Here is a 57,454-nt window from a genome sequence, read left to right on the forward strand (position 1 = left end):
GCCTGGAACTTCTTCGGGGGTTGCTTCGGCAACGACTTCCAGCGTATCGGGATCGAGTTTCAGTAGGCCCGATTGAGTAACCGGCGGACGGCCTACGGCGCGCGTCACAAATAGCGCATTGCTTTCGCTGCTGTAGGCGCTTTGGTAAAGGCCTGCTGGCAGAGCGGCGTCGACGACATCGAAGGCGTCATCGCCGGAAAGGGCGATCTCGGGGGAGATCTTCAACTCGACGATGCTGGCGGCGTAGGGGGTCTCGGCCACCATGACCAGCGGATGACGGCCGGGCACGGCGTCTTCGGGCAGGGTAATGGTGGCGTTGAAGTTACCCTCGTCATCGGCGGTATAGGGCGTGTCGTTGAGCGCGGTAGTGCCGCGTGAGAGAACCACGGTTTGGCCTGGGGTAAAACCACGACCGACGAACTCGACGTCACTTCCCGGAACGATTAGAGGTGTCGACGGATAGACACCGCCTTGGAAATTGGTGTCGGGCTGGTCGAATACCTGAGCAGAAGCCAGTGTCGGCAGCGCCCATAGGGCGATGGCAACGGCTGCGAGAGGTTTCAAGCGAAAACGTTGGGGAAGGCGCTGCATGGCGTTACTCCATCAAGGTACGTTCATGAAAGCGATGACGTAGATGTCATCGAATGGTGCCGCGGGTGCTGCTGTGATCCGTGATGCCGGTGGTGACGTGCAGGGCGTCCATGAGCGAGGCACGAAAGGTCAGGCCATGGGTAAGTTCGGGAAATTCGCGATAGCTCACCGTAATGCCGGGGACCTGGGCCAATCGTTCGGCGAGTTTCTCCGTCGAATCTGGCGGTGCGTTGGCGACGCGCTGAAGGTGGGCTTGAACGCGTGGGTCGTTCATATCCCGGTGGCGGGTGTCTTGGGCGCGCTCGCCGCCGCCCATGCTGAGCAGAACTCGCGCGGAGTGACCGGCATTGTTGGCGCTAAAGCGCGCTTCGGGGGCGCCTAATAAAGCGCCATCGGCCCACCATAGCGAGGGGCTACCGGCAGCGTAGGTAGTGAAGGCGCCGCTGCGGGTATAGAGCGTATGCAGGGCGAAAAGCCCACCCAAGGAATGGCCCCAAAGCGTTTGCTGGGCGGGGTCAGTGGTGACACGCTGCGCTATTTCGGGGCGGATGTGGCGCTCGATGACCTCTAAGAACGCATCGGCTCCACCGCCGAGCCGCTCCGGTGGGGTATCGTCGTCATGATAAGGATCGATGGCAAAGGTGTAGTCGCGCGTACGCGCCGGGTCGATACGTAGTTCGTTGTCGTAGCCGAGAAACACCAGTACCGGTGTAGCGTTTTGAGCGCCTAGCTCGTCCAGAAGCGAGGCATCGAACTCCATGAGGGCGCCGTTGCCATCCAGCATCCAGAAGGCGGGGAAGCCCGTCTCTGGCGCTGCCTCTTTGGGGATTCCCAGCGTGACGCGCCAGTGACGCTGATTATCCGCGCTTGCAACGCTGAAACGCTCGAACCGATACGCCTCTGAGACATCGTCCAGAACGGTATGATGAAGCGATAAATTGGGGTCGCGCTGCTGACCCAAGGCAGTACCACTGCAGAACGCAATAGCGGGAAGTGCGATAGCCAAGGCAAAAAAAGAGCTAAGCCATTGCGACGGGCGAGTAGATGAAAGCATGATGTTTCCATTCAAAGCCCACCGGCGGGGATGAAATGTGCATGCCGAAAGGCTGAAAAAATCAGTAATAACGTATAGTTAACTAAAAATAATGTTAATGAAAATCGTATTCTTTTGCAACTTTTTATCGTTTGCGTGTAGCGCCTATCTAATAGTCCACAGCGGTGGCCCATAGCGACCGTCTAAACCTGATACAGCCGCCTGCGGTTTGACTCGCAAGCGGCTGCTAGTGGGACGGAGTTCAGATGGCCTTAGAAGTCGACGTTGAGCGACATGAAGTAGGCGCGGCCTGGTTCGTTGTAGGTGGCGGCGCCCGCGCCGCTGCTGTTGCTTTCGCGGTAGAGGCGCTCATCGAAGATATTTTCGACCCCAGCGCCAATACGCACGTCATCGGTGATGTAGTACTGCGCGCTCAGGCCCCAAACGCTGTAAGGGCTGCGCGTATTGAGCGCTTCGCCGCTTTGCGGGCCACCGCTCGTGGAGCTACGCGTTGCCGGCTCCTGTTTGCCATACCAAGTGCCGGTCAAGAGTACCGATAGATCGGTGGTGACCCACCAGTCGAGCGAGGTGTTGAGGGTGAACTCGGGAATGATCGACAGCGGCTGGCCTGTCTCTTTGTTTTCGTTCTCCACCATGTAGGTGAAGTTGTTGTTCCAGCTCAGAGTGCTGCCGTTATCGCCGATCAGCGGTACGCGCAGGTTACCCTCGAAACCGCTGACCACGGCTTTGGAGGCGTTTTCCCACTGGAAGACGCCGCCGTTGTCGGCCACCGTGCGGCCTACTTCATCCAGGCCGGCCTGGATGCGGTTATCGTAGTCGTTGTGGAAGTAAGTGAGCGATGCGTGGTAGCCGTTGTCCGCCCACTCGATGCCGAGTTCCTTGTTCAAGCTGGTTTCGGCGTCGAGGTCGCTATTACCCTGTACGTAGCAGCCACCGCCAGTGTTGCCGGTATAGCCGAAGGGGCAGCCGCCGCCTCGCGTGTAGTAGAGGTAGTTGTCGTTGGACTGGTAGAGGTTAGGCGCTTTGAAGGCCTCGGCAATACCGCCTTTGAGAGTGATAGTGTCGGTGGCATGGAACTGGGCGTTCAAGCTCGGACTTGCGTGGGTGCCGAACTGGCTATGGTGATCCACACGCAGGCCGGGCGTGACGATCCAGCGGTCGCCCAGATAGATGTTGTCTTCGACGAACACCGCGTAGGTCTGGGCGTCCGCTTTGCCGTCCTGGTTCTCTGTATCGAGGCCCGGTATGGCGCTACCCCAGTTGACCGCGCCTTGAACGGAGAAGGGGTCCTCCAAGCGGTTGTCGCGGTGCTCGAAACCGACCGTCCAAACGTGCTCGTTGCCTGCGAGCTGGGTGTGAAGGTTGACCTCGCCATCCAGGTTGTAATTGCGCAGACGTGATACCGAGCCCTCGGCTTCGGTGTTAATGCTGCCTTCCACCCCTCCTGCTAGCCCCTCGTCCAAGCGCCAGCTGTTCGTGCCCTCGAAGCCCAGGGTCAGCCGTGAGGTGTTGCCATCGCCCCAGTTGCCACGGTGGGTAAGAGAGGCTGTATTGCGGTACAGGCGGTTGGTCTCGGCGCCACTATTGGCTAGCTCGCTGAGAAGGTCGCTACCGCTGGTGCTAACTGCGCGGTCGCCAGCGTAGATGTTGCCCTGGCGGCTGGTGCCTGCTTCCAGCTCGATGACGTTGGCATTGTTGACATCCCAACGCAGCAAGCCGTTGATGTCGCGGTTGCGTACGCCTTCACGACCGGCAGGCGGCGTAGCATTGGGGTTGCTGGCGAATTCCTGGTTGACCTCCAGCGAGTCGGCGTCGGTGGTGCTGACGTTGCCGTAAAGGCGGAAGGAGAGGTCGTTGACGACCGGCCCGCTCAATACGAAACCTGCGCGGCGGTTATCGCCTTCGGCGCTATCTTCGGGCGTACGTCCGTAAAGGCTGACGGAGCCACTAAAGGTGTCAGAGGGCTGCTTGGTGATGATGTTGACGACGCCGCCCGAGGCGCCGGAGCCGTAGCGTGCGGCGGCCGGGCCGCGCAGCACTTCGATCCGTTCGACGGCATCTGCCGGTACCCAGTTGGTGTCGCCGCGGGTGTTACGCTCACCGCTTCGGCCCATCCGGATGGCGTTACGCGAACCGACCGGGCGGCCATCGATCAGGATGAGGGTGTTTTCCGGCCCCATACCACGCAAATCGATCTGGCGGTTGTTGCCGTACTGGCCGGAGGCGCTGTTGCCGGTCAGGTTGACACCGGGCATACGGCGAATGATCTCGGAAAGATCGTTGGCCGGTGGGCGGCGCTCGATCTCTTCGGCGGTAATGGTGGATGAGCCCAGGGCTTGGCTTGCGATGGCTTCTGCCGTCACGTAGACCGTATCGAGCGATGCCTCGTTGTCAGCGGTAGTGATCTCTTGCGCGGCAAGCGGACTCGAAAACGCCATGGCAACGGCGACAGTAAGAGCAGAGAGCGCAAAAGGCGCTGACACAAGGCGTGACGACATCGGGAACGGCTCCTGAAAAGTACGGCTAACGATAAGTAGGGGATTCGTGAAAAACGTGCCAAGGAGGGAACTTTTTTTCCGGAGTGGTAATACTAATTTTAATGATAACGCTTTTCAACACGAATTGTGTTTTGGGGTACTAATCGTTTCGAATCGGGGAACTATGCTCGGTGTGGCGCCAACGATTAGCCGCATAGGCAGGGCAGCGGTAAGATCGCGAACGTAATCATCACGTCATCGCATCAGGTGCGGTTGCCACGTTCAGTAATGAAGTGGGCGTCGCATTCATTTACCCGTTTTAGGAAAGGCTATGCAGCAAACGCGATTTTGCACCGAGGAAACCGTATGATTAGCGGCCGTGCACTTCACTACTTCGATACCGTTGCCCGCTGCCGCTCGCTGCGCCAGGCAGCGGCCAAGCTGCATATCGCGCCTACGGCGATCAGCCGTCAGATCGATCTTTTAGAACACCAAATGGGCGCACCGCTTCTCGAGCGTGGTCCTAACGGCATCAGCCTGACCGCTGCCGGTGAGCTGTTGGCGGCTCAAGCGCAGCACACGCTGCGCGATCTCGAGCGAGTGCAAGAGCACATCGCCGATCTCAAGGGGTTGCGTACCGGGCGGGTTCGTTTACAAGTGGCCGAAGGTGTGGTCGCGGGACTTTTGGCTCCTGCGCTTACCGATATGAGTAAGCGCTATCCACGGCTGAATTTCGATATCGGCATTGCCAGCGCCGGGCATGTAGTGGAAGCACTGCGCCTGGGCACGGCGGATATTGGCCTGTCGTTTTTCATGCCGCGCCACGACGATATCCTCATCCTGGAAAGCGCGCGGCTCGATCATCACGCGGTGATGGCCGTCGGTCATCCGCTAGCCGGTGCCCAAGAGGTGACGCTGGCGCGCCTAGCCGAGCACCGCGTCATTCTCCCCGGAGGGGCGTTTGGTGTGCGTCAAGCGATCGAGCGCAGCGCCCATCGTGCGGGCATCAAACTCATGCCCACCTTCGATGCCGCTTCCCTCGAGACCCAAAAGTCGCTGGCACTGAACGGCGCCGGGGTGCTGGTGTTGCCGCCCATGGCGGTGGCGCGCGAGTGCCGACAAGGCGAACTGATAAGCGTGCCGCTTGCCGCAGACGAACTCGAGCCTGCGCGTATGGATCTATGCGTGTTTCGCCACCGCACGCGTAGTTTCGCCGTCGAGGCCTGTCTCACTCTTTTGGCCGAAGCGCTGCAAACGCACGATGGTTCTACGCCTAGCACTACCGATTAGCTACCGGATATCGGTAGTGCACACAAAAAGTGGACACGCCGTCACTTAAATTGAAATAGTATGTAGCGCTGACTAACGCCATTCTTCAAGCGTCGATAACAACGCAAAGGACGACGGTATGTTCGAGCTACACCAATTGACGGCTACCCAACTACTAAACGGCTATCGCAACAAGACGTTTTCGCCAAGCGACGTCGCCAAGGCCCTAACCGCACATATCGCGCGCGTCGAGCCGCGCATCAATGCGCTTTACGCCTACTCACCCGAGCCCTTTTTAGCCACAGCCGAGGCGTCCAGCGCCCGCTGGGCGAAAGGTGAGGTCTTGGGAGCTCTAGATGGCGTGCCGGTGACGCTCAAGGAACTGATCGCAACCGAAGGCGACCCCATTCCCATGGGCACGGGGCTGGGTGATCAGTCTCCCGCCAAGGCCGATGCTCCACCCGCTGCGCGCTTGCACGAAGACAACGCCCTGCTGCTGGGTAAGACCACCTGCCCAGATTTCGGCATGCTCTCATCAGGGCTCTCTTCGTTTCATGGTCTCACCCGTAACCCCTGGGACTTGAACTGCAATACCGGCGGTTCGAGCTCTGGCGCTGGCGCGGCGGCCGCGGCGGGGTTCGGTCCGGTACACATCGGTACCGATATCGGCGGTTCGGTACGCCTGCCTGCCGCTTGGTGCGGCGTGGTGGGCTTCAAGCCTACTCTTGGGCGTATACCCATCGACCCTTACTACGTTGGCCGCTGCGCCGGGCCCATGGTGCGCTGCGTCGAAGATGCCGCCCTGGTCATGCCGACCCTGAGCCGTACCGACCGACGCGATGCCATGCGCCTGCCCCCGGAGACGATCAATTGGCAGGATCTGTCGCTCGATCTAAGCGGTCTGCGCATTGGGGTGATGATGGAGGCGGGCTGTGGGCTGGCACTCGAGGCCGAGATCGAGGCGGCGGTGAGTCAGGCGGCCAAGCTGCTCGAAGCGCGCGGCGCTATTCTGGTACCCGTTGCACCGGTACTTAACCGTGAGATGCTCGATGGGCTGGATCGCTTCTGGCAGGCCCGCCAGCAAAGCGAGCTCGAAAAGCTCGACGATCAGTCACGCCAGCGCGTGCTGCCTGCCATCAGCCAGTGGGCCAACGGCGCGGCGAAAGCAAGTGCTGTAGAAGCGGTAACTGGCTTTCAGCAGATCATGGCAATGCGCCGCGCCAGCGAAGCCGTCTTCGATCAGGTCGATTTCGTCATCTCACCTACGACGCCAAACGTTGCCTTTCCCGCCGAGTGGGCATCACCGACCAACGACCCCGCGCGGCCTTTCGATCACATCGTCTACACCGTGCCTTGGAACATGGGCGAGCAGCCCGCGATCTCGCTCAACGCTGGATTTAGCCAGGAGGGTATGCCCATTGGTGTGCAGCTGATAGGCCCACGCTTTGCCGATCACGGGGTCCTAAAACTGGCTTACCAGTTGGAAACCGCCCTGGCGCTCCCTATGCGTTGGCCCGCGCTCATCACTGCCGCCGAATGACATGCCATCGAATCATCGACACCGAACAAGCAAAAAGGGAAGCGCTATGCGACATCCGTTCGTTCTACCCACCTCGCGCGCGGGGTGGGGCTTGCTCATCGCCTTCGTGGTCTGTGTGCTGGCAGGCATTTGGCCAGTGATTGGCCTGTTCAACCGCGCGGCACTGCTCTTTGGGCTGCCGCTACTGATCGTCTGGAGCTACGTGATCATTTTTGCCTGCGTTGGCGTCATGCTCGTTGGCAACCGTATCGTCGAGGGGGATGGGCATGAATAGTATCTGGCCGCTCGTTATTACCCTGGGTTACGTCGCCATCGCCATGGCGATCGGGCTCATGGCGCGCGCCGGGCATCGCATGGATACGCTGGAGCAGTGGGGCGTGGCGGGGCGCAGCATGGGGCCTGTCACGCTCTATCTGTTGATCGCCGCTGGTAGCGTCAGCGCCTATACCTTCATGGGCGCGCCAGGCTGGGCCTACGCCAAAGGGGTAGCAGTGTTCTACGTGGCGATCTATCTAGCTTATCTGGCGCTGGTGGCTTGGTACTTCGGGCCCAAAGTGTGGCAGTTCGGCGAGCAGTTTGGCCACGTAACCCAGGCCAGCGCCATCGCTGATCGCTATCAGAGCCCGGCGCTGGGCGCGCTTGCGGCCATGGTCATGGCGGTCGGCTCGATTGCGTATGCGGTGCTGCAGACCATCGGCTCGGCCTACATCCTGTTTGTGATGAGCGGCGGAGCCATTCCCATTTGGCTAGGCGTGATCATCGTACTTGCCTGCATTGCCGTGTATCTCTACATCAGCGGCCAGCGGGCGATCGGCCGTACCAACGCGTTCCAGGGCGCGCTGATGCTGGTGGTCGCCTGGGCGGTAGGTCTTTGGGCGCTCAACTCGGCCACGGGCGGGCTCGACATGGGCGCGCTGTTTGCTCGCCTCCAGGCAGAAAACCCCGAGTTTCTGACCCTGCCCGGTGCGGGTGGCGATATGAGCTTCAGCTTCTGGACCACCTCGATTATCGTCTCGATGTTCTCCTTCATGCCGCCGGTGTGGACCCAGTGGATGTGCGCAAGCTCGGCGCGCACTATCCGTCGTAGTGCCACTTGGCTGCCCACCTACTACGTAGTGATTCTGCCCATGGTGGTGGTTGGCTTCATCGGCATCTATTCGCTGCCGGATCTCGTCCGTGCCGATACGGTGGCATTGGAGTACGCCATGGCGCACCTGCCGGTGCTACTCGTGGGGCTGCTGGGAGCGGGAACCCTCGCCGCCTCGATGTCATCGAGCGAGCCGTTCATCCATTCAGTCTCCTTGACCACCGCCAAGGACGTGCTGCAGCCGCTATTCAAGCTCTCCGATGCCTTTACTGCCAAGCTCGCGCGCTGGCTGCTGCTACCCATCATGGCGCTGGTGATTGCGCCGCTGGCGATTGCCGAGCCGGGGAGCCTAGTGATGATTCTGCTGGTAGGGCTGGGATTTGCCTCTCAAGTGCTGCCTGCCTTCATCGGTATGTTCTTCTGGCCGCGGGCATCGAAACTAGGCGTGATGGCGGGCATCGTGGCAGGTTTCGTGGTAACGGTGGCCTTCACTACACTGTGGAAGCATCCGCTCGGTATTCACGCCGGTTTCTGGGGGCTTTTGCTCAACTTGCCGGTGTTCGTTGCGGTCTCGCTGATCACCCCGGCCGTCGAGGCGAGCGTGGTCGAGCGCTTCTTCCGCATTGCCGCACCGCGTGGGTTTGCTCGGCCAGGCACTCACCAGGAGCGAGCCAAGATGAGCGCGACGACGACCCGCTAACCCTGCGATAGCGAGCACTCTACAAACGTAACAACCGGGCCAAGTTGCCCGGTTGTTACGTTATTAAAGATTGATTCTGAGGGGCGGGCTAGAGGCCGCTGGCAGCGCCACCAACGATGCCGCCGCGAACGTCGCGTTGGGTTTCGCTGCGCTGCTTCAAGTGTTGGGAGACGGTGTCTTCCGGCGAGCCTGCCATTTCGCGGAACATGCCCATCGAGCCCAGCAGCGCCGAAGATTCGTAGGGTACGAACACTCGCTCGCCGTCTTTGGCCATGGTGGGTAACACCTTGATGTAGCTTTGCCCTAGCAGATAGCCCACCACGGTGCGCTTGTCCTCCTCGCTTTCGCCGATGGCGTTGAGCACCAGTTTGATCGACTCCTGCTCACCCTGGGCGCGCAGAATGGCCGACTCCTTGTCCCCCTGGGCGTTGAGAATCGCCGACTCGCGCTGGCCCTGGGCCATGGCGATCGCTGCCGATTTCTCGCCTTCGGCCTCGGTCACGGTGGCGCGGCGCTTACGCTCGGCGGCCATTTGCAGGCGCATGGCAGACTCCACCTCTTCGGGCATGGCGATGTCTTGTACCTCTACACGAGAAATCTTCACGCCCCATTTGGAGGCGGGCTCCTCCATTGCCGACTGGATCTGGTCGTTCACCTCGGCGCGCGATTCGAACAGCTTGTCGAGCTCCATCTTACCCACCACCGAGCGCAGCGTGGTCTTGGCCAGCACTTCTACTGCCTGGCTCATGTTCTCCACCTCATAGACCGCCCGCTTAGGGTCGATGATTTGATAGTAGAGCGCGCCGTTGATGCGCACGGTGACGTTATCGGTAGTGACCACCGGCTGGCCGGGAAAGTCCATCACCGTCTCGCGGCGGTCGATGCGTGTCTCGTCGCTGGTGATGGGGTGATACTCCTCGCCCATCTTTTGGTAGCGAATCATGGTGATGGCGCGCGGCTGTTCGATGAAGGGGATAATGATATTGATGCCGCTCTCCAGCACGCGGCTAAACGAGCCAAGACGCTCGATCACCATCACTTCGGACTGGCGTACGATCACCAACCCCTTGGCGACGATGACGATGGCGATTACCACCACGATCAAGCTGATGATCAATCCGGGGCTCAGGGCAAACTCCATGGCGAAGACTCCTGTGGGTAGTAGGTATGAAGTAGTTGGTGTGAAGTAGTAGGTATGGCTAGTACGGGTGAGTGCTATCTGGCGTAGTCAAGGGCGACGTGAATGAAAGCAGAAAGCTCGAAACGCTGAACATTCAGTGAGCCAGCTCGACTAGCGCCGTGGTGCCATCGAAGCGTCGGAAGACGACCGTGGTACCGGAGGGTAAATCGGTCTCGCCGCTATCCACCACGCGCAGGCGGTAGAAGTCGCCATTGATCTTGAGCCCGCTGGCATTGTCGAAGTCGCGGCGCAGCGTGACGTAGCGCTGCCCTTTCTCGACCCCGGTGCCGGTGGTGCCGTAGGCGACGCCACGCGGCGAAAAGCGCGGCCGGATATAGAAAACGCCGATGGGCACGAGGATGCCGGTAAACACCGCCATGCCGACCAACTGCCACGGCAACGAAAGCCCGAAGGCGGTCACCGCTGCCGTCAGCGCGGCGGCGATACCCAGTGCCAGCAGCACCATGGCGCCGGAGGTGAGCTCGCCCAGGCTGAGCAGCAGGGCAATGACGAGCCAGGTATAGGCGGGATTCCAGTCCATCGCGGCAAACCTCCTTGAAGCGCAAGAATAAGGTTATCCTAGCGTATTCTCATTCCCCTGTGGAAAGAGGAAGTAGTGAGCAAGCGTTAGGCATATTTCGCAAGGAGAAGCAGCGTGACGGGTGTGGTGTATTGGCTCGATTTGGCGGGCGTGGTGGTGTTTGCGCTTTCTGGCGTCATCCTCGCTTGTCGCTCGCGGATGGACCCCATCGGCATGCTGGTGCTGGGGGCAGTGACCGGCATTGGCGGCGGTACGCTGCGCGATTTGATTCTGGGCGTGCGGCCGGTGTTTTGGGTCACCGACCCGACCTATCTTTGGGTAATTCTCGCCACCGTTGGGCTATCGCTGCTCGGCTTTCACTACATTCATCGGCTTTCGCGTGGCTTTCTGCCCATCGCCGATGCCTTTGGACTAGCGCTATTTACCGTCATCGGCACGCACAAGGCGCTGCTGCTGGGCAGCGCGGGTATCGTCGCGGTGATGATGGGGGTAATGACCGGCGTGGCTGGCGGCATGATTCGCGACGTTCTGGCGCGGCGCGTGCCCATGGTGCTGCGCGAGGAGGTCTACGCCACGGCCGCCATGGCGGGCGGTATCGCTTACGTCGTGCTGAGTGCCATGGGCGCGCCGCTGGTGCCGAGCATTGGCGTGGCACTTCTTCTTACGCTGGGGCTCAGGCTAGCGGCGATTCGCTGGCACCTGGCGCTGCCCGTGTTTGCCTGGGTGAGCGTGCCGCCCAAGACGGATGAAGCGGGGAGTGCGCTCTCCACCCCCGCTGCGGCCAAAGAGAAGGTGAGGATGATTCGGCGTCAGCGCAAACGCTGAAGCCGCTGCCAACGCTCGAACCAGCGCCGTGGCTGGATCACGTGCAGCGTCGGCTCGCCGTTAACGAGCTCCACTCCCAGGCCAAGGGCGCCCAGGCGCGCATAGAGCGCGCCGTTGGCCTGCTCGTCGGCCAAGCGCAGCGCGGCCCGTAGCTGTAACGGCCCGCCGTCGAGCTCGAGATCCTCCAGCGCGATATGCGCTTCACCCAAGATGAGGCGCGCACTCCCCGCGATGTCGTGCACGCTAAGTAGCCTTCCCAGCCAATCGCGTTCGCGCGCTTTGGCTAAAAATAGCCGTGCGAGCAGGCCGGTATCGCGCATGCCCAGAGCCAGGCGCGCATCGAGCTCGGGCGAATCGGCCCAGAGTAGTTCAGCGCGCGGCATATCGAGACGTACCCACCAGCCGGTATCGGGGCCTGGCGGCGTCGAGGTCTGCGGTCGCGCCACGTTTTCCAGGTGCAGGAAGGAGTCATCGGCCGTGAAGCGACGCGTGGCGAGATCGCCGTCGCTTAAATTGAGTTGCAGGTGCACGTCACCGTGCAGGCGCTGATCGAGCAGGGCGAGATCGGCGCCGAAGGCGCGCAGGGTCACGCTGCCTCGGGCGCGCATGCCATCAAGCCACAGCTCGCTGGCAAGGCTTGCCTGACCGCCTTCGAGCTTGAGCCCCGCGCCATCGGGCAGGTAGGCGTTGTAGCGGGTGAGGTCGGGCACCTCGGTGATCGGCAGCGCTACATGGGTGACGAATAGCTCGGGGGCGGGGGCGTCGAGCGCTTCGCTAAGGTGCTCGGTACGCGTGGTTAGGGTCAGGTGGCGGCCCTGCAGATGGGGGCGGTCGTCGCCCTCGCGCGTCAGGGTGAAGTAGGGCAGCCCGAGGGAAAGCTCGGCGCTATCGGCCTCTTCGATGGCGACGCTAAGTTCGCCGCGACCGCTGGCAAGATAATCCAAAAAGCCGACATCGAGCGCTTCGGCGTCGATGCGCAGATGCGTGGGCGGCAGCGGCGTGCGGTCGCGAAACACCAAGCGAGCGCGAAGTAGGCCGTTGCCGCTTAGGCTCAAGCCGTGGGCGTCGGGTAGAAAGGCATCGAGAAAGCCCAGTTGGCGTACGCTGCCCTCGAGGGTCACATCGCCACTCAGCGGGGCGTCGCTGCCCGCACGCTCCAGGTGGGCACTGCGCAGCAGTAACAGGCTCTCTAGCGTTTCGCCGTCGGCGCTGTCGCTGCTTGCCGCCCAGCGCAGCCGAGTGCCGCTTAGGTCGAGCTGGGTGCCGTCCAGCCGGGCCGAGGGCAGGTTTAGATCGAGGGCGATATCGCTAACGATGCGCGTCTCATCGCTATCGCTTGACTCGCTGGCGTGCCGCCAGAGAGTGGTCACGGCGTCACCGCGAAGCGTTGCCTGCCCTGAAAGGTGAGTGGCGTTAGCGCTAATTTGACCGCTGCTGGCGGCGCTGCCTTCGGCCATTATCAATGGTGCGGGCGAGGGCATAAAAGCGGCGAGATAGGGCTGTAGTCGAGCGACATCGTCCAGGCGCGCATTTTCCCATGTGAGTGTACCTTCGGCTTCTTGGCGCGCCTGTTCGGGCGCCCATGGGCTTTGGGCATTAACGCTGATGTCAGCGCCGCTCATTAGCGCGCGGCCGCGATGGGCAAAATGGGCATCGCGCAGGCGCAGCTCGGCGGCCAGGCGGTCGTGCTCTTCGAGGTGGGCATGAAGCTCGCCCGCGCCGCCGATGTGCATCTGCAGTGCCTCCACACTCAGGCGGTCAGCGCTGATATCGAGCTCGCCCCGCGCTGGTCGTGCGGCTTCAACGCCAAGGCTGAGCGCTACGCGGCCTGCGCCGTCGAGCAGTATGCCCTGGCCGTCCAGAGTAGTGCGCAGGTAGCGGTCAAAGACATCGAGACGGGTGAACTCACCGTCGAGATCGAGGGTGGCGTCCTGGGGCGGCTCGATACGATCGAGGCGCTGGTTGCGCGTTCGTGCTTCGAGCGCAAGTGCGGTGTTACGGGCGTAAGGGTGGGTGTCGGTCAGCGTCACGTCGTCGAGCTGCAGCGCTAGCGCAAGGGCGCGGTCGTTCACGGTGAGCACGACACTGCCTTCGCCATGCGCCAGATGACGCGCGGGACGCTCCTCCATGCCCTCGGCGTCAGGCGTGCGCCATTCGCGCTCCCCTTGGCGGCGCAGGCGGGTTTCATCGAGCGTCGCCGTCAAGCCTGGCGCGTCCAGGCGTAGCTGGCTGCCCGGCGTCAGTATCCCTTCGGCGAGGGTGAGCGAGCCGGTGAGCTCGCCGCTGCCGCGAAGGCTCAGCCAGGGTAGGGCGCTCAAGTAGGGCATGAAAACGTCCCAGGCGTCGGCGCGGGCGTGTAGCGTCAACGTGGCATCCAGCGCCGCGAGCAGATCGGGGTTCAGCGCGCCGCTGTCGGCATCGACGGGGTTGAGGCGGTCAAGCGAGGCTTCGCCGTCGAGGGTGATGGACTGCACCAGCGAAGCACCGTCGCTTTGCCGCGTGAGTTCGCCCGCGGCGACATCGATATCCAACGCGCCGATGGCGATGGCCTCGCGGCTGAGCAGGGTGTCGCGCAGGGTGAGCGAGCCCTGTGCCGTCAGCGCAATATCACCGACGCTGACGCGACGGATGGCGTCGGCATCCAGCGCCTTGATAACGAGTTCGCCGCGCAGTAGCGCTAGTAGCGAAAGCGAGAGCGTCGCCCGCTCGGCCTCGAGCTCGAGCGGCAGCGTCGCATCGGTACGCGCGATACGTAGCCCCTCCACCTCCCAGCTCCCCGGGTGCAAAGAGGTGCCGCTGCGCCACTGAATCTCGATACCGTCGATGCGCGAGATGCGTTCTTGAAGCCAGGTGCCGTTGAGCAGCCAGTGCGTTCCTCCCACCCACGCCGCCACGAGCAAGCCCATAACCGCTACACTCATTAGCAGCAGGCGAGGCCAGCGGGAAGCGGGCGAGGTGGGCTCGGGCGTGTTAAGCTCAGACATGGTTCCTTCCTGGAAGTGGCTCCTGTTGACACACTTTTTGTGGCATCATGCGCGGCATTGGGCCGTTATGGGATTTCGATTTTAACGTAGGAAGCGCCCGCCAGGCGTCATGGCGTCGACGTTTCCTCGGCACAGGCAGGCAACAACCGCCATGTTCAAGGACTTTTATACGCAGCGCGGCGAGCAGGTCGTGATCTCCGCCGAGCAGGCCAGCCGGTTCGCCAAGGGCGTTGCCGGTGACTACAACCCGATCCACAATCCCGACGCGCGCCGTTTTTGTGTCCCGGGGGATTTGCTCTTCACCCTGGTACTGTTGAAGTTCGGGCTCTATCAGCATATGGAGTTTCGCTTCACCAACATGGTGGGCGCCGATGCGCCGCTTAGCTTCAGTGAAGCAGACAATGGCGATCTCTACGTATGCGATGATGCGGGCAAATGCTTTTTGCAGGTTACGCGCTCAGGCGACGTGACCCACGATGCAGCGACCATCGCCGCCTTTGCGCGCTGCTACGTGGCATTCTCGGGCAAGAACTTCCCCCACTACTTGAAGCCCCTGATGGAAGAGCATGGGGTGATGTTCAATCCCAAGCGCCCGCTGGTGATCTACGACAGCATGGGCTTCACGCTTAATAGCCTCGATGGCCTCACGCCCGATTTGGCGCTGACGCGCTCGTCTTTGGACGTACTTGGCAAACGCGCCGATGCGCTACTCGAGTTCGCCATCCAGTCCGCCGGTGCCTCGGTCGGTGTAGGTTCCAAAAAGCTCGTGGTTAGCGGGCTGTGCAACTACGACGCCACCGAAATGGCCGCCATCGTCGACGAATTCTACCGCCTGAAAGCTGCCTACGAAGCCGCTTGAGGTGATCACCTCATCACACCACGACGGTCACCGGGCAAGGGGCTTGTTCGATGACCTTGTGGCTGACGCTGCCGAGCAGTGACGCCTGCAGCGAACTCATCCCGCGTCTTCCCATGATGATCACCGGGTTGTCCGGGCAGCTGCGCGCCTGGGCGACGATGGCGTTGGCGTAGCGCTCGGCGCGCAGAAGCGTTTCAGTGACCCCGGCGGGAACGTCGCCAAGAACGCGCTGGGTGTGGCGGAAGACGCGTGACGCTTCGCTTTCGCCGCTGTCGAGTAGCGGCATCTCCCCGGGCGGCTGGCAGAACAGAAGCTCTACGCGAATGGCACCGCTGCGGGCCAGATCGCCCGCCAGACGCGCGGCTACATCGCTATGGGGTGAACCATCCACGGGCAGCAAGATGCAGCCAATCGTTGCCGTATCGAGGATGCTGGCGCCGGGGTGGATGACCGTCACCGGCCCCTTGGCGCGGTGCACCACGGCGTTGCTCACGCTGCCCTTTACCCATTTACCGACCTCGCTCAAGTGCCTCGCGCCCATGACCAAAAGCGCTTTATCGTGGCGCCGGGCGTGGTCGACGATGACGCGCTCGGGGTGAGGCACGAAGCTTTCATCGCTCAGGCGCTGGGCCTCGATGCGTAGCTGCGCCGAGAAGGGCAGGCTTGCAAGGTGTTCGCGCGCGTGCGTGAAGGCGCGGCTGGCGCTGGCTTCCCAGGCGCGGCGGTCGTGATCCGCCTCGGCTTGGCGATTGCCCGGTAGGTCACTGAACTCTGCCGGATGCAGCGGCAACACGTGCACCAACTGCAGGGTGGCATCGAGCAAATAGGCTAGCAGCGCGGCGTGCCGCGTTGCTGCATCGGCTTGGGCCGAGCCATCGACCGGTACCATCACCAGGGAAACGCGTTCGCTCATCTCAAGCCACCTCTATGCGGAAACGGGGCTGTAAAAAATAGGGCTTAACAAAACGGGGCTGTAACAAAACGGGCCATGGGAACTTCCCATGGCCCGTTTCAGCCTAGTGGAGGGAGCGCACGGCGTCACCCAGGTGGCGTCAACTCAGTGCTCACGCTGGCCTCGTCCTGCGTAATGCTCAAACCCACGGTGGTGATTCGCTCGCCCAGCACCCCGAGCACGGACAGCGAGATGCTGCCACGCTGCAGTGACTCACCTTCGTGGGGCGTGGTGGTCAACTGCTGGCGTAGTAGCTCGTCAAGCGTAAGCGTCTCATCACTGTCGAGCGCAATGCCGTAAGAGTGCAGCACTTCACCCACGCGGGTGCTGCCTTTCAGTCGCAGCGGGCGGTCGGGAAGCTCGTAGCTAACGACGTTGGCTTGCTCGGCGAAGACGCAATCGACGAAGGGGCGCGTCTCCGAGCGCAGCACCACGAAGACATGATCGCCGGGCATGATCTGAGTCGAGCCGCGCGGCGGGATCACCTCCTTGCCACGCGTAATCATGGCTACCACGGTGCCGTCGGGTAGGGCGATCTGCGATAGCCGCCGCCCTACGGCGCGGGTGTTGTCGCCCAGGCGATACTCGACGATTTCGGCATCGACCTCGTCCAGCGCGGTGATTTCGAGGCTAGCGGCTGGCTCGGGAGGCGGCGTCTCGGTAAGGCCCAGCTTGCGTGCCATCAGCGGCAGCGTGGTGCCCTGGATGGTTGCCGAAATCAGCACCACGAAGAAGACCACGTTGAAGATCAGCTCGGCCCCTTCGAGCCCGAAGATCAGCGGGAAGATGGCCAGGATGATCGGTACCGACCCGCGCAGACCGACCCAGGCGACGAGGCTCGTTTGACGGTTGTCGAAGCCGAACAGCTTGAGAATCGGGAACACCGCTAGCGGGCGTGCGACCAGTACCAGAATTGCGGCAATGAGCAAACCTTCGCGCCATACCTCCAGCAGCGAGACCGGATTGATCAACAGCCCCAGCACCACGAACATCACGATCTGGCTCATCCAGGCCAGACCATCGTGAAATAAGAAGGTGCTGCGCTGATAGGCAATGGGTCGATTGCCGATCATTACCCCGGCGATGAAGATGGCCAAAAAGCCGCTGCCGCCGAGGTTGGCGGCGATGCCGAAGGCCAACAGCCCGCAGGCCGCGACCAATACCGGGTAGAGCCCGCCTGCGACTAAGTGGATACGGTTGATCAGGTGTACCGAGACGAAGCCTACGAGTAGGCCAACCACGGCGCCTACGCCCATTTGTTGAACGAAAAGCTGTAGTAGGCCAAGCCCGAAAGGCATGTCATTGACCAGCACTTCGAGTAGCCCGACGGTCAAGAAGATCGCCATGGGGTCGTTCGAGGCGCTCTCGATCTCGAGGGTCGATTTCAGGCGGGTATTGATGTGAATACCGGCATTACGTAGCAGTGAAAAAACCGCTGCTGCGTCGGTAGAGCCGACGATAGCCCCAAGCAGCATGCCTTCGAGCAGAGGCAGATCGAGAATATAGGCCGCCGCCGCGCCGGTGATCGCAGAGGTGATCAAGACCCCAAGGGTGGCCAGCAGCGACGCCGGTTTCCACACCCGACGAATCGAGGCGACCGGGGTTTGTAGGCCGCCATCGAAGAGGATCATCGCCAGCGCCATGGTGCCGAGCGCATGAGCAAGACCTGGGCTATCGAAGTTGATCCCGCCAAGCCCGGCCTCACCGGCGAGCATGCCGGTGCCGAGAAAGAGCACCAGCACCGGCATGCCGAGCCGGGCCGAAAGCTTACTGGAGATGATCCCGATCAGCAGCAGTATTGCTGCCATCAGTATCAGTTGATCGACTAAAAACATGAGTGTGTGTCCTGGGTCATCGAAGCATGAGATCGCAATGAAAGGTCGAGCGCGTGGTTATTTAGCAGCGAATGAGCGTCAAGGACAGAGGCGGCGCGCGTGGCGAGGGCAGCGTGGCGAGCGGAGGCTCGCGCGCAGGCGTTTGAGGGAAGGCGACGCTAGCCGCATTCGCCCGCTGTACCTCGGGGTAAAGCGCGGTATACGCAAGCCCCAGCGAGGGTAAATCGGTGCCACTCGCGCCACTGGAAGGCGGCTCATCGTCGCGCAGGCGAAACGTCTGTGGCAACGTGGCAAGCGGTGAGAGAGCCGGTCGATCGAGGCGCTGGTTCGCCTGATCAGCGGCGTCGAGGGCGCTCGCGGCGTGCGGATTCACCGCCGCGCTGAGTAACAGGAGAGCAATGCCGAGCAGCCCCAAGCGCGCCAGACGGCGGCTGGATGAAACGCGCGGTAGGGAAGTCGGCTGGGGCAACGGCGGTCTCCTTGGGCTGGCTTTATCATCCTTGATCGGATGGCGAGGTCAAGCGTCTTGACCTCGCCATTATACCCAGCATTTCTGGGTGTCTGCGTTGAGCCATGGGTTTATATGTGGCGCTGCCAAAGCTAGCGCGGCTGCGATATGCTCATGCTTCTTAGACAGTCTGGCGCCTATCCAGCAACATACCCAGGCGCCCTTACAACGTCCTCACGATTACAACGCAATGACGAGGCTCTAAATGATTCGACGTTTACCCTGGGTTGCCCTGGCAACGCTAATGTTTGGAGCGACTGCCGACGCTCGCGACTTTCGTTTGGGCTTGATCACACCGCCCCAGCACCTGTGGTCGACCGAAGCCGAGGCTTTTGCCGAAGCGCTGCACGAGCGCTCCGGTGGCGAGCACAGCGTTGCCGTTTTTCCTGCCCAGCAGTTGGGTAACGAAGCGCAGATGGTCCAGCAGCTGCAAACCGGCGCGCTCGACATGGCCTTTCTTACCATTGCCGAGATCTCCAACCGGATTCCCGATTTCGGAGCGCTCTACGCGCCTTACCTGGTCGATGACGTCAATCACGCCGCGCGCCTCTTGCGCTCGGACACCGCTGGCGAGCTGCTCGATCTCATGCCCCAGGGCGTGGGGCTGGTCGGGCTTGGCTACGGCATGGTCGGCATGCGCCAAGTGCTCAGCCGCGAGCCGATCACCAGTGCCGAGGAGCTACGCGGCAAGCGCTTGCGTATTACCCCCTTCGAGCCCATTCGCGATTTCTACACCGCAACCGGGGCAGCCCCCGCGCCGATGCCGCTTCTAGAGGTCTACGACGCATTGGCCAACGGCCAGGTCGATGCCATCGACATGGACTTCGACTCCATTTTGATTCTCAAGTTTTATGAGCAGGCGAATCACCTGCTTATCTCCAACCACATGATGTTTCCCATGGTGGGCGTGGTCTCCGGACGTGTTTGGCGCGAGCTCTCCGAGGCAGAGCGCGAGTTGATCGAAACCACCATGGCCGAGCATCTGGAGAACGTCTTAACCGGGTTCGAGGAGATGGACGCCGCCCAGGAAGCCGAAATTCGCGGGCTGGACATCGACATTCACGAGGCTGACGCCGCCTTCTTTAGCGACGCCATCGCCGAGTGGCAGGGCATTTGGGGCGAGAAGGCGCCGATGCTCGATGCCCTGCGCGCAGAGGCTGAACGGCTGCGTGAATGAGGCGCCGAGAAACGCGATGCTGATCGAGCAGCTGTCACGCGCCATGGCGCGCGGTGAGGAGCTAGCGGCGGCAGGGCTCGCCGCCGCCGTGACCGGGTTGATCCTACTCAACGTAGCCTTTCGCGCCGCAGGCCACCCGCTCTACTGGGTCAGCGAGCTGGCGATCTACACCATGATCTGGATGACCTTCTTGATTGCCTCGGCGGTGCTGAAACGGCGCCAAAGCCTAACCGTTACGCTGCTTGTCGATGCGCTACCTGCCCGGGCGCGCGCCCTGATGGGGGCTCTGGTCGACGTCGTGGTGTTGGCGTTCGCGCTGGTGCTGGTATGGCTATGTTGGCGCTGGTATCAGCCGCTTGCGCTGTGGCGCGCGGGGTTCGACGTCGCTGCGTTTCAAGGCGAGACCTTCAACTTCATCTACGCTGAGAACACCTCGACGCTGGGGATCAAGAAGTTCTGGTGCTGGCTGATCGTACCCTGGTTTGCGCTCTCGTTGACCGTGCACGCCAGCGCCAACCTTCTTCTACGCCTAAGTCGGCGGTCAGCTCGCGGCTCATCGGAGGCCTCGGCATGACCATCGCGCTCTTTTTCACGCTGCTGCTGGGGGCTGTGCCCATCGCCTTGGTCTTGGCGCTAAGTGCGATGTACTACATCTACGCCTCTGGGAATACGGTGCTCTTCGACTCCTACCCTCAGCAGCTCTTTGCCGCTATCGAAAGCTATGGGCTGCTGGCGATTCCGCTGTTCATGCTCGCCGGTGAGCTAATGAACGAGGGCGGTGTAACGCGGCGTTTAATCGCTTTGGCGCGATTATTGGTGGGCGGCTTTCGCGGTGGGCTTGCCTACATCAACTTGGTCGCCAACATGATGATGGCGGCCATCGTGGGCTCTGCGGCGTCGCAGATCGCGATCATGTCGCGGGCGATGGTGCCCGCCATGGAAGAGGAGGGATATGAGCGTGCCTATAGCGCGGCCATCACCGCCGCCGGTGGGCTGTTGTCGCCGATCATTCCGCCTTCGATGCTGTTCGTGCTGTTTGGGGTGATGGCGCAGGTGCCTATTGCCGAAATGTTCATCGCTGGGCTTTTGCCCGGGCTTTTGCTGGGGCTTGCGTTTTTCATCGTCATCGCGCTCGTTGGCCTCGTGCAGTCCTACCCCAAGGGAGCCTGGCCAAGCCGTACCCAGGCGCTGCACGATCTGCTTTGGGGGCTTCCGGCGCTGGCCATTCCCGCCATCATCATTGGCGGTATCCTGCTTGGAATCGCCACGCCCACCGAGGCGGCGGCGCTGGCGTCGCTTACGGCTTGGCTCTTGGGGCGGCTGCTCTACCGCGATTTGACGCTCAAGGCGATGCCGGGCGTGCTCAAGCGCACGGCGGTCAACGCGGGGCTCGTCATCATGCTGATTGCCGCGGCCGGCGTGTTCGGTTGGGTGGTGGTCTACGAGCGCCTACCGCAGATGGCGGCGGGGTGGATTGCGGCGCTAACCGCCGATCCGTTCATATTCTTGCTGCTATTGATCGGCGCTCTGCTGCTGGTGGGCATGGTCATCGACGGCATTGCCGCGCTGATTCTGGTGGTGCCGATTCTGCTGCCGATTGCCCAGAATCAGTTCGGTATCAGCCCGTATCAGTTTGGCGTGGTGGTCTGCTTGACCCTGGTGCTGGGCCTTTTGACGCCGCCGGTGGGGGCTGGGCTCTTCGTCGCCTCGTCGATGACCGGCGCATCGCCGCTACGTATCTTTCGCGCGCTGTTGCCGTTTCTCGCCGCGACCTTGTTCGTGCTCGTGCTGCTCGCTTGGCAGCCGTGGCTAACCACGGCGCTGATCGGTCGCTGAGGTGGCCTCCCGGGCGCTGGCTTCCTCGGCGATGGGCATGACGTCGACTTCTACTTCCAAACGGTGTTTACCGCCGCCGTTCATCACCCCTTTTAGTGGGGTGATGTCGGCGTAGTCGCGCCCCCAACCCAGCACCGGGTGCTGGGCCCCGGCGACGATGCCGTTGGTCGGGTCCAGGGCCAGCCAGCCCCACTCGGGAATCCATAGCGCGAGCCAAGCGTGTGAGGCGTCGGCGCCCACCAGCCGCGCCTGGCCGGGAGGCGGGCGCGTTTCCAAATAGCCGCTGACGTAGCGCGCCACCAACCCTATCGAGCGCAGCGTGCCAATGAACAGATGGGCGAAGTCCTGGCATACGCCGCGCCGGTGGGCGAGGACGTCATCCAGCGGCGTGGCGAGGGTGGTGGCGTTAGGAACGTACTCGAAGTTGTCGAAGATCCAGCGGTTGAGCGCCAGCGCCGCCTCGACGATTGGGCGGTTGGGCGTGAAACAGCGCCGGGCAAGCCGCGCCAGCGCCGCTTGGCGGCGAATGAACGGCGAGTCGTGGCGGTAGAGCAAAAGCTCCACCGTCGAGGTGTGTTCGAGCGCATCGCGCACCTGCTCCCAAGGCGGCGATGCAGCTGGCAGTGGCGCCAGCGCTTCGGTGTCGAGCGTGGTCACGACGGTAACGTCGAGGTGGCGGTGAACGTTCTCGATGGCAAAGTAGAGCACGCGGTTGCCAAACAGATCGCAGCGCTCCATCTGCACCTGGGGGCTGGGTGAGATGATCAGCTGCGATGGCCCGCAGCGCTGATGCTCGGTTTGGCGTGGCAATACCCGCGCCTCGCTATGGCACAGCGTGACCGGAGCGCTGTAGTGGTAGCGTGTGGTGTGGCGTAGGCGGTATCTCATTCGTCCGCCTCCAGGCTAATCAACTGGCGAGGGCGCTCAACGTGACTGAAATGGCTCTGGCTCAGGGCATCCGACAGTGCCATTAGCGGCGTCAGCAGGGCTTCCAGGAGCGCTTTGAGCGCCTGGCGCGCCGACTCCTCCTCCGCCAGTTGGCCAAGCCGCTCGATATCGGCCAAGTGGAGCGCGGCGTTGGCCTGGATCAGCAGGCGCCGTTCGGCGTTGCGGTAGGGCGTGCGGTTGGGCGAGGGGGCGCCGGGTAGTTGCTCGATCTGGTTTTCCAAACGCTTGAGCATGTAGCCCACCGAGCGCGGATTGGCCTCGTCGAAAAGCAGAAGATCGAGAATGGCGGCCGGGTGCAACTCGCTGCGATAGCGACGGCGGTAGGCGGTGTAGTTGTCTGTAGTGGCTAGCACCACCTCCCACAGCGCCAGGGTCGAGGAGCGTGGCGCCTCCAGGGTATGTTTGAGCAGCGAGAGTAGCCCCAGCACGCGATCGAGAAAGCGGCCGATGTCCATGAACCGCCAGCCGAAGTGGTGCGGCATGGTTTCGTTGCACAGACCAAAGAACGCCGCCAACTGAGCGCTCAAACCTTCGCAGGCGCGGCGCGCGGCGCTGGCATCCTGGGGCGGGTCGAACTGGTCGATGTGCTGGCGCAGCTGGTTGAGCACGCGCCAGGAGTCGTCGCCCAAGTGGTCGCGTACGTTGCGCGCGTTGTGCAGCAGGTGGGTGAATAGGGCAGGCAGTGACTGCGCCTCCTGGGGGGCGAACTGCGCCAGCAGGCGGTCGCGCTTGTCTTGAAAGCCCACCGCCAGGGCGCCATCGTCGCCGGATGGGACGATCTCGAGCGCCACCAAAAGCTCGTTGAGGAGCTGGTCGGCGATATCGTCCTGATCGAATTCCATCAGACGCAAAAGCGCCTCACGCAGCAGCCGCGTGCGGGTATCCAGCCGCTCGCCGTAGCGGCCGAGCCAAAACAGGTTTTCGGCCACCCGGCTTGGCAGGTCGGTGCCATCGCGGGTAGCCACCACCGGCCCGCGCGCTTGGCGAAGCTGGCTAACGTGGGGCTGCACGCTGGGGGCGCTGACCCAGACATCCTTGACCACCCGGGTACCAAGCGACGGGGAACCGGGCGCGCCAACCCAGGCAAGCCCGCCAGGCATGACCTGATAGTCGCCGTTGAGATGGCCATCCTTCGCCACGGTGTCGGGCGTGCGTGTGACGAAGCAGCGCAGGTTGAGCGTGGTCGGCGTAAGCGAGGTCATGGCCTCATCGAACACCGGCGCGGTTTCGGGTTGCGTCGAGGCGTCGGCGCTCTCTAGTAGCAGCGTCTCGCCCAGCAGGTGCTCGCAGAGCGCGGGCAGCGCCGGGGAGAGCGCCGCCGACTCCAAAATACCCACGCCCAGCGCGTTGGAAAGCGCCACGCCGCCCGCGCGCATCGACTGCAGCAGGCCCGGCACGCCGAGCGCCGAGTCGCCGCGAAGCTCCAGCGGGTCGCAATCGACGTCCTCGCACTGGCGCAGCACCACCTCGACCGGCTGTAGGCCGCCAAGCGTACGTAGCCACACCTGAGCGTCGCGAACGACCAGATCCGACCCCTCCACCAAGGTGAAGTTGAAGTAGTTGGCGAGGTAGGCGTGCTCGAAATAGCGCGGGCTCGAAGGCCCGGGCGAGAGCAGCACGACGTTGGGCTGATCGCGATGCTGGTAGGCCAGGGCGTTCAGGCTGCGGTGATGTACATCGAAAAAGCTCGCCAACCGGCGCAGCGGCGCGTTGCGGTACATCTGCGGCTGGGCGCGCGCCATCAAAATACGATTTTCCAGCGCAAAGCCGATGCCCGAAGGCGCCTGTAGACGATCCCCGATGACACGCCACTGTCCGTGGGTGTCGCGAATGACGTCGATCGCGTGAAAAATGAACGGCGGGCAGTTGTTTGGGAGCGCGCCGTGGCAGGGCAGATAGTGTTCGATATCGCCAAGCAGCGCCTGGGTTGGCAAAAGCCCCGCAGCGAACAGCTTCTGGTCACCGAAAACGTCTTGATAGATAGCCGTGAACAGGCGGCTGCGCTGATTGAGCCCCATGGCAAGACGCTGCCAATCCGCCTCTTCGATCACCCAGGGTAGCGGGTCGATGCGCCAGCTGCGCTGCTGGGTATCGTCGTGCATGTTGAAAATGACGCCGTTCTCGGCCAGCAGCCGCTGAGTCTCCTCCTGCTGCTGACGGCGCCCTTTGGCACCCAGTTCGCTGAGCGTTTGTAAAAGCGGCTGCCAGCCAGGGCGCAGCTGGCCGTCAGCGTTTAGCAGCGCATCGCTTGCCAGAGCGTTGTTTTTTTCGACACCACTGTTTTCGATGCCATTGGCTCCGACGCCATTGAGGCGGCCCCCCAAATGCGCCCGATAGCCATCGACGAGCGCATCGAGGGTAGTGGGCGAGGCGAGAGGGGGCGCAAAAACCGTCATGGGCGTTATTCCTGGTGAGCGTCACTGCTGATGAGCATCGCCAGATTATCCTGCAGCGGGGGGCAGGATAAAAGCGGCAGCGCGGTAAGAAGCGGCGCTCACGCCATCGGCCTGCGTAAATCCAGCGTGCAGGGTAGCTCTAAGCTCAATGGCTCATCGACGGGTAACTGCACGCCTTGGCCATGCCCCTGGGTGCTGAAACGAGCCAAGCGGCGCGCTTCGGCCTCGAAGGCGTTGACCGGGAAGGTCTCGAAATTGCGTCCTGCCGGGTGGGCGACGTGATAGGTACAGCCCGCCACAGCGCGCTGGTTCCAGGTATCGATGACATCGAAGACCAGCGGTGCATGGACCGGAATGTGCGGATGCAGCGCCGAAGGCGGCTGCCAGGCACGGTAGCGCACCCCCGCGACGGCCTCACCGCTGCGCCCGGTGGGTGAAAGCGGTACCCGACGGCCGTTGCAGCTGATTTGGTAGCGCTCGCCGCTGGCGCCCAACACCTTCACCTCGAGGCGCTCGACGGAGGAGTCGACGTAGCGCGACGTACCGCCGCCGCTGGCCTCTTCGCCCAGAACGTGCCAGGGCTCGATGGCTTGGCGCAGTTCGATGTCGAGCATGGGGGTGTGCAGACGGCCAAGCAGCGGTAGGCGAAATTCGAAGAAGGGCGCGAACCAGTCGAGTTCGAAGGCAAAACCGTGCTCGCGCAGATCGGCCAACACGTCGGCAAGATCGTGCCAAAGGTAGTGCGGCAGCATCCAACGATCCTGCAGCGCGCTGCCCCAGCGCACCGGCGAATGTCGATAAGGGGTACGCCAGAAACGGGCCACCAGAGCGCGGATGAGTAGCGTCTGCATCAGTGCCAGGCGCGGGTGCGGCGGCATCTCGAAGCCGCGTAGCTCCACCAGGCCCAAACGGCCGCTGTCGCTATCCGGCGAGTAGAGCTTGTCGATGCAGAACTCGGCGCGGTGGGTGTTGCCGGTAAGATCGGTCAGCAAATGGCGCAGTAGCCGGTCGACCTTCCACGGCTGAGGTACGTTGCCTCGGTGCGCGTCATCCTGTTGCAGCTGGGCCAGCGCGATTTCAAGCTCATAAAGGGCTTCGTGACGCGCCTCGTCCACACGCGGCGCTTGGCTCGTGGGGCCGATGAACAGCCCCGAAAAGAGATACGAAAGCGCCGGGTGATGCTGCCAGTAGGTGAGCATGCTGCCGAGTAAATCCGGGCGGCGCAGAAAGGGCGAGTCCTCCGGCGTGAGGCCGCCTAGGGTGACGTGATTGCCACCGCCGGTGCCGGTGTGACGACCATCGAGCATGAACTTCTCGCTAGCGAGCCGGGCCTGGCGTGCCTCGCTATACAGCGTCTCGGTTTGGGCCACCAGGGTGCGCCAACTGGCGGCGGGCATGATGTTGACCTCGATGACGCCGGGGTCGGGGGTGATCATAAAGCTGACCAAGCGCGGATCGCGCGGCGCTGGGTAACCCTCGATTACCACGGGGCAGGCTAGCGTTGCTGCGCAGGCTTCGATGCTGCTTAGCAGGTCGAGGTAGTGTTCGAGGGCGTTGAGTGGCGGCAGAAAAACGTGAAGGCGGCCATCGCGTGGCTCGACGCAGAGGCTCGTGTGGATGACGGCGCTGGCGCTATCGTCGGCGGCGCGGGGCTGTTCCTGGATCGCTTCGTGGGTGGGTAATCCAGCCTCCTGCGGCTCGGGGCGTAACGGGTGCGAAACCGCGTAGCGCCGCGCCACTTCGCCGTGAATGTCACCCAGCGGTGGGCGTGGCGCAAAAGGAGAGCGCGGGTGCGGCTGCTCCTTGGGCTCGGCCGGGGGCAGCGCCGAAAGCGGCAGGCGTAGCCCCATGGGAGAGTCGCCCGGTACCAAATAGAGATGATCGCGCTTGAGCGGCCACTGACCGCTCTCCCAGCGGTGGGCGTCGGTGATGGCGTGGCGCAGCGGCAGCGCGTAGCCGACCACGCTGCCAAGCCCCTGTTCGAGAAGGCGCGCGAGGCGGCGCCGTTCGGCATCGTCGTCGAGATCGACCTTGCGCGGGTCGATCGTCACCGCTAGCGTTTGCTCTTTCCACAAATAGTAAAAGGCATCCTCGTAGGCCGGTATCCAGCGTTTGGTGCTGACACCTAGCTGGGCGCTCAAGGCGTGGGTGAAGCGCTCGGCGAGCGCTGTATCTGCCGTGACAGTGGGCGCGCTTTCGAGGCAGGCGAGCCATTGCGGGTCGCGCCACAGTGGCACGCCATCCTCACGCCAGTAGCAGGCCAGCGCCCAGCGCGGTAGCGGCTCGCCTGGATACCACTTGCCCTGCTGTTGCTGAATCACGCTGCCCGGCGCGTAGGCGCGCTGGAGGCGTTCGAGCAGCGCCTCGGCACGTTCGCGTTTGTGCGCGCCGAGCGCTTCGGTATTCCATTCGGGGCTGTCCGGTGCGTCGATCGATACGAACGTGGGTTCGCCCCCTTGGGTCAGGCGCACGTCCTCGGCGTGCAGCGCCGCATCGACGCTATCGCCAATCTCCAGAATGCGCGCCCATGTCGCCTCGGCGTAGGGCTTGGTCACGCGGGGCGTTTCGCTGATGCGGGTGACGCGCATGTCGACATCGAAACTTGCCTCGCACTGCTCCGAGAAGCCGGTAATGGCAGCGGCGCTGCCGGTATCGGGCGTGGCGGCTAACGGAATGTGACCCTCCCCGGCGAGCAAGCCCGAGGTGGGGTCGAGCCCGACCCAGCCCGCGCCCGGCAAAAACACCTCGGCCCAAGCGTGCAGGTCGGTGAAGTCGTGCTCGGTGCCGCTTGGGCCGTCCAGCGCTTTGACGTCGAGGACGAGCTGGATCAAGTAGCCGGAAACGAAGCGTGCGGCGAGCCCCAAATGGCGCAGGATCTGTACCAGCAGCCAGGCGCTGTCGCGGCACGAGCCGCTGGCCTTGGTCAGCGTCTCTTCGCTGCTCTGCACCCCCGGTTCCATGCGCACGAGATAGTTGATGTCGCCATAAAGGCGCTGATTGAGCGCGACCAAGAAATCGACACTGGGCGTGGGCGCTAAAGCTACCGCGTCGAGCCACGCCATGAGCTTGGGGCCGCGCTCGGTAATCTCGAGGTAGGGCTGCAGTGAGTGGCGCAGCTCGGCGCTGTAGGTGAAAGGAATCGTTGCAGCGCTGTCGTCGAGAAAGAAGTCGAAGGGGTTGATCACCGTCATCGGCGCGACGAGCTCGACGGCGATGTCGAGCTCGCGGCAAGGTTTGGGAAAGACCACGCGGGCGATGTAGTTGCCAAAGGGATCCTGCTGCCAATTGATGAAGTGCTCACCGCCCTGGATGCGCAGCGAATAGGCCTCGATGGGTGTGCGGCAGTGCGGCGCCGGGCGCAGCCGTACGATGTGCGGGGCAAGCCTGACGGCGCGATCGAAGCGGTAGGTGGTGCGGTGGTGCAGGGCAACGCGAATGGTCATGGGCCATCCTCTGACGTGTGAGTCGAAAAGGCCACGGGAGAGGCGCGCTGCCCGTAGCGTGTCCCCAGTATTGCCCAGATTCCGCGTTTTGGCAGGCATGCGTTTTGAAAGACAAAGGCGCAAGGAGAGAGGTTTTATCCCTCACCTTGGTGCGCTTCTTGCTTCGTTTCTCTTTCGCGTATGAGCGCATAGCGCCTCGGGCAACAGCGCCTACACTGAGAGAGAGCGTGAGTTACAGGATGTAGCACGACACGCTGTAGCACGACCTAGAGCGTCGAGCGCTAAAGCAGCGAGCAGAAAAACAAGCAGTGAAGAAGAGAGCGGGCTATGTGCCTGTCTCCATGCGCCAGGAGAGCGTAATGAGCCATGTGGATTGGGAACGCTATACGAACCGTCATTTCTACGACGAGCTGATCGCCGCACCCGGCAAACCGCGCCGCTCTGCCGCCGAACTCTGCACCATGTTGGCGCAATTTAGCGCCGCCGAACTGGCCGAACGTAAAACCGCCGCCGATATCGCCATTCGCACCATGGGCATCACCTTCACCGTTTACTCCGAAGGGGCGATGATCGACCGCGCCTGGCCCTTCGATATCGTGCCGCGCATCATCTCTGCCCGCGAATGGCGCAAGACCGAGGCCGGGCTCAAGCAGCGCGTTCAGGCGCTGAACCTATTCATCGACGATCTCTATCACGACCAGAAAGTGGTCAAGGACAAGGTGCTGCCCGCCGAGGTATTGGCGCAGTCGAGCAACTTTCGCCCCCAGTGCGTGGGGGTCAACCCGCCTCACGGCGTTTGGGCACACATCTGCGGCAGCGATTTGGTGCGCGATGGCGATGGCACCCTCTACGTTCTCGAAGATAACTTACGCATTCCCTCGGGCGTTTCTTACATGCTCGAAAATCGCAACGTCACCAAGCGCGTGCTGCCTGAGCTTTTCGCTTCGGGCAAGATTCTGCCGGTGGACGACTACGTGGCTCAGCTCTATGACATGCTGGTGGCGATGTCGCCCCGGCCGGGCGATGACCCTCAGGTCGTGGTGCTGACGCCCGGTATCTACAATTCGGCCTATTTCGAACACGCCTACCTCGCCCAGCAGATGGGGGTGGAGCTGGTGCAGGGCAGCGACCTGGTGGTCGGCGATGACGATATCGTCTATATGCGCACCATTTCCGGTCTGCGTCGGGTCGATGTGATTTATCGCCGGGTCGATGACGCCTTCCTCGACCCCGAAGTGTTCAACCCTGAATCCGTGCTTGGCTGCGCTGGGCTCATGCGCGCTTGGCGAGCGGGTAAGGTGGCCCTGGCCAATGCGCCGGGGGCGGGCGTGGCCGACGATAAAGTGGTCTACGCCTTCGTCCCCGAGCTGATCCGCTACTATCTCGACCAGGAACCGCTGCTTCCTAACGTGCCGAGTTACCTGTGCATGTTCGAGAAGGATCGTCGCTACGTGCTCGAGCATCTCGACGAGTTGGTGGTCAAACCGGCCAACGAGTCCGGCGGCTATGGCATGCTGATCGGCCCGCGCTCGACCAAGGAGACGCGCGATGAGTTCGCGCGGTTGATAACGGAAAATCCGCGCAACTATATGGCCCAGCCGACGCTTGCGCTCTCCACCACCCCGACCTTGGCCAACGACTTGCCCCAGCCGCGCCATGTCGACCTGCGGCCTTTCATCCTCTCGGGGCCAGAAATTCACGTAACCACCGGAGGGCTTACGCGCGTGGCGCTAGTGGAAGGCTCCTTGGTGGTCAACTCCTCTCAGGGCGGCGGCAGCAAAGACACCTGGATCGTCGAGACCGACGAGACGGTAACCGCCGACGATCAAGGAGTCTGAGCCATGCTGTCACGCGTTGCAGAAAACCTCTATTGGATGGCCCGCTACGTCGAGCGGGCAGAAGACACGGCGCGCCTAGTCAGCGTCAACAGCCACCTGATGCTCGATTTGCCGCGCCATCTTCCCCTTGGCTGGGCGCCGCTGATCGACATGTCGGGCAGTTTGGAAAGCTTTCGTGAGCGTCACGCCAATGCAGGCGAGTATTCGTTCGACGAGAACAGCGTGGTGCACTTTTTGTGCGCCGACCCGCAAAACGGCGTTTCGATATTGAGCTCGCTCGCCAACGCCCGGGAGAACCTGCGCACCACACGCGACGTGGTCCCGCGCGAAGTGTGGGAGGAGGTCAACCAGCTCTATCTCTACGTTGCCGACCACGGCGAGGCCGGCGTGAGCCAGCGCCGCCGCGACCACTTTCTAAAAAGCGTGATTCGCGGCTGTCAGGCGGTGTCGGGGTTGATTGGCGGTACCCTGAGTTTCGGCGCAGCGAGCACCTTCATCGATCTTGGCCGTCAGTTGGAGCGCGCCGATATGACCTCGCGCATTCTCGATGTGCGCTCGGCAAGCCTGCTGCCGCAAAATCCCGACGAGCTGTTGCCGTTCGAAAACCTGCAGTGGATGAGCGTGCTCAAGTCGCTGACCGCCTACCAGATGTATCGCCAGCAGATACGCCTGCGGGTACGCGGCCCGGACGTGCTGCGCTTTCTTCTTCAGGACGCGCACTTGCCGCGCTCGATCGCCTGTTGCCTAGCGACGGTGGGTAGCTGCTTGCAGCGCTTGCCTCGCCATGATCGCGCCGCGGCGATGGCCTCGTTGGTGCGTGCCGATGCCGTCGAAGCCGACATTCAAGCGCTGGCGAACTCGCCCAGCAAGCTACACGCCTTCATCGACGAGCTTCAGATCGGCTTTGGCCTGCTACACGAGACCATCAGTAGCACCTACTTCGCCACCGCCGAAGGCGCGGCTCCTACGCCCCATTCCACCTACGCCAGCCAGTATACGAGTGCCTATCACAGTCAGTATCAGGGCCAGTATCAAGGTCGGCGGGGCGATAACGACAACGACTGACTAACTAGAACTGACTAACTAGGGCCTATCAAGGCGTGGCCGCTGGCGCTTGCTCGCTGCTGGCGGCTCGGCGGATCAGCTCATGGATGTAGGCGAGTTTCTCATGGACCGGTGGGGCGATGACGCTGGGCGCCAAATCGAGCAGGCCCATATCGCGGTTGAGCTCGTTGACCGAGAGTCCGACCTGATGGAAATCCAACAGTAGCCGCTCCAGCGTGCCGTCGTAGTCGCCGCTCACCACGCCTAGATGCAGGGCAGTATCGACCACCGAGACGATATCCAAGTAAAGGGCGAAGGTCTCGGCGAAGTCCTCCCAGGGGTGCATGGTGGCATACGCCGAGATGAAGCGTTCGCGCCAGTCGGCGGGCGGCCCCTCCTGATAGTAGCGCTCCAGCGCTTCGGCGTAGGTGGGATCGTTGTGATCGCCAAACAGTGCGATGCAGGCGGCTTCGTCCTGCTCCTTGACCAGAAGGTCCCAGTAGTAGTGGCCGATCTCGTGGCGAAAATGGCCGATCAGCGTCCGGTGTGACTCATTGAGGTCGACCCGCAGGCGCTCGCGCTCGACGGTATCGGCTTCCATCAGGTTGATGGTGATGTGACCAGCGGCGTGGCCGGTATATACCTTCTCCTGGCCCGCCATGGAGCGCCAGAGACCATCATCCGGTAGGGCATCGGCCATGAACGAGAAACTCAGCGGTAGGGGAGCGCCGTCCTCTTTTGCCGGATGGGCCAGCTTGAGCAGATCCAGGGTGTAGAACAGTCGTCGTTTGGCCGCCTCGAGCGCCGCCCAACGGGCGCGGTGGCCGTCGATGGCAAGATCGGGGATGACCTCGTTATGGCGGCAGCAGTCGCAGAGCGTATCTGCCTGACCTTCATCATCAAGAAGCACCATGCGGTTGCAGACGTTTTCGACGGCGTAGTTGTGGCACTTCATCAGCGCCGCCCCGCAGCCCTCTTGCAGGCAGCGGTATCCTCCTTTTTCAAGAGGCGCCAGCGCCGTCACCTGACGGCACGCCGGGCAGAACCCCACTTCTGACTGGCAGGCAACGCAGTGGGTGTTGTCATAAAACAGCGGGTTGCCACACTGGCAGCGAAACGTTTGCATCGCCTCTCTCCTTACTTGCGCACTTGCACTCCACTGCCCACCCCATGCGGGCCCATTGAGTGCAGCATAGACGTATCCACGCGCTGCGTGGCGCCTCTTTTAGGATAAAAACAGGGCACAAAGGCTAATTGACGTTTACGTAAACGAATTGCTATACCCGGTTCTCAGCTGGCGTTTAAAGAACGCCCTGGGCTTGGGTTTATCGCTCGTTTTCAACAATCACAATGATCGCCAAGGAGTGCTGCCGTGTCCCCCCGCAAGATTTCTCTCTATATAGATGGGCAAGCCGTTACATCTCAAAGTCCTGACTGGCGTGACGTGGTCAATCCGGCCACGCAAGAGGTCGTCGCGCGCGTGCCTTTCTGTACCGCCGAAGAGGTCGAACGCGCCATTGCCAGCGCCAAGCGCGCCTTTGCTAGCTGGCGGGAGGTACCGTTGGGCAAGCGTATGCGCATCATGCTGAGCTTTCAGGCGCTGATCCGCGCACATACGCAAGAACTTGCCGCGCTGATCACCGAAGAGCACGGCAAGACGCTGCCCGACGCCGAAGGCGAAGTTGGGCGCGGGCTTGAGGTGGTGGAGCACGCCTGCTCGATCACCTCGCTGCAGCTTGGCGAGCTGGCTCCCAACGCGGCTAGCGGCGTCGATGTCTACACCCTGAATCAGCCGCTCGGGGTCGGCGCGGGTATCACCGCCTTCAACTTCCCCATCATGCTGCCCTGTTTCATGTTTCCGCTGGCCATCGCCACGGGTAACACCTTCGTGCTCAAACCCTCCGAGCAGGACCCCAGTGCCACCATGCGTCTGGTCGAGCTTGCCCACGAGGCCGGGATTCCGCCGGGCGTGCTCAACGTGGTGCACGGCGGGCCCGAGGTTGCTAACCAGTTGGCCGATCATCAGGACATCAAGGCGCTATCGTTCATCGGCTCTTCGCACGTGGGGGCCTTGCTGTACGCGCGCGCGGCGAATGCAGGCAAGCGCATGCAGGCGATGATGGGAGCCAAGAACCACTGTGTAGTGATGCCGGATGCCAATCGCAGCCAAGCGATCGATAGCCTACTGGGCTCGGCATTTGGCGCTGCCGGACAGCGCTGCATGGCCAATTCGGTGGTGGTGCTGGTGGGCGAGGCGCGTGGGTGGCTCGATGACATCGTCGCGGGCGCCAAAAAGATGCGCGTAGGTCCGGGCACCCAGCGCGACGCCGACCTGGGGCCGCTGGTGTCGCCGCAGGCGCGCGACCGGGTCTTGCGGCTGATTGATGCCGGGGAGCGCGAGGGGGCCGAGCTGTTACTCGATGGCCGTGCCTGCAGCGTAGAAGACTATCCCGAAGGCAACTTCGTTGGGCCGACCATCTTCGCCAGCGTTACGCCTGACATGAGCGTCTACCGCGAGGAGATTTTTGGTCCCGTGCTGTGCGTGGCCAGCGTCGAGACGCTGGATGAGGCGATTGCGCTAATCAACGCCAATCCTAACGGCAACGGCACCTCGATCTTTACCAGCTCTGGCTGGGTAGCGCGGCGCTTCGAGCAGGAGATCGATGTGGGCCAGGTGGGCATCAACGTGCCGATTCCGGTGCCCGTGGCCTATTTCAGCTTCACCGGCTCGCGGGCCTCGAAGTTGGGCGATTTGGGTCCCAACGGCAAGCAGGCCATCGCTTTCTGGACCCAAACCAAAACGGTCACCGCGCGCTGGTTCGAGCCCGAAAACGTCTCCTACGGCATCAACAGCACGATTTCACTGAGCTAGTACGTAACGCGATAAGCGCTGCTGGACGCGATCAAAACGTAGCCAGCAGCGCCGTACTCTCTTCGAGCAGCATGGTGAGCGGTTCGAGCTGACTTTCGTGCAGCACCAGCAGCGTCGGCGCGTCGCGAGAGGCCGCAGGGGTAGGCGTTAGCAGAGCGAATTCGCCCTCTTCGAGATGAAATTCGTGAATCTCACGCTCTCCGTGAGGCGTTAGGCATAACGAGCAGCGATAGGCGTCGTCTTCACCGTAAATGAGCCGGTGATACATCTTGAACAAGGTGTAGAGCGCAAGTCCGCCCTGAAACGTCGGCCAGCGCGCGGGTATCGCTAGGGTTTCGGTGGTGAGCGCAGCCCCTTCGGCCTTTGCCTCGGCGATGGCGTCGGCCAGCGGGTCGGCGAGAATGGCGCTCTGCTCGCTGGGGAAGTCGCGTTTTAACCGATATGCCTCGGCGAACTCGCTCGATGCTGCGCGCAGCGCATCGAGATCATCGATGGCGTAGTCGACGTGCTGTAGCGCCTCGGGTTCGCAGCCGCCATTTTCCCAGCCGTGAATCACACGTAGGGTCAGCAGCCCTTGGGCCATGGGGCGTACCGCCAGCACGTAGAGCATGAGGCGAAGATGCAACTGACGCTCGTTGGCGTCGTTTTCGAAGGCGCGGTACGGGTCGGCGAAAAGCGCGTGCAGCCGCCCGTTGACGTGTTCCTTGGCTTCGGTATAAGGCATCGAATCGTCCCTTTGCATCCCGTTTGTTATTGATCATGTATGCCCATCATAACCACGTCCAGGAAAAACAAAGGGAGGAGGAAGACACGCTTTCGACTTCCTTGCTAGGCTTTGAGACATCTCTCTCTTTGACCTGCGTTTTTTATATAAGGCCTGCGATGATTCGAGTACTCATGACCACCCCCGAGGGGGATACCCGCGAAGGCGATCTGGCGCTGTTCGAAACCTGGCTTGCCGAGCGCGAGGGTAGCGGAGCCGATGCCCATGTATGGATCGACATGCAGGGCGAGGGTGAGGAGAACGAACGTCGCATACTCGAACGCCTGGGCTGCCATCCGCTGGCGATCCAGGATGCGCACAAAGAGCGCCATCCGCCCAAGATCGAGGAGTTCGATAACCATACGCTGATCATCTATCGCGGTATCGCCTCCTTCGATGCCGAGCTCAACTTCGTGCCTCAGCAGGTCAGTTTCTTCGTGGGCGAGACGTTTCTCGTCACCCTGCACGGGGGCCTGGCGATGAGCATCGATCGTCTGTTCAAGGAGCAGGGGGGCGAGCTCTTGCGTCAGTCTCCCGAGCGCGTGGCGCTGCGCACCATGTATCTCTCGGCGGGCTACTACCTCGATAGCCTCTTGGAGTTCGAAAACGCCCTGAGCGATCTCGAAGACGAGTTGCAGGACAACGGCAACGACCAACTGATGCGCCAGATCACCCAGTACCGTTCGCGCCTGGTCAAGATGCGTCGGGTGTTCAACTACCACAAGAACATCACCCAGGAACTCGTCGCTTACGACTATGAGCACCTGCCGCGCCAGAACGATGAAACGCTGCACGCCATTAACGACGTTTCTGAGCGCTTCGAGCGCCTCTACACCCTGACCCAGATGTATTACGACATCTGCGGCGATTTGGTCGATGGCTACATCTCCATCACCTCACACCAGTTGAACAACACCATGCGTATGCTGACGGTGATCACCGCCATCTTCGTGCCGTTGACCTTCATTGCCGGGCTCTACGGTATGAACTTTACCTATATGCCCGAACTCAATTACCGCTACGGCTACTTCGTGGTGATGGGCGTCATGGGCGTGATCACCGTGTGGTTGGTGTGGCTGTTCAAGCGGATGCGCTGGTTTTAAGCGCCATCGCAGCGCCTTGGTTTTCGTTATCTCTCGCTCAGTTACCGTCTCTCTCAGTTTCCCCTCAAAAGGAGTCTGCCGATGAACGATCGCATCAATTCCGATCTGCCGACCACCATGGCCGCCATGCAGTTGACCGGCCATGGCGATATCGACAAGCTCGTCTATCGCCAGGATATCGCGCTACCCACGCCAGGGCCCGGTGAGGTCTTGGTTAAGGTGACGGCGACGGCCAAGAACAACACCGACCGCAAGGCGCGCGAGGGGCTCTACCCGACCAAGGAGAAGGACGAGGTGACGTCGTTTGCCATGGGCGGGGAGCCGACGCTTACCTTTCCGCGCATTCAGGGTGCCGACATCGCTGGGCGCGTTGCTGCGGTAGGCGAGGGGGTGTCGGCCGAGCGCCTTGGCGAGCGTGGCCTTTTGGATTTCAATCTTTACGCCGATAACCGCCGCGACCTGAACCTGACCCCGGACTACTACGGCCACGGCGCCGATGGCGGCTATGCCGAGTATGTCGTAGTGCCAAGTGAGCAGTTTCACCGTATCGACAACCCCGAGCTTGCCGATGCCGAGCTCGCGGCCCTCGGCATGTGCTCCTACCAAACGGCCTACCACATGATGACCTCAGCAGGCGTGGCCGCTGGGGAGCGTGTCTTGGTCAGCGGTGCCAGCGGCGGCGTGGGCACAGCACTAATCCAGCTCTGTCGCATCATTGGCGCCATCCCCTTTGCCGTCAGCCAGCCAGAAAAGGCCGAAGCGCTCAAGGCCCTCGGGGCCGAAGAGGTGATCGATCGCGGTGATCTTAATAGCTTCGTCGAGCGCGTGCTCGCGGCCACTGGCGGTGCACCCATCGATGCGGTGATGGATCTGGTTGGCGGGGAGATGAGCGCGCTGTTCATCGATACCATGATTCAGGACATGCATAGGCGTACTACCTATCCGCGTCTCTCTATCGCGGGGGCCAGCGGCGGCAACGTCAGCGAAGTGCTGTGGACGCGTATCTACCTCTATCAAGTCCAGATCTTCGGTGTCTCCCATGGCACTCGCGAAGAGGCCGAGCAACTGATCGCCTGGATTCGCAGCGGCGAGCTCAAGCCGGTACTACACGCCGCCTTTCGACTTTCCGAGTTGCACGCCGCCGAGCGCTACTTCGTCAATCGCGGTAGCGGCTTCTTGGGTAAGATCGTGATCGTTCCCGATGCCCAGTGGGCCCAGCACGGAGCGCCCTTCGCCCTGGAGTCGACGTCATGAACACGACGCATGCCATCCAGCTTCTCGATACCCACGCCGGGGGCGACGTCAGCCGTATCGTCACCGGCGGCATCGACCTGCTTCCCGGCGCCAGCGTACGCGAGCAGATGCACTACCTGCGCGACGACGCCGACGGGCTGCGCAAGCTCTTGCTCTTCGAGCCCTACGGCATTCCCGAAATGTCGGTGGATCTGCTGGTGCCCGCCACCCATCCCGAAGCGGCAGCGGGCTACATCATCATGGAAGTGATGGGCTATCCCATCTATTCGGGCTCCAATACCCTCTGCACCGCCACGGCGGTGCTAGAGACCGGTATCGTGCCCAAGCAGGAGGGCATACAGCGCTTCAAGCTCGAAGCCCCGGCGGGGCTCGTTCAGATCGAAGCGCGGGTGCATAACGGCGTGGTCGAGTCGGTCACCTGCGAGGGGCTGCCGAGCTACATCGATACCTACCGCGCCACCATCAACGTCCCCGGCATCGGCCAACTTCACTACTCGGTGGCCTACAGCGGCGGGTTCTACGCTCTCGTCGATGCCACCGAGCTCGGATTCAAGCTGACCTTGGACGAAGAGCCCGCGCTTGCCGCCACGGCACACAAGGTCGTCGAAGCGATTCAGGCCGAGCGCGGATTTTCTCACTACACCCTGGGGGATGTCGGCCCGCTGCCGTTTTTGCACTTCATGGGGCCGGAAGAGCGCATCGCCGACGGTTTCGTGCGCTCGCGCTCTACGACCTATGTGCATCCCGGCGTCATCTGCCGCAGTACCACGGGCACCGGCACCTCGGCGCGCTTGGCCTTGATGCACTACGAGAATCGGCTGAAGCCCGGCGATCGCCTTGAAACCATTTCACTGCGCGAGACCGGCTTTATCGGCACTTTCACCGGCACTCATCGCGCTGGCGCCTATCAGGTGGTAGAGAACACCATTACCGGGCGCAGCTACGTGCTGGCCAAGTCCGAGGTCGTGATCAACTGCGCCGATCCGCTGGTCAACTGCGGCGAGTTGCACCACATCCTGAGCGATCGCCACGCTTCGATGCCGCTGGGCATTCCCAACGGCTAAGCGCGGGCGAGGTCATTGATGGCCTCGCCGCGCTCAAAAGCCAGCAGATTATCGAAGGCATCGCCAAAATAGCGCTCGAAGCTATCTTTCTCGACGTACCCCAAATGCGGCGTCGCCAGCACGTTGCCAAGCGCAAGCAGTGAAAGCTCGCCTACCGGCTCCTCGTCGAAGACGTCAATGGCGGCCTGCCCAGGCGCGCCCTGGCGCAGCGCCGTCTCGAGCGCTTCTGGAGCGATGAGCCCGGCGCGGCTGGTGTTGACCAATAGAGCCGTAGGCTTCATCAGCGCCAAGTGCTCGGCGGTGACGATGGCGCGGGTGTCGGCATTAAGGCGTAAGTGCAGGCTCAGCACGTCGGCTTGACGAAACAGCGCGGCTTGGCTGTCGGCTACCTCGATGCCTGCCTCCTCGGCGCGCTGGCGCGAGCCCTCGCGACCCCACACCAGCACCTGCATGCCAAAGGCCTTACCGAACCCGGCGACGAGCTGGCCGATCTTGCCGTAGCCGAAAATGCCCAGCGTGCGCCCGCGCAGGCCGCGCCCGAGCGTTTGCTGCCAGCGTCCGGCTTTGAGGTTGGCGGCTTCCTCGGGAAGATGGCGCATGGCCGCCATGATCAAGGCCCAGGTCAATTCAGCCGGTGCATGCGGCGAGCCCGTACCCGTCACCACCGCGACGCCGCGCGCTCGGCAGGCTGCGAGATCCACGTGTGCTGCGCCGCCGCCGGTCTGGCTGATCAGGCGGAGCTTGGGCAAACGGGCAAGCAGTTCGGCGGTGATGGCGGTGCGCTCGCGAATCAGTACCAGCGCCTCGGCGTCTTCGAAGCGCTTGGCGAGGGTGTCGAGATCGGTCGGGGTATCGTGATACAGGGTGACCTCGTGGTCGGCGAGCTTGGCGAAGGCGTCGAGGTGGCGCACGCAGTCTTGGTAGTCATCGGGAATTACGATTTTCAAGGCAGCTCTCCTGAGTGGCGGGACGGGAACCTCGACGCCAAGGCATGGCAAGGTAAGACATCGATAGTGCCATGTAGCGCTGGGAATGCCGATATCACGAACGTCTTATCGTGCCCTTGTCTGTGTGCGCATCGTTTACACTGCCCAGAGCGGTGATGATGCTGCCAAGAGCGGTGGTGATATAAGCCCACCATGGAACCGATAGGGGCCTACCTTACGGCCAACCAGAGTGACTAAAACGCGCTTCGCGAAAGGGGAACCTCGATGGACTACCGACTCGATGACACGCCTTTGAGCGCTGGCACGCTCTACCGCCTCTTCTCGGGCGGTATCTGCCCACGGCCGATTGCCTGGGTGGCTACGCAAGACGCTGCTGGGACGGCCAATCTGGCGCCGTTTTCGTTCTTCAACGTAGCCAGCGTCAACCCGCCGGTGCTGGCGTTCGCGCCGCTGCGTAACGGCGACGGTGAACTGAAAGATACGGTCAATAACCTGAACGCGGTGCCCGAGTGCGTGATCCATGTCGGTACCGAAGCCCTGGTGGAGGCGCTCAACGCCACCAGCGCGACGGTGGCGCCGCACGAAGACGAATTCGTTCTCTCCGGGCTCGACAAGGCCTCCATGCCGGGGCTTGGAGTGCCGCGCATTGCCCAGGCGCCGCTGGCGTTTGGCTGTCGCCTGCGCGAGTTGATTACGCTTGGCGATGCGCCGCTGGCCGGTACCTTGGTGCTGGCCGAGGTGGTCTCGATCCACATCGACGACGCCCTCTGGGATGGCCGCCATGTGGACATGGACGCGCTAGGCGCCATTGGCCGTCTGGCGGGTAACGACTTCGTGCGCACGCACGACCGCTTCGCCTTGCAGCGGCCAGGCTAATGCTCAGATAACCACAGGGGCGCCTCGCTGGTGATCAGGCGAGGCGTCAATCGTGCCTTGGTGTCTCGATTCAACGCCCTGCGGGGCTATTTCATCGTATGCTTAGCGGCCTAAACGATGCCCCACTAAACGGTCTTTCTCTGCTGGATAGCGAAAACGACATGAAACGATCCTTGAGTATCCGCGCCATGCTGGTGGCGCTCTTTCTGGCCGCCATCATTGGGGCCATCGTGCTGGCCGCGACGGGCTGGGTCACCAACCAGCGCTTGGTTGGGTCGCAGCGCTATCTCACCGATGACGTCATGCCGCTGCAGCGCGCCAGCCGTAACCTGGTGCTGGCAATGAATGCCTTTGCCCAGCGCCATACCGATTTGCTGGCGGCCGATGCCGAGCTGATCGATGGCGTGACGCCTCAAGCCGAACCCGCCGCGCGCTTCGATGCGGCCCTTGCGACCCTGCACGACGATACGGCGTCCATCGATCAGCGCGAGCAACTGACGGCCCTCGAAGAGGGCTATGGTGCCTTGATCGATGGCGACACCCGCTTGGAGGCGCTGCGTCGCGACGAGCTTTCGCTGACGGCGCAGATGAACGCGCGCCTGGAACAGATGGAGAACATGATTGCCGCCGTGACCCAAAGCGCGGGGTCGTTGGCGGCTGGGGCTGCCGATGCGTATCAAAACCGCACCGACGAGCAGCGAGAATTCATGCTCGCTTGGCGCGAAGATGGCATGACGACGCTGCCCACCCAACTGCTCGACAGCATGTTCGAGCCGCAGCCGGACATTGGTCGCCTGATTGGCGAGGCACGCTTGGCTACGGCACAGCTAGCCGACCTTGGCCGCCAGATGACGCTGATCGAACAGCCTGTGGTGCTGACCCAACTGCGCGATCAAGCGCTTGTCGCGAATGTGGCTCAGGCACGCCAAGCGCTTGCTGAGATCGCCGAAGCACCCAGCACCGAAGTGGAGCAGCGCGCGCAAATCCGCAATCTAGATGGCGTCATCGTCGAACTTGATGCGGTCATGGCTCAAGGGGCAACGTCGGTATATGGCCTGCGCGAGCGCCAGCTCGACCTCGCCGCTCAGGTGCAGGCAGCATTGGCCGACGTGGCTGCGGCCTCGGCGGCGGTGCGCACACCGCTGGCGGCGCTCGAGCGCTACGCGAGCGCCCGCGCCGATCGTGCGGCGGGCGATGCCGAGACCTTGGCCCAAGCGGGGAGAACCTTGCTAATCGCGGTGACGATTGTGGTCATCGCGTTTCTGGCAATCTTTGGCTGGCGCACTCTGGTACGCGTGCTTGGCCCGCTGGTCAGCATGCGCCGACAGATGGAGAGCATCAGCGGCGCGGCCGGGGAGAACGCCGATCTTTCCATGCGCCTGAACGCTGCGCGTAACGACGAAGTGGGCCAGACCGCCCAGGCCTTCAATCGCATGATGGATACCTTCGAGGGCATGGTGGCGCAGATTCGTGCCAGCGCCGAGGACATCGCCGCCAGCAGCCGCCAGATCGCCGCAGGCAATGAAAACCTCTCCCAGCGCACCGATCAGCAGGCGGCGTCACTGGCCGAGACGGCGTCGAGCCTCGAGCAGATTACCGCCACGGTGAAGCAGACGGCCGACTATGCCGATCAGGCGCGCGATGCCAGCGAAAACGTCGATGGCAGGGCGCGCTCTGCTGGTGATGTGGCCAAGCGCACTACCGACGCCATGCGCCAGATTCGGGAAGCCAGCGAAAAGATCACCTCGATCATCAAGGCCATCGACGACATCGCCTTCCAAACCAACCTGCTGGCGCTCAACGCCTCGGTCGAGGCGGCGCGGGCAGGTGAGCAGGGGCGCGGGTTCGCCGTGGTAGCCCAAGAGGTACGCAAGCTGGCTGGACGCAGCGCCGAGGAGGCCGCCCAGATCCGTCATCTGGTCGATGATAGCGTTGCCAAGGTGAGCGAAGGCGAGCATCTGGTCACCGCGTCGAGCCAGCACCTGCAGGATATCGTCGAGAGCCTCTCGGCGGTAACGCGCTACGTCACTGAGATTGCGGCTGCTACCAAGGAGCAGTCTACCGGTATCGAGCAGATCAACGACGCCATTTCACAGCTCGATCAGGTAACTCATCAGAACGCTCGCTTGGTGCAGGACGCCACCAGCGCCAGTCAAACTCTGGATGAGCGCGCAAGCGACATGCACGGTCTCGTCGAGCGCTTTCGCGTCGGCGACCGCGCCTTTGAGCAGCGCAACGCTCTGCCCGAGCCTGCGCTACGCCTCGGCTCAGTACCGCGACGGTTAACCGATCGAGAGGTTGAATTCAGCTAGAGGTGCCTGCATCCTCAAATTGGGCTCCTTGACCGACGAATCCGCCACCCACGGCTTTGCCGATAACATGGCAGCATCAAAGGCGCAGTCGATCGCCCGCGCCGATGTCGCCTAGGCGCTGCTCTACGTGCTTCAGCAGCATTCTGAGAGGACTAACCGCGAGGTCACGCTGCTCAACAGTGATCAGCCCATCGACGCGCTTTTGCGCAGCGGCTCAAGCAGGTAGCTCAAACCGTTGTGGTCGATCTCCTGCATCAAGGCCAGGAGTCGGCCCAACTCTCCACTCGGAAACCCCTCCCGCGCGAACCAGTTCAAATAGGGCCCCGGCAGGTCAGCAATCACGCACCCCGCATGCTTGCCAAACGGCATCGTGACCGTCACCAATTTTTGCAGTTCTGACGATTCCAAAAGTTATCCTCTTTTCTATCGCAGTCTCTAAGGGGCTAGCGTGTTGGCTCGGCGATCAATTCGGCCAGCGCCCTCGCGGGTGTGCTGAGCTGGGAGAGCGGGCGGTGGATCAAGCCTACGTCGCGATAGAACGTGTGTTCGCCAAGGGGCAGTGCGCGTACTTGGGCCGGCCAGCGCGAAAAGGCCAAGGTGTGCGGCACCAGGGCCACGCCAACGCCGTTGGCCACCAGGCGCAAAATGGCATCCAGCTCGTCCACTTCACACACTTCGCGTACCGCGCAGGCCTGCTGGCGTAAAAAGCGCTCCACTTGGCGCCCGCCAAAGGAGGCGCGGTCGTAGCGCACGAAGGGTTGGCTTTCGAGCAGCGCGCGCCAGTCGCTGCCATGAGTGCGCTTGGGCACGAGTAGGTGAAAGGGCTCGTGGGCCAGGGTGTGCCAATGAAGGTCGGCCTGTAGGGCAAAGGGCGGGCGAATCAAGATGGCCATGTCCAGCTTGCCGGTATCGACCTGGTCGACCAGCTCCATGGAAACACCCGGTACCACTCGACTGCGGCAGTCGGGGTGCTGGCGGTGAAAGCGCGCCAGGATGTCCGGCAGCAGCATGCGCTGTATCGATGCGATGGCACCCAACGTGACGCTGTTGACCGTGGCCGCGCTGTTGCTCGTGCCCAACTGCGCATAGAGGGCTAGAAGCTCCTGCGCTTTTCCAAGCAGCTCGTGCCCACGCGTATTGAGCCGTGAAAGGCGCCCTTGGCGCTCGAACAGCGGCGTACCGAGCGCCTCTTCAAGCCGCTTCATCTGCGCGCTAACCGCCGCTTGAGTCAGGCCGATCTTATTGGCAGCGGCAGCGAAGGTGCCCTCTTGAGCCACCACAATGAAAGTTTTAAGTTCGCGTATCATCGATCAATTTTATTTGAGTATTGGTCAAAAATATATTGATTTTGTTTTTGAATGGATCCGCCTAGCATGGCCAAACAAACTAGGCACTTTCTATGCAGCGCCTAAAAAAATTGCCCAAGACCGGAGACACCCATGAGTCTTTCACCCTTTCATCTTGCCATTCCCGTTTACGACGTGCCGCTGGCACGGGCCTTCTATAACGATGTCTTCGGTCTCGAAGAGGGGCGCTCCAGCGATAACTGGGTCGACTTCAACTTCTTTGGTCACCAGCTAGTCATTCACGGCCACCCTAAAACCCCGAGCCAAGAGAGCGCCCACACCAATCCGGTAGACGGACACGATGTGCCGGTACCGCACTTTGGCGTGGTACTCGGTTGGGAAGAGTGGGAGGCCCTGGCCGAACGACTCAAGTCACACGGCACCGAGTTCGTCATCGAGCCCTATGTGCGCTTCAAGGGCCAAGTTGGCGAGCAAGCCACCATGTTCCTGCTCGACCCTTGTGGCAACGCCCTGGAGTTCAAGGCGTTCAAGGATATGGGCCAGCTGTTTGCTAAGTAGATTTGCTGCCACGTCATCATGGCTTGATCACCGCGCCGCCTACGGGCGGCGCAATGCGTTTTAGAGGGCCTCTAGCGCTCGTTCGTCGCGACTGTGCTTTAACGGTGTAACGCCAAAGTAGCGCTTATAGTCACGGCTGAACTGGGCCGCGCTGTAGTAGCCCACTCGCTGCGCGGCGAGCCCGGTTTCCCCTCGCGTGGCTCCTATTAGGCTCTTGGAAATGAGGCTTTCCAAGGAGTCATCATGGCGAAGACCAACCTCACCCAGTCCGCAGTCGATGCGACACAACCTCAAGACAAGACCCATCGAGTTGCGGGATACCGTGGTGCTTGGCTTCCTATGCAAGAACATATCGGCGGGCCGAAAGGTGTTCATGCTCCAGTACCGTACGATGGCACAGGAGTGGCTGGCCAAGGTGCGCCAGCGAGTGTGGTCAAAATTCTTACAGGATCCGATTTACAACACATCCTACGTGGTCCCCGTTAATTAGCGATGAACCTATTTTCCTGCCGAGGAATAGGCTTAGACCAAGGTCGTGTCAACGCTCTCAACGGGTTGATTTGGTTTACGCTTGCCGATGTCGTTAATCACGACGCAAAACAACACGACAAAAAATTACGATGAGCGCTCAAGGGGGCAGGGAATGAAGCATCTTTCCATTAAGTGGAGTCTTAGCGCTGCCTTGGCGGCGCTGGTGGTGATGATCGGCCTGATCAGCGCGCTGGGGTTCTATTCCAGTGCCAGCAGCGACAGCGCGTTGGACGAGTTGGCGTTGACGAATGGTCAGCTCACCAATCTTGCCAACCGAACGCAGGTCAATGCTCTCCGGGCGCACGCTTTTCTCGATCGGTTCGCCAGTTTGAGCGCTCAGGGCAACCCCGATCTGGGTGCCGAGAACCAGCAACGTGCAGTGGAGGCCGTGGCGCTGGCCGACGATGCCTATACAGCTTTTAGAAACATACCACTACCGGCAGACGACACACGCCAGCCGCTGATCGAGGCGATTGGTGAGGCTTACCTCGCTTACGTGACCAACGGCATCGTCCCCATGCTCGACGCCATGCCGTTCCAAATCCAGCGTCAACAAGAGGCGCTCGCTGAACTAGGTGGCGAGCTCGATGCGGCCATGGAGGATCTGCTGCACTACACGAACGCACGCAGCGTGGCAGAGATCGCGCGTATTCAGCAATTATCCAGCTGGATCAACGGCGGCGGCATCGCGCTATTGCTGACCGCTTTGGTAGCGGCGTTCATCATTCGTGCCTTGATGATACGCGGCGTGGTCGCGCCCATCCGCGAGGCGATCACTCACTTCGAGCGCATTGCCGAAGGCGACTTGACCGCCTCGATCGAGGCGCAAGGGCGTAACGAGATCGGTCAACTCTTTGCCGCACTGAGCGCCATGCAGGCGCGGCTCAAGCAATTGGTGTTGACCCTGCGTGAGAGTAGCGACGGCGTATTCAGCGGTGCCAGCGACATTTCTTCGGGCAGCCAAGATCTCTCGTCGCGTACCGAACAGCAGGCCAGCGCCCTACAGCAAACGGCTGCCAGCATGGAGGAGATGGCTACCACCGTGAGCCGCAACACCGAGATCGCCCAGCAGGCGGATACGCTCTCTCTATCGGCTGCCCGGTCGGTGGAAAGCGGCGGAGCGGAAGTCGAGCGCACGGCTATCGTCATGCGCGAAATCGCCGAAAGTGCCAAGCGTATCAACGACATCATTGGGGTAATCGACTCGATCGCTTTTCAGACCAATATCCTTGCCTTGAACGCGTCGGTGGAAGCTGCCCGGGCAGGCGAGCAGGGGCGTGGCTTTGCCGTGGTCGCTAGCGAAGTCCGCTCGCTCGCCAGTCGGAGTGCAGCCTCGGCCAGTGAAATTCGCGCCTTGATCGAAACCACTACCCAGCAGATCGACAGTGGCGCCGCTCAAGCCGAACGCAGCGGCACTACCATTGCCAGCACTGTCGCCTCGATCCAGCAGGTCACCGCGCTAATGGCGGAGATCTCTACCGCCACCCGCGAGCAAAACGGCGGCATCGCTCAGATCAATGCCGCTTTAGCCGAAATGGATGGCGTCACCCAGCAAAATGCGGCCTTGGTGCAACAAACCAGCACTGCCGCCAACGCCCTGGAGCATCAGGCACGGCATCTTGCCAAGCAGATAGGGATGTTTCATTTAGCTAATGAGCTCGTTAGCACCTGAATCGATATGGTCACCCTACACTAGAGAGGATGCCGCTATCGCTGCAATGGCATAGCGGTATGCGCTCGCATATACATTTTTTTAAAAGCGCCATCGAGCTTTGTTTTTTGTGTATTTGTTAGTACAGCAATTTCCCACCTTTATTGTTACCAATCTTTATATTTCCATTATTCGGAAAAGTTGTTTTTTAAATAAATAATTCAAGCGCTTATTTTTTAGCTTTGGCTCTAGACTTATTGACATAAGCCTAAAGAACTAGATTTTAGTTGTTGACGCTTCACTTCATAAATTCACATACTAAATAAACGGAATGCCTTTTCGGAATACGGAAAATGATTACTAAAGCAGTAGCTGTACTCGAAGCGCTGGCACGCTCGCGAGAACCGCAGGGGGTATCGCAGCTAAGTGCGCAATTACAGATGCCTGTGGCAACGATTCATCGCCAGCTACAGACGTTGGTCAATGAGGATCTGGCTCGCCAGACGGCGCGGGGAGGCCTCTACGAGCTTGGTGAGCGGGCTTTTACTCTGGCGTACACCATCAATCGCCGTCGGGGGATTCAGCACAGCCGAGCCGTACTCAAAGAGTTAAACCGTACTACGTCATACTCCACCATTTTCGGCAAGCTCGCGGATACCTCGTTTACCTATATCGATCATTTACCGGCGACAACGGCACTGAGTTTGAAAGGCAGCGTAGGGGCTTCGGGTTATCTACACGCCACCGCCATAGGCAAGGCGCTGCTGGCAACGTTGGACGAGGCCGAGTTCGAACGTTTATTGCCAACACTAGAGCTGACTGCGGTGACATCGGAAACGATTACCGATCCTCGAGCGCTGAAAGAAGAAATCGCGCGTATTCGCCAGCAGGGCTATGCGGTATCGCGGGGGGAGAACGAGCCGAAGGTTGCGTCCGTCGCGGTGCCCGTCCAGGTGGGGCGCGATGAGGATAAGACGCTTTATGCGGTATGTATTGCATCGCACATTTCTGAGCTCGACGACCTGCTTACGTGGGTGGAGGAGCTACGGCTGGCGGTCAAACGACTGGAGGAGGTTATTTAAATATGACGAAACAAGAAAGGGGCATCGTTCCTGTCGATGGAGGTTATCTTGCATAACGCAAACAATTGGTGCGTAAAGCCTCTGATCACGCTTGAGCGGGTTGCAGATATCGTTCCCTCAGGAGCGACCTTATTCGTGGGCGGCTCCGGCGGCGGGCTGCAAGAGCCTTCGGCGTTGATTAGCACCCTGGGGCAGGCGTTCAAGCAAAAGGGGGCGCCGTGTGATCTCACGCTATGGCATTGCAGTGGCATTGGCGATAAAGCCGGGGGGGGGCTGAGCCACTTTGCAACCCCTGGCAATTTACGGCGCGTTATCGGTGGGCATTGGGGGATGAGCCCTGAGCTCGCGGATCTTGCGGTGGCCGAAGAAATCGATGCGTATAACTTTCCCCAAGGGGTGATTGCGCACCTGCTACGTGTCACCGGCTCGGGTGAGGATGGTTTGCTGACCAAAGTAGGGCTGCGTACCTTCGTTGATCCTCGTGTAGAGGGCGGACGACTCAATGCACGTACCACCGAAGAGCTGGTACAGCTAGTTACCGTAAGAGATCGCGAGTATCTGTTCTATCCCGCGCCGCGGATCGATGTCTGCTTGCTGCGAGCCACTAGTGCCGATGTGCAGGGCAATCTATCGTTCGAAGACGAGGCCGCTATTCTCGAGCCTTTGGAGGCGGCCCTTGCCACCAAGCGTAACGGCGGCATCGTGATCGTACAGGTATCGAAGTATCTGGCCAAAAACAGTATCAACCCTCGCGATGTCAGAGTGCCGGGTAATCTTGTGGACTACCTCGTCCATGTCAAAGAGTGTTCGCAAACGGCGGTAACCCATTTCGAGCCCGGCTTCACCGGTAAGTATCGTGTGCCTCTGGAGTCTCTACCCATCATGCCGGTTGGTTTGCGCCGCATTGTGGCAGAGCTCGCCTATCGGGAAATCGCTCACGGTCAATTAGTCAATCTAGGGGTTGGTATGCCGGATGGCATTGCCAAACTGGCCTCGGAGCGTAACGAAATCGATCAAATCGCCTTTGCCGTCGAGCAAGGTCATATCGGCGGTATTCCCGCCGGAGGAATCGAGTTTGGGGCGGTTTTCAACCCGTCATGCTCACTACCGGCTGCTTCTCAGTTCGATCTCTTCGATGGTGGCCACTTGGACGTTGCCTTTTTGGGCATGGCCGAGGTCGACCAATATGGCAATGTGAACGTGAGTCGTCACGGCGGGGGGATTTCCGGTGCTGGAGGATTCATCAACATCACGCAGGGAACCCATAAGGTGGTTTTCTGTGGCTCGTTCACGGCCGGTGGGCTCGCGGTCGATGTGGGCGCCAATGGTCTTGCCATTACTACAGAAGGGCGGTTTGGCAAGTTCGTCGATCAAGTCAAGCAAATCACCTTCTCCGGGGCGCGGGCGCGAGAGCTAAAACAAGAGGTGCTCTACGTTACTGAGCGGGCCGTTTTCCGTTTGATCGATGAAGGGCTCGAACTCATCGAAGTGGTCGAAGGTGTCGACATCGAACGAGATATCGTTGCGCAGATGAGTTTCAGACCAGTGATAAACGAGGTCGCGGTAATTCGGCTGCCCGACCACGATGTGACGGCGACTGAGCGCGCGCCGTGAAAGAGCACTTTAAGGCGCTGTTAGGCCAGGATCAAAAGCGTATAGAAACGTCATAAACCTTTGCACGCCATGCGAACGATCGCATCTATCCACATGATGGAGATAAGAATAATGCGTAGATCACACCTTGCTCTAGGATCACTCGTCGCTGCTGGATGTCTGCTACTGACGGCCTGCTCCGACGATACTGACAGCGGCGAGCGCACTGTCGTTTTGACGGCAGGCCATCAACTGGCAACGGGCACCTCTTTTCACCAAGGGCTGGAGAAATTTGCCGAACTCGTCGATGAGAAAACCCAGGGCCGAGTACAGGTTCGCGTTCACCCCAATGCCCAGTTGGGTAACGAAACGGAGATGTTCAGGGCCTTACAGTCTGGCACCGTCGATGTAGGCCTCTTTGCCCCGGGGTCGATCGCCGAGTACTACCCCGGTATCACGCTGCTATCCATGCCTTATCTTCTCGAAGATCGTGCCCACCGCGATCAGGTGCTCGAATCGGGCATTCTCGAACCGATGGAGGCAAACATTATTGAAGCGACGGGGGCGGAAATACTGACCTACTTTGGTGGCAGCCAGCGTCAGATGTTCTTTACCGAAGAAGTCTCGAGCCTTGATGACATCCAAGGCCGACTGTTCCGTGTTCAACCCTCACAAATGCTGACCGAGTCCTACGCCTCCATGGGGCTGGAACCGACGGTGGTAGCTTATACCGAACTTTATAACGCGCTCGAGCAGGGCGTGGTCCAAGGTGCGGAGAACGAACCCATTTTCATCGAAAGCCAGAAGTTCTTCGAACCGGCGCCCTATATCGTGTTGACGGGGCACGAGGTCACCGTTCGCCCGGTAATGATTTCCAATATGGCGCTCGATAAACTCGATGACGAGCTTGCTGGCCAAGTGCGCGAAGCTGCACTCGAAGCCGGGGAGTTCGAGCGTCAGACCGAAGGTGAGGCCGACCAGGAAATGCTCGAGCGCCTAGCGAGTCAAGACGGGGTGGTCATGACGGAAGTGGATACCACCGCGTTACGTTCGGCCATGGAGCCGATTTGGCAGAAGTACGCCGAAGAGTGGAACGAAACGGAATTACTATCGGCCATTCGGGGGTTGTAAATCGCCATGAATACTCTCGCACGAGTGAATAAAGGCGTGGCCAGAGGGGCCCGCATTGCTTCGCAACTCATATTGAGCGTGTTGACGATTACCGTCGCCTATCAGGTAATCAGTCGGTATGTTCCTGATGTTCCAAGAATCATGTGGACCGAAGAACTTGCTCGCGCTGCGTTGGTCTGGTTGGTGTTTTTGAGTGCGACGTTTGCGGTATCGGATGACGCGCACTTCAAGATTGACCTCCTTCCTGAGCGCCTCCATCCGCGCGTGCGAGCAATTATCGATATCGTTGCATCCTTTCTCGTCTGCATCACGCTGGCTTTTCTACTGGTAGGATCCGTGACGTTCTTCCTTAACGGTTTCTCACGGATCTCGACCATGTCTGGCGTTAGCCTGGCCTGGAGCTATCTGGCACTGCCGCTATCGTTTGCAATGATGCTGCTCAAATATATCGAGTATCTTATCCAAGCGATCAAGTCTTCTTATGCGCTGAAGTATCTTGCTAAAGAAGGAGAAACCATATGATCCTGCTAGAGCCGGGGGCCATTGCCCTCATAATGATCGCTATCTTCTTCTTTGCCATTCTGATTCGTATCCCGGTTGCGTTTGCGTTGGTCATGTCGGTGTTGCCGTTCATGCTGCTCGACTCGCGCTTCAATCTCGAACTGCTTGTTCAACGTATGTATGCGGGTATCGACTCTTTTGTATTATTGGCCGTGCCATTCTTCATATTTGCCGCGAGCCTGATGACCTTGACGGGGGTGACGGATCGCCTCTTCGACTTTGCTCGCTCCATCGTCGGCGGAGCGCGAGGTGGGCTTGGCGTCGTCAATGTGGCGAGTTCGATCGGCTTTAGCGGTATGTCGGGCTCATCTACAGCAGATGTCTCCGGTGCCGGGTCTATTCTGATTCCCCAGATGATCAAGCGAGGCTATAGCCGAGAGTATTGCGCGGCGGTCACTGCCTCATCTGCCGTCATCAGTTCGATTATTCCTCCCAGCATCCAGCTCATCGTTTGGGGGTCGTTGACCAATACCTCCATTGGTCGGCTGTTTCTGGGGGCGATCATTCCCGGCCTGCTGGTGGGTGTGGCTTTGATGTTCGTTGCCTGGATCGTTGCGGTGCGTGCAGGCTACCCACCCGAGGCGCGATTCAATTGGGGAGTGTTCTGGAAGACCTTCGTCGGTGCGTTACCTGCATTCGGTATCATCGCGATCGTGTTTATCGGCTTTCGTTTTGGTGTGGTAACGGCTACTGAAGCGGCGGTTACGGCGGTCATCTACGCGATGCTTGTGGCTGCATTGATGTATCGCTCGCTCACCTTGAAGAATCTTCTGCAATCTCTGGCAACGACGGCCTCATTAACAGGTGTCGCGCTTCTCGCTCTGGCCGCAGCCTCGGTGATTGGCTACTTGTTGGCTATCTACAATATCCCCTCGATGTTCGGCTCGCTGTTATCGGATATACCGGGATGGGCGGTTTTGGCCGTCATCGTCATGATTTTCCTGTTTATCGGATGTTTTTTAGATCCGCTGCCGGCCATGGCGATAATGATCCCCGTGTTCGCGCCTTTTGTACTCGCCGCAGGTATCGATCCTGTCCAGTATGGCGTTGTTGCGATCATGACGTTGGCCGTGGGACTCGTGACGCCGCCGGTCGGCATTTGTCTGCTCATTGCCTCTCAAATCGCAGAAGTGAATCTCATCAGAGTTATCAAGCCTGCACTGCCGTTTCTGTTTGCCATTCTTTTTATCATTGCCCTTTGCGTTACTTTCCCGCAATTGGTGCTCTGGCTGCCCTCTTTAGGAGCTTAACATCACATGAACAAGTATGACTTTCTTGAAGTTGAGCACCAGTCATCTGTTGCGATCGTGAAGCTTAACCGGCCGAAAGCGCTCAATGCTCTTTCTCAGGCGCTAATAAAAGAACTTGGGCAGGCACTGGATGAGATTCAAGGCGACGCGAGTCTTAAGGGGGTAGTGATATCGTCCACGACGGAAAAAGCCTTTAGTGCGGGGGCTGATACCAAAGAGATCGATACGCTAAGCGTCGAGCAGTTTCAGGTTTCGAACCGTAGTGGAGCGGATCTCTTTCAACGTATTGAAGAGTTTCCCCTGCCGGTCGCTGCAGCGATACGTGGGTACGCGCTTGGCGGAGGGTTCGAGCTGGCGCTGGCCTGCGACATAAGATTTGCCGCCGACAACGCTCGTTTCGGCTTGCCCGAGGTCACGATTGGCTTCCTGCCTGGGTGGGGAGGCGTTAGACGGCTTTCGGCCATTATCGGCATTGGACGTGCCAAATATCTGGTGTTCAGCGGCAAAATGATGACGGCGACTGATGCATTTGCTGAGGGACTGTTGGCTGAAGAAATCAGTGGCGATCCAGAGCAGGATGCTGTGGCATTCATTTCCTCGCTGCCTGATAAAGGCAAGCAGTCTATTGGCTATGTCAAACACCTGTTTGCGCAAATGGTGGATGAGCAGGACGCCGCCAATCTTGAGACTCTATTCATGGCGTCGTTGTTGGCGAAGAGAGGGTGAAACATGATGATATCAAGACACAGCGATACAGCACTCGCGGCACTTTACGACTACTGCAGCGCTGAACTAGCCCCGCGTGCGGCACAAATCGATGAAGCCAACGTCTTCGTTCCTGACGTATTGCGTGACTTGGCTCGGATCGGTCAGCAGCGACTTCACCTTGAGCAACAGCAGATCGACTGGCGGCCATCAACGTGGTTACGCATTCATCAAGCGAGCAAGACGCTGGCGCGATACTCTACGGCTCTAGCTGTTGCTACCAGTGTAGCGCGATTACACAGCTACCTACTGATCAAATATGCCGCGTCCGAAGTGTGTGAGCGATGGCTTGAAAAGACTCTGAACGCAGAGGCCTTTGGATCCTTCGCCATCACCGAGCCACAGGCGGGTACCGATATAAGAGCAATGGAGACAATCGCCGTTGAAACCAAAGGCGGATTTCGTCTTTCGGGCCGAAAACGCTGGATTGGACTTGCGCCGATTGCCGATTACTCAATCGTCCTGGCCAAACTCGATAGCGCTTCCCGTAAGGCAAGAACGATTGCGCTGGTCGTCGACCTTTCCAGTCAGGGTGTTTCGCGTGTGCCTGAATTGCCTTTGTCCGGGCTACGAGGGATGCCTAATGGCGGCCTGGATTTCGAAAATGTCTTCGTCCCTGCGGAAAGTGCCCTCGCATGTGATGGTTTCATGGGGATGATGGATGGGCTCAATCTAGCCAGAATTGAAGCAGCCTCATACTCCTGTGGCCTCATCCAGCGTGCCGTCGAGCTTTCCATCGAGCGCACCGCTTCGCGAGAGATCTTTGGTGAGTCACTGCTCGACAAACAGCTTACCCAGCAGAGAATTGGTCAGATGCACGGCGACTATCTGGTGGCCGACACGATGACGATTCAGGCAGCCCATACGTTCGCCAAGGGCGACGGCGGATGCCCGGAAACCATCTCAGCAGCCAAGCTGTTTGCGACTGATAAAGCGCGAGAACATACCGATACTGCAATGCAGTTTTGGGGGGCACAAGGCTTGATATTGCACTCGGATGTAGAGCGCATGCATCGAGATGCAAAGGTCATGCAGATCTTCGACGGCACCAGCGAAATTCATCAGTTGATGCTGGCAAAGCATGCCATTCGGCACATCCACGACTAAGGAGTGGTTATGTCATTACTGAGCGCGGCTCGGAGCCGACAGGTGCGCTGGGCATCCGAGCAGAATCGTGCCGAGGAAGGATTTGCCAACCTAGCTGGGCAAACGGTCCTGGTGACCGGTTGTCATGGGGGAATTGGCGCGGCCATTTGCCAGCAGCTATGTCGTGCAGGAGCCTTTGTCATTGGCAGTGACATGAGTGACGTTTCATCCCCCCTGAGCGAGCAGCCACACTTCGTGTTCGTCCCCTGTAACCTTGCGCAGCCTGCATCCGTTTCAGAACTTTTGGAAATTGCGCGCGCCCTGGAAGCCACGTGTCTGGTTAACAACGCAGGGGTGATGTACGAAACCAGCCTAGCAGATACCGATGAAACTGTCTGGCAGCATACCCTCGAAATCAATCTGTCCTCGATTTACCGCCTTGTGCGAGGACTCGAACCCGTTCTCGGACGGGCAAACAGCGCGGCTATCGTCAACGTGGCTTCGCAGATCGCTTTTCGAGGTGGTGCAAATCTCAGCGCCTATAGCGCTTCAAAGGCGGGTGTGATCGGGCTGACTCGTAGTCTTGCTCATGAGTTAGGGCCTCACATACGTGTCAATGCCGTAGCACCGGGCCCGGTAGTATCACCCATGACCGAAGCCTTCATGACCGAAGATTGGTTGGCGGCAAAAACGCGCAACTTGATTGCCAACCGATTTGGCCAGCCAGACGAAGTTGCCAGTGTCGTTCGCTTTCTGCTGAGCCGTGAAGCTGCATATATCTATGGACAAGCGATTTCGGTCAATGGTGGAGGATACCTATCATGACGACGACAACCTATGAGTTCGATGATATCGACCTGGCCACGCTGATCGATAACACTTTTACCAACCGCCGGACCGTGAGCGAGTTTGACGTGCTTGGTTTTGCCGGTATTACCGGTGATCTGGCAGCGAATCATACCGATGAGCTCTATATGCAGGAGAGCGGTTTTTCCGGGCGCATCGCGCACGGCGTTCTGCTGCTGGGCTATACCTCGACGCTAAGCACTAAAGTCGCAGACTTGATCCGTGAGCCCGTCGTATCGCTTGGCTATGATCGCGTGCGTTTTATAAAACCTGTGTATATCGGTACGACCATCGAGTGCCGTTACACGTTGAAGTCTATTGATCGGGGCGCCAGACGATTGATTTCCAAAACAAGCGTTTATGAGGCCAACAGTGAAGAAACGATTCTTGTCGCGACACACATCATGAAGGTTCTTTAACGCGTCGAAGTGACAGGTCTTGGCCTATATCTACATTGCCAATTGAAAGCGCATTCGCGTGCAAGCACGCTTTCATATAAGGAATAGGACGTTATGAATACGCTCACATTACTTGCCGATAACGGTGTGCTGCATAAGGTTGCGCTCAATCAAGCGGGAGAGGGGGTAGCACCGGGCACCGTATTGAAAAGCCGTGTGGCTTATGCCGCTGCCCATATCGTGCCACGTACGTTGGGGAACAATACGCCAGGGGCGCCCGCCGATATCGATTGGGACGCCACGCTGGGAATACGGCGTCGCATCTATGCTCAAGGGCTGGGCGTGGCCGACGCGATGGATACCGCTCAGCGTAATCTGGGTTTGGATTTTGCAGGTACAAAAGAGCTCATACGTCGCTCTGCCGAGGTGGCGCGTGAGTGCCGGGGCAAGCTCGTGGTGGGGGTGAATACCGATCACCTGGAGGCTTCGCATGTGTCGCTGCAAGAGGTGATCGATGCCTACAAGCTTCAACTAGATATTGCTGAAGAAGCGGGCGCCGATGCCGTACTGATGGCGAGTCGGCATCTAGCGGCGGCCGCCTCCGATGCGAAAGCATATCGAAGTGCCTATGATGCCATTCTGAAATCCACCTCTCGTCCAGTGGTATTGCATTGGCTGGGAACGGCTTTCGACCCTGCTTTGGCCGGTTACTTTGGCTCCTCGGAGTGGCAGTTGGCGGCAGATACCGTCCTGCATATCATTCAGGAGAATCGCGAGCATGTGGTGGGCATCAAGATGAGCCTGCTTGATTGGCGCTCTGAAGTCTATTTGCGTGAACGCCTTCCCGATGGGGTGCGTATGTTCACTGGTGATGATTATAACTATGTGCGCTTGATCGGTGGGGCTGAGGTATATGGTAGCGATAGCAGCGCCGGTGGCTTCGATGACGCACGCGGGCATTCCGACGCGCTATTGGGGGCATTCGCTTCATTCCCGAAGGCAGCCGCTGCGGCGATACAGGCTCTGGATCGCGGAGATGCGCAAAGTTACCGCCGTATTTTGGAGCCTACAGAAGCATTGAGCCGACACATCTTTGCTACGCCCACCTATTTTTACAAAACAGGCGTTGCCTTTATGGCATGGCTAAACGGATATCAAACAGCGTTCCAGATGGTGGGAGGATTGCACTCTGCTCGCAGCCTGCCTCACCTTTCAAGAATTGTTGAATTAGCCAATGACGCCCAGGTATTTGAGTGCCCGGAGCTTGCCGCTGAACGTTGGTATGGTTTATTAAAGCTTAATGGTCTCAAGTGATTGCGGCGCTATTGAACAGGGTGTTGATATATGCATTTGCTGATTTGCCCAGATAGCTATAAAGACGCACTTTCCGCCAAGGAGGCAGCGCAAGCGATGGCAAAGGGCGCCTTGCGCGCGTGCCCAGAAGTAAAAATAACCGAGTGCCCCCTCGCCGATGGTGGAGAAGGTAGTTTAGAGGCAATTCTGGCCGCGACAGGTGCCGAACGGCGTTATGCTTGGGTTAAGGATGCCTTGGGACGCCCCTGCCGTGCTGCTTGGGGATGGAAGAGTGAGACGCGTACGGCCTTTATCGAATTAGCCGAGGCCAGTGGCCTACAAGCGCTATCTCTTCAAGAGCGAACGGCGCTGCATAGCTCGACGTACGGTGTCGGTGAATTGATCCGCGAAGCCCTGGACGCGGAGGCTAAGCACATAGTGGTTCTGCTTGGAGGTAGCGCCACTAACGATGGTGGCGCCGGTATGTTGACGGCGCTCGGGGCGCGTTTAATGAATGCCTCCCATCAACCATTGCTTCCAGGAGGTGCTGCACTGGGTGACCTGGAGTATCTCGATATCACGGAATTGGATTCACGTTTACCTGGCGTAAATATCTCTGCCGCAGTCGATGTCGATAATCCATTGCTAGGAAAGCGCGGCGCAACGGCCGTATTTGGACCTCAGAAGGGCGCGAATGATGATGACGTCATCGCTCTCGATGCTGCGCTTACTCGTTTTGCCGATAAGACTCGGCAGGTTTTGGGGATGGACTATCGTGATCTACCGGGTGTGGGCGCCGCAGGTGGAATAGGATTCGCTCTAAAAGCATTTCTTAATGCGAAGCTCATGCCTGGTGTCGAGCTAATCATCGAGTATGTGGGTATAGAGCCCCATTTGGTGACGGCAGATATGGTGATTACAGGCGAAGGACAATTGGATGGGCAAAGCCTTTCAGGCAAGACTCCTATTGGCATAGCGCGGCTGGCGAAACGCTATAATGTCCCCGTCATTGTACTGGCTGGGCGCTTAGGTCCAGAATGGCAATCGGCACTAAAGGAAGGTGTTAGCACCGCGTTTGCGTTAGCAGATGGGCCAATGCACTTGAATGAAGCATTGGCCCGTTGTGC

Annotated in this window: 49 protein-coding genes (2 of these 49 only partly in view); 32 read left to right on the forward strand and 17 right to left on the reverse strand. The window is 60.5% G+C overall.

The window, feature by feature from the left end:
* The 3 genes from LLY24_RS05060 to LLY24_RS05070 form a co-directional block, all read right to left on the reverse strand.
* Window positions 1-591, reverse strand: partial view of a Vgb family protein gene (locus LLY24_RS05060; protein ID WP_259035196.1) — the start only. The gene continues 798 nt to the left of window position 1, outside the view; only the first 591 of its 1,389 coding nucleotides appear in the window; its start codon is at window positions 589-591; its stop codon lies beyond the left edge, outside the window.
* Between the two features lie 46 nt (window positions 592-637).
* Entirely contained in the window at window positions 638-1,645 is a 1,008-nt protein-coding gene (locus LLY24_RS05065) for an alpha/beta hydrolase (RefSeq protein ID WP_259035197.1), read from the reverse strand.
* 251 nt (window positions 1,646-1,896) lie between these two features.
* Window positions 1,897-4,143: a TonB-dependent siderophore receptor gene (locus tag LLY24_RS05070; RefSeq protein ID WP_259035198.1), complete on the reverse strand. Its 2,247-nt coding sequence runs from the start codon at window positions 4,141-4,143 to the stop codon at window positions 1,897-1,899.
* 345 nt (window positions 4,144-4,488) lie between these two features.
* Here LLY24_RS05070 and LLY24_RS05075 point away from each other — a divergent pair, with 345 nt between their 5' ends.
* The 4 genes from LLY24_RS05075 (at window position 4,489) to LLY24_RS05090 (ending at window position 8,718) form a co-directional block, all read left to right on the forward strand.
* On the forward strand, window positions 4,489-5,412 hold the full coding sequence (locus LLY24_RS05075; RefSeq protein WP_259035199.1) for a LysR family transcriptional regulator: 924 nt from the start codon (window positions 4,489-4,491) through the stop codon (window positions 5,410-5,412).
* Window positions 5,413-5,530: 118 nt separating this feature from the next.
* Window positions 5,531-6,931, forward strand: coding sequence for an amidase (locus tag LLY24_RS05080; protein ID WP_259035200.1), 1,401 nt, complete (start codon window positions 5,531-5,533; stop codon window positions 6,929-6,931).
* 46 nt (window positions 6,932-6,977) lie between these two features.
* Window positions 6,978-7,205, forward strand: coding sequence for a hypothetical protein (locus LLY24_RS05085; protein WP_259035201.1), 228 nt, complete (start codon window positions 6,978-6,980; stop codon window positions 7,203-7,205).
* The gene (locus tag LLY24_RS05090) at window positions 7,198-8,718 is read left to right on the forward strand and encodes a sodium:solute symporter family protein (protein WP_259035202.1); all 1,521 of its coding nucleotides are present in this window, start codon (window positions 7,198-7,200) and stop codon (window positions 8,716-8,718) included. The genes LLY24_RS05085 and LLY24_RS05090 overlap by 8 nt, the downstream gene beginning before the upstream one ends.
* 88 nt (window positions 8,719-8,806) lie before the next feature.
* Here the strand turns inward: LLY24_RS05090 and LLY24_RS05095 are convergent, their stop codons facing one another.
* Window positions 8,807-9,859 carry an SPFH domain-containing protein gene (locus tag LLY24_RS05095; RefSeq protein ID WP_259035203.1) on the reverse strand — a complete coding sequence of 351 codons (1,053 nt, stop codon included), beginning with the start codon at window positions 9,857-9,859 and terminating at the stop codon, window positions 8,807-8,809.
* 133 nt (window positions 9,860-9,992) lie between these two features.
* Window positions 9,993-10,439 (reverse strand): NfeD family protein, encoded by a 447-nt coding sequence (locus LLY24_RS05100; RefSeq protein WP_259035204.1) that lies wholly within the window; start codon window positions 10,437-10,439, stop codon window positions 9,993-9,995.
* Between the two features lie 114 nt (window positions 10,440-10,553).
* Here LLY24_RS05100 and LLY24_RS05105 point away from each other — a divergent pair, with 114 nt between their 5' ends.
* Entirely contained in the window at window positions 10,554-11,264 is a 711-nt protein-coding gene (locus LLY24_RS05105; protein WP_259035205.1) for a trimeric intracellular cation channel family protein, read from the forward strand.
* Here the strand turns inward: LLY24_RS05105 and LLY24_RS05110 are convergent.
* Entirely contained in the window at window positions 11,249-14,248 is a 3,000-nt protein-coding gene (locus tag LLY24_RS05110; protein WP_259035206.1) for a DUF748 domain-containing protein, read from the reverse strand. The genes LLY24_RS05105 and LLY24_RS05110 overlap by 16 nt on opposite strands.
* A gap of 151 nt (window positions 14,249-14,399) precedes the next feature.
* On the opposite strand from LLY24_RS05110, the gene LLY24_RS05115 reads away from it, so the two are divergent.
* Window positions 14,400-15,107, forward strand: a complete 708-nt coding sequence (locus LLY24_RS05115) for a DUF3581 domain-containing protein (protein ID WP_259035207.1) — start codon at window positions 14,400-14,402, stop codon at window positions 15,105-15,107.
* A gap of 13 nt (window positions 15,108-15,120) precedes the next feature.
* Here LLY24_RS05115 and LLY24_RS05120 read toward each other — a convergent pair whose 3' ends face one another.
* The 3 genes from LLY24_RS05120 to LLY24_RS05130 all read right to left on the reverse strand — a co-directional run bounded on the left by LLY24_RS05120 (window position 15,121) and on the right by LLY24_RS05130 (window position 18,363).
* The gene (locus LLY24_RS05120) at window positions 15,121-16,020 is read right to left on the reverse strand and encodes a universal stress protein (protein WP_259035208.1); all 900 of its coding nucleotides are present in this window, start codon (window positions 16,018-16,020) and stop codon (window positions 15,121-15,123) included.
* 125 nt (window positions 16,021-16,145) lie between these two features.
* Window positions 16,146-17,894 (reverse strand): potassium/proton antiporter, encoded by a 1,749-nt coding sequence (locus tag LLY24_RS05125; protein WP_259035209.1) that lies wholly within the window; start codon window positions 17,892-17,894, stop codon window positions 16,146-16,148.
* A gap of 61 nt (window positions 17,895-17,955) precedes the next feature.
* Window positions 17,956-18,363 carry a hypothetical protein gene (locus tag LLY24_RS05130; RefSeq protein ID WP_259035210.1) on the reverse strand — a complete coding sequence of 136 codons (408 nt, stop codon included), beginning with the start codon at window positions 18,361-18,363 and terminating at the stop codon, window positions 17,956-17,958.
* A 244-nt stretch (window positions 18,364-18,607) separates the two neighbouring features.
* Between LLY24_RS05130 and LLY24_RS05135 the strand changes: the two genes are divergently transcribed.
* From LLY24_RS05135 to LLY24_RS05145, 3 genes are read left to right on the forward strand one after another with little or no spacing between them, the layout of a single operon-like run.
* Window positions 18,608-19,579 carry a TRAP transporter substrate-binding protein gene (locus tag LLY24_RS05135; RefSeq protein ID WP_259035211.1) on the forward strand — a complete coding sequence of 324 codons (972 nt, stop codon included), beginning with the start codon at window positions 18,608-18,610 and terminating at the stop codon, window positions 19,577-19,579.
* Window positions 19,580-19,595: 16 nt separating this feature from the next.
* Window positions 19,596-20,153, forward strand: coding sequence for a TRAP transporter small permease (locus LLY24_RS05140; protein ID WP_259035212.1), 558 nt, complete (start codon window positions 19,596-19,598; stop codon window positions 20,151-20,153).
* Entirely contained in the window at window positions 20,150-21,415 is a 1,266-nt protein-coding gene (locus LLY24_RS05145; protein ID WP_259035213.1) for a TRAP transporter large permease, read from the forward strand. The genes LLY24_RS05140 and LLY24_RS05145 overlap by 4 nt, the downstream gene beginning before the upstream one ends.
* On the opposite strand, the gene LLY24_RS05150 is transcribed toward LLY24_RS05145, so the two are convergent.
* The 3 genes from LLY24_RS05150 to LLY24_RS05160 form a co-directional block, all read right to left on the reverse strand.
* A complete protein-coding gene (locus LLY24_RS05150) occupies window positions 21,389-22,303 on the reverse strand; it encodes a transglutaminase family protein (RefSeq protein ID WP_259035214.1) in 915 nt (304 codons plus the stop codon). The genes LLY24_RS05145 and LLY24_RS05150 overlap by 27 nt on opposite strands.
* Entirely contained in the window at window positions 22,300-24,759 is a 2,460-nt protein-coding gene (locus LLY24_RS05155; RefSeq protein ID WP_259035215.1) for a circularly permuted type 2 ATP-grasp protein, read from the reverse strand. Before LLY24_RS05155 ends, LLY24_RS05150 begins: the two co-directional genes overlap by 4 nt.
* 98 nt (window positions 24,760-24,857) lie before the next feature.
* The gene (locus tag LLY24_RS05160) at window positions 24,858-28,202 is read right to left on the reverse strand and encodes a transglutaminase family protein (protein WP_259035216.1); all 3,345 of its coding nucleotides are present in this window, start codon (window positions 28,200-28,202) and stop codon (window positions 24,858-24,860) included.
* Window positions 28,203-28,561: 359 nt separating this feature from the next.
* Here LLY24_RS05160 and LLY24_RS05165 point away from each other — a divergent pair, with 359 nt between their 5' ends.
* Window positions 28,562-30,040, forward strand: coding sequence for a circularly permuted type 2 ATP-grasp protein (locus LLY24_RS05165; RefSeq protein ID WP_259035217.1), 1,479 nt, complete (start codon window positions 28,562-28,564; stop codon window positions 30,038-30,040).
* 3 nt (window positions 30,041-30,043) lie between these two features.
* Window positions 30,044-31,105 carry an alpha-E domain-containing protein gene (locus LLY24_RS05170; RefSeq protein WP_259035218.1) on the forward strand — a complete coding sequence of 354 codons (1,062 nt, stop codon included), beginning with the start codon at window positions 30,044-30,046 and terminating at the stop codon, window positions 31,103-31,105.
* A 28-nt stretch (window positions 31,106-31,133) separates the two neighbouring features.
* Here the strand turns inward: LLY24_RS05170 and LLY24_RS05175 are convergent, their stop codons facing one another.
* On the reverse strand, window positions 31,134-32,210 hold the full coding sequence (locus tag LLY24_RS05175) for a zinc-binding metallopeptidase family protein (RefSeq protein WP_259035219.1): 1,077 nt from the start codon (window positions 32,208-32,210) through the stop codon (window positions 31,134-31,136).
* A 246-nt stretch (window positions 32,211-32,456) separates the two neighbouring features.
* Between LLY24_RS05175 and LLY24_RS05180 the strand changes: the two genes are divergently transcribed.
* Window positions 32,457-33,956, forward strand: coding sequence for a CoA-acylating methylmalonate-semialdehyde dehydrogenase (locus tag LLY24_RS05180; protein ID WP_259035220.1), 1,500 nt, complete (start codon window positions 32,457-32,459; stop codon window positions 33,954-33,956).
* A 31-nt stretch (window positions 33,957-33,987) separates the two neighbouring features.
* On the opposite strand, the gene LLY24_RS05185 is transcribed toward LLY24_RS05180, so the two are convergent.
* Entirely contained in the window at window positions 33,988-34,680 is a 693-nt protein-coding gene (locus LLY24_RS05185; protein ID WP_259035221.1) for a hypothetical protein, read from the reverse strand.
* A 158-nt stretch (window positions 34,681-34,838) separates the two neighbouring features.
* On the opposite strand from LLY24_RS05185, the gene corA reads away from it, so the two are divergent.
* The 3 genes from corA to LLY24_RS05200 all read left to right on the forward strand — a co-directional run bounded on the left by corA (window position 34,839) and on the right by LLY24_RS05200 (window position 38,140).
* Complete coding sequence (gene corA, locus LLY24_RS05190; protein ID WP_259035222.1) at window positions 34,839-35,822, forward strand: magnesium/cobalt transporter CorA; 984 nt, start codon at window positions 34,839-34,841, stop codon at window positions 35,820-35,822.
* Between the two features lie 81 nt (window positions 35,823-35,903).
* Window positions 35,904-37,076: a zinc-binding dehydrogenase gene (locus LLY24_RS05195; protein WP_259035223.1), complete on the forward strand. Its 1,173-nt coding sequence runs from the start codon at window positions 35,904-35,906 to the stop codon at window positions 37,074-37,076.
* Window positions 37,073-38,140 (forward strand): proline racemase family protein, encoded by a 1,068-nt coding sequence (locus LLY24_RS05200; RefSeq protein WP_259035224.1) that lies wholly within the window; start codon window positions 37,073-37,075, stop codon window positions 38,138-38,140. Before LLY24_RS05195 ends, LLY24_RS05200 begins: the two co-directional genes overlap by 4 nt.
* Here the strand turns inward: LLY24_RS05200 and LLY24_RS05205 are convergent.
* A complete protein-coding gene (locus LLY24_RS05205; RefSeq protein ID WP_259035225.1) occupies window positions 38,137-39,087 on the reverse strand; it encodes a D-2-hydroxyacid dehydrogenase family protein in 951 nt (316 codons plus the stop codon). The genes LLY24_RS05200 and LLY24_RS05205 overlap by 4 nt on opposite strands.
* A 264-nt stretch (window positions 39,088-39,351) precedes the next feature.
* Here LLY24_RS05205 and LLY24_RS05210 point away from each other — a divergent pair, with 264 nt between their 5' ends.
* The 3 genes from LLY24_RS05210 to LLY24_RS05220 all read left to right on the forward strand — a co-directional run bounded on the left by LLY24_RS05210 (window position 39,352) and on the right by LLY24_RS05220 (window position 42,390).
* A complete protein-coding gene (locus LLY24_RS05210) occupies window positions 39,352-39,963 on the forward strand; it encodes a flavin reductase family protein (protein ID WP_259035226.1) in 612 nt (203 codons plus the stop codon).
* A 161-nt stretch (window positions 39,964-40,124) separates the two neighbouring features.
* Window positions 40,125-42,275, forward strand: a complete 2,151-nt coding sequence (locus LLY24_RS05215) for a methyl-accepting chemotaxis protein (RefSeq protein ID WP_259035227.1) — start codon at window positions 40,125-40,127, stop codon at window positions 42,273-42,275.
* Window positions 42,262-42,390: a hypothetical protein gene (locus tag LLY24_RS05220; protein ID WP_259035228.1), complete on the forward strand. Its 129-nt coding sequence runs from the start codon at window positions 42,262-42,264 to the stop codon at window positions 42,388-42,390. The genes LLY24_RS05215 and LLY24_RS05220 overlap by 14 nt, the downstream gene beginning before the upstream one ends.
* A gap of 68 nt (window positions 42,391-42,458) precedes the next feature.
* Here LLY24_RS05220 and LLY24_RS05225 read toward each other — a convergent pair whose 3' ends face one another.
* The gene (locus tag LLY24_RS05225) at window positions 42,459-42,683 is read right to left on the reverse strand and encodes a DUF3820 family protein (protein WP_259035229.1); all 225 of its coding nucleotides are present in this window, start codon (window positions 42,681-42,683) and stop codon (window positions 42,459-42,461) included.
* Window positions 42,684-42,718: 35 nt separating this feature from the next.
* The gene (locus LLY24_RS05230; protein WP_259035230.1) at window positions 42,719-43,582 is read right to left on the reverse strand and encodes a LysR family transcriptional regulator; all 864 of its coding nucleotides are present in this window, start codon (window positions 43,580-43,582) and stop codon (window positions 42,719-42,721) included.
* 132 nt (window positions 43,583-43,714) lie between these two features.
* On the opposite strand from LLY24_RS05230, the gene LLY24_RS05235 reads away from it, so the two are divergent.
* The 14 genes from LLY24_RS05235 to LLY24_RS05305 form a co-directional block, all read left to right on the forward strand.
* Window positions 43,715-44,140: a VOC family protein gene (locus LLY24_RS05235; RefSeq protein ID WP_259035231.1), complete on the forward strand. Its 426-nt coding sequence runs from the start codon at window positions 43,715-43,717 to the stop codon at window positions 44,138-44,140.
* A 243-nt stretch (window positions 44,141-44,383) separates the two neighbouring features.
* Window positions 44,384-44,626: a hypothetical protein gene (locus tag LLY24_RS18345; RefSeq protein WP_427854537.1), complete on the forward strand. Its 243-nt coding sequence runs from the start codon at window positions 44,384-44,386 to the stop codon at window positions 44,624-44,626.
* 157 nt (window positions 44,627-44,783) lie between these two features.
* Window positions 44,784-46,343: a methyl-accepting chemotaxis protein gene (locus LLY24_RS05250; RefSeq protein WP_259035232.1), complete on the forward strand. Its 1,560-nt coding sequence runs from the start codon at window positions 44,784-44,786 to the stop codon at window positions 46,341-46,343.
* Window positions 46,344-46,675: 332 nt separating this feature from the next.
* Window positions 46,676-47,404, forward strand: a complete 729-nt coding sequence (locus LLY24_RS05255; protein WP_259035233.1) for an IclR family transcriptional regulator — start codon at window positions 46,676-46,678, stop codon at window positions 47,402-47,404.
* A 48-nt stretch (window positions 47,405-47,452) separates the two neighbouring features.
* Window positions 47,453-49,018 (forward strand): acyl CoA:acetate/3-ketoacid CoA transferase, encoded by a 1,566-nt coding sequence (locus LLY24_RS05260; protein ID WP_259035234.1) that lies wholly within the window; start codon window positions 47,453-47,455, stop codon window positions 49,016-49,018.
* Window positions 49,019-49,129: 111 nt separating this feature from the next.
* Complete coding sequence (locus LLY24_RS05265) at window positions 49,130-50,128, forward strand: TRAP transporter substrate-binding protein (RefSeq protein ID WP_259035235.1); 999 nt, start codon at window positions 49,130-49,132, stop codon at window positions 50,126-50,128.
* A gap of 6 nt (window positions 50,129-50,134) precedes the next feature.
* Window positions 50,135-50,650, forward strand: a complete 516-nt coding sequence (locus LLY24_RS05270) for a TRAP transporter small permease (protein WP_259035236.1) — start codon at window positions 50,135-50,137, stop codon at window positions 50,648-50,650.
* Complete coding sequence (locus tag LLY24_RS05275) at window positions 50,647-51,939, forward strand: TRAP transporter large permease (RefSeq protein WP_259035237.1); 1,293 nt, start codon at window positions 50,647-50,649, stop codon at window positions 51,937-51,939. The genes LLY24_RS05270 and LLY24_RS05275 overlap by 4 nt, the downstream gene beginning before the upstream one ends.
* 6 nt (window positions 51,940-51,945) lie before the next feature.
* Window positions 51,946-52,665 (forward strand): enoyl-CoA hydratase/isomerase family protein, encoded by a 720-nt coding sequence (locus tag LLY24_RS05280; protein WP_259035238.1) that lies wholly within the window; start codon window positions 51,946-51,948, stop codon window positions 52,663-52,665.
* A gap of 3 nt (window positions 52,666-52,668) precedes the next feature.
* Complete coding sequence (locus tag LLY24_RS05285; RefSeq protein ID WP_259035239.1) at window positions 52,669-53,811, forward strand: acyl-CoA dehydrogenase family protein; 1,143 nt, start codon at window positions 52,669-52,671, stop codon at window positions 53,809-53,811.
* A gap of 9 nt (window positions 53,812-53,820) precedes the next feature.
* Window positions 53,821-54,615, forward strand: coding sequence for an SDR family NAD(P)-dependent oxidoreductase (locus LLY24_RS05290; protein WP_259035240.1), 795 nt, complete (start codon window positions 53,821-53,823; stop codon window positions 54,613-54,615).
* The gene (locus tag LLY24_RS05295) at window positions 54,612-55,055 is read left to right on the forward strand and encodes a MaoC family dehydratase (protein ID WP_259035241.1); all 444 of its coding nucleotides are present in this window, start codon (window positions 54,612-54,614) and stop codon (window positions 55,053-55,055) included. Before LLY24_RS05290 ends, LLY24_RS05295 begins: the two co-directional genes overlap by 4 nt.
* 93 nt (window positions 55,056-55,148) lie before the next feature.
* Window positions 55,149-56,348 (forward strand): DUF993 family protein, encoded by a 1,200-nt coding sequence (locus tag LLY24_RS05300; RefSeq protein ID WP_259035242.1) that lies wholly within the window; start codon window positions 55,149-55,151, stop codon window positions 56,346-56,348.
* Between the two features lie 30 nt (window positions 56,349-56,378).
* Window positions 56,379-57,454: the 5' portion of a glycerate kinase gene (locus LLY24_RS05305; protein ID WP_259035243.1), read on the forward strand. It continues 61 nt past the right edge of the window; the window shows 1,076 of its 1,137 coding nt (coding positions 1-1,076); its start codon is at window positions 56,379-56,381; its stop codon lies beyond the right edge, outside the window.

Origin of the sequence: Halomonas dongshanensis (genome assembly GCF_024790395.1) — a bacterium.
Lineage (GTDB): Bacteria > Pseudomonadota > Gammaproteobacteria > Pseudomonadales > Halomonadaceae > Vreelandella > Vreelandella dongshanensis.

Coding starts and splice junctions, on each gene's coding strand:
- LLY24_RS05140 (WP_259035212.1), top strand. CDS start 19,596: ATGCTGATCGAGCAGCTGTCACGCGCCATGGCGCGCGGTGAGGAGCTA.
- LLY24_RS05285 (WP_259035239.1), top strand. CDS start 52,669: ATGATGATATCAAGACACAGCGATACAGCACTCGCGGCACTTTACGAC.
- LLY24_RS05230 (WP_259035230.1), bottom strand. CDS start 43,582: ATGATACGCGAACTTAAAACTTTCATTGTGGTGGCTCAAGAGGGCACC.
- LLY24_RS05115 (WP_259035207.1), top strand. CDS start 14,400: ATGTTCAAGGACTTTTATACGCAGCGCGGCGAGCAGGTCGTGATCTCC.
- LLY24_RS05165 (WP_259035217.1), top strand. CDS start 28,562: ATGAGCCATGTGGATTGGGAACGCTATACGAACCGTCATTTCTACGAC.
- LLY24_RS05095 (WP_259035203.1), bottom strand. CDS start 9,859: ATGGAGTTTGCCCTGAGCCCCGGATTGATCATCAGCTTGATCGTGGTG.
- LLY24_RS05290 (WP_259035240.1), top strand. CDS start 53,821: ATGTCATTACTGAGCGCGGCTCGGAGCCGACAGGTGCGCTGGGCATCC.
- LLY24_RS05280 (WP_259035238.1), top strand. CDS start 51,946: ATGAACAAGTATGACTTTCTTGAAGTTGAGCACCAGTCATCTGTTGCG.
- LLY24_RS05250 (WP_259035232.1), top strand. CDS start 44,784: ATGAAGCATCTTTCCATTAAGTGGAGTCTTAGCGCTGCCTTGGCGGCG.
- LLY24_RS05110 (WP_259035206.1), bottom strand. CDS start 14,248: ATGTCTGAGCTTAACACGCCCGAGCCCACCTCGCCCGCTTCCCGCTGG.
- LLY24_RS05255 (WP_259035233.1), top strand. CDS start 46,676: ATGATTACTAAAGCAGTAGCTGTACTCGAAGCGCTGGCACGCTCGCGA.
- LLY24_RS18345 (WP_427854537.1), top strand. CDS start 44,384: ATGGCGAAGACCAACCTCACCCAGTCCGCAGTCGATGCGACACAACCT.
- LLY24_RS05125 (WP_259035209.1), bottom strand. CDS start 17,894: ATGTTTTTAGTCGATCAACTGATACTGATGGCAGCAATACTGCTGCTG.
- LLY24_RS05215 (WP_259035227.1), top strand. CDS start 40,125: ATGAAACGATCCTTGAGTATCCGCGCCATGCTGGTGGCGCTCTTTCTG.
- LLY24_RS05070 (WP_259035198.1), bottom strand. CDS start 4,143: ATGTCGTCACGCCTTGTGTCAGCGCCTTTTGCGCTCTCTGCTCTTACT.
- LLY24_RS05160 (WP_259035216.1), bottom strand. CDS start 28,202: ATGACCATTCGCGTTGCCCTGCACCACCGCACCACCTACCGCTTCGAT.
- LLY24_RS05080 (WP_259035200.1), top strand. CDS start 5,531: ATGTTCGAGCTACACCAATTGACGGCTACCCAACTACTAAACGGCTAT.
- LLY24_RS05295 (WP_259035241.1), top strand. CDS start 54,612: ATGACGACGACAACCTATGAGTTCGATGATATCGACCTGGCCACGCTG.
- corA (WP_259035222.1), top strand. CDS start 34,839: ATGATTCGAGTACTCATGACCACCCCCGAGGGGGATACCCGCGAAGGC.
- LLY24_RS05270 (WP_259035236.1), top strand. CDS start 50,135: ATGAATACTCTCGCACGAGTGAATAAAGGCGTGGCCAGAGGGGCCCGC.
- LLY24_RS05195 (WP_259035223.1), top strand. CDS start 35,904: ATGAACGATCGCATCAATTCCGATCTGCCGACCACCATGGCCGCCATG.
- LLY24_RS05200 (WP_259035224.1), top strand. CDS start 37,073: ATGAACACGACGCATGCCATCCAGCTTCTCGATACCCACGCCGGGGGC.
- LLY24_RS05235 (WP_259035231.1), top strand. CDS start 43,715: ATGAGTCTTTCACCCTTTCATCTTGCCATTCCCGTTTACGACGTGCCG.
- LLY24_RS05185 (WP_259035221.1), bottom strand. CDS start 34,680: ATGCCTTATACCGAAGCCAAGGAACACGTCAACGGGCGGCTGCACGCG.
- LLY24_RS05300 (WP_259035242.1), top strand. CDS start 55,149: ATGAATACGCTCACATTACTTGCCGATAACGGTGTGCTGCATAAGGTT.
- LLY24_RS05120 (WP_259035208.1), bottom strand. CDS start 16,020: ATGAGCGAACGCGTTTCCCTGGTGATGGTACCGGTCGATGGCTCGGCC.
- LLY24_RS05100 (WP_259035204.1), bottom strand. CDS start 10,439: ATGGACTGGAATCCCGCCTATACCTGGCTCGTCATTGCCCTGCTGCTC.
- LLY24_RS05145 (WP_259035213.1), top strand. CDS start 20,150: ATGACCATCGCGCTCTTTTTCACGCTGCTGCTGGGGGCTGTGCCCATC.
- LLY24_RS05075 (WP_259035199.1), top strand. CDS start 4,489: ATGATTAGCGGCCGTGCACTTCACTACTTCGATACCGTTGCCCGCTGC.
- LLY24_RS05090 (WP_259035202.1), top strand. CDS start 7,198: ATGAATAGTATCTGGCCGCTCGTTATTACCCTGGGTTACGTCGCCATC.
- LLY24_RS05155 (WP_259035215.1), bottom strand. CDS start 24,759: ATGACGGTTTTTGCGCCCCCTCTCGCCTCGCCCACTACCCTCGATGCG.
- LLY24_RS05065 (WP_259035197.1), bottom strand. CDS start 1,645: ATGCTTTCATCTACTCGCCCGTCGCAATGGCTTAGCTCTTTTTTTGCC.
- LLY24_RS05135 (WP_259035211.1), top strand. CDS start 18,608: ATGATTCGACGTTTACCCTGGGTTGCCCTGGCAACGCTAATGTTTGGA.
- LLY24_RS05275 (WP_259035237.1), top strand. CDS start 50,647: ATGATCCTGCTAGAGCCGGGGGCCATTGCCCTCATAATGATCGCTATC.
- LLY24_RS05150 (WP_259035214.1), bottom strand. CDS start 22,303: ATGAGATACCGCCTACGCCACACCACACGCTACCACTACAGCGCTCCG.
- LLY24_RS05265 (WP_259035235.1), top strand. CDS start 49,130: ATGCGTAGATCACACCTTGCTCTAGGATCACTCGTCGCTGCTGGATGT.
- LLY24_RS05210 (WP_259035226.1), top strand. CDS start 39,352: ATGGACTACCGACTCGATGACACGCCTTTGAGCGCTGGCACGCTCTAC.
- LLY24_RS05175 (WP_259035219.1), bottom strand. CDS start 32,210: ATGCAAACGTTTCGCTGCCAGTGTGGCAACCCGCTGTTTTATGACAAC.
- LLY24_RS05085 (WP_259035201.1), top strand. CDS start 6,978: ATGCGACATCCGTTCGTTCTACCCACCTCGCGCGCGGGGTGGGGCTTG.
- LLY24_RS05170 (WP_259035218.1), top strand. CDS start 30,044: ATGCTGTCACGCGTTGCAGAAAACCTCTATTGGATGGCCCGCTACGTC.